53 protein-coding genes (1 of these 53 only partly in view) are annotated in these 56,817 nt (G+C 71.8%); 36 read left to right on the forward strand and 17 right to left on the reverse strand.

The window, feature by feature from the left end; all coding sequences use genetic code 11:
* The first annotated feature begins 344 nt into the window (after window positions 1–344).
* The 4 genes from rpsA (at window position 345) to STBA_RS29320 (ending at window position 4,044) form a co-directional block, all read left to right on the forward strand.
* On the forward strand, window positions 345–1,853 hold the full coding sequence (gene rpsA / locus STBA_RS29305; RefSeq protein ID WP_077062072.1) for a 30S ribosomal protein S1: 1,509 nt from the start codon (window positions 345–347) through the stop codon (window positions 1,851–1,853).
* A 140-nt stretch (window positions 1,854–1,993) separates the two neighbouring features.
* Complete coding sequence (locus STBA_RS29310; RefSeq protein WP_077063687.1) at window positions 1,994–2,944, forward strand: PAC2 family protein; 951 nt, start codon at window positions 1,994–1,996, stop codon at window positions 2,942–2,944.
* Window positions 2,945–2,953: 9 nt separating this feature from the next.
* Window positions 2,954–3,559 carry a dephospho-CoA kinase gene (gene coaE / locus STBA_RS29315; protein ID WP_077062073.1) on the forward strand — a complete coding sequence of 202 codons (606 nt, stop codon included), beginning with the start codon at window positions 2,954–2,956 and terminating at the stop codon, window positions 3,557–3,559.
* 125 nt (window positions 3,560–3,684) lie between these two features.
* Complete coding sequence (locus STBA_RS29320) at window positions 3,685–4,044, forward strand: hypothetical protein (RefSeq protein ID WP_077062074.1); 360 nt, start codon at window positions 3,685–3,687, stop codon at window positions 4,042–4,044.
* Window positions 4,045–4,083: 39 nt separating this feature from the next.
* Here STBA_RS29320 and STBA_RS29325 read toward each other — a convergent pair whose 3' ends face one another.
* Window positions 4,084–5,304, reverse strand: coding sequence for an aromatic acid exporter family protein (locus STBA_RS29325; protein ID WP_077063688.1), 1,221 nt, complete (start codon window positions 5,302–5,304; stop codon window positions 4,084–4,086).
* 136 nt (window positions 5,305–5,440) lie between these two features.
* On the opposite strand from STBA_RS29325, the gene STBA_RS29330 reads away from it, so the two are divergent.
* Both STBA_RS29330 and STBA_RS29335 read left to right on the forward strand, forming a co-directional pair.
* Complete coding sequence (locus tag STBA_RS29330; protein WP_077062075.1) at window positions 5,441–5,863, forward strand: ester cyclase; 423 nt, start codon at window positions 5,441–5,443, stop codon at window positions 5,861–5,863.
* Between the two features lie 55 nt (window positions 5,864–5,918).
* Window positions 5,919–7,034 (forward strand): DUF5954 family protein, encoded by a 1,116-nt coding sequence (locus tag STBA_RS29335; RefSeq protein ID WP_077062076.1) that lies wholly within the window; start codon window positions 5,919–5,921, stop codon window positions 7,032–7,034.
* Between the two features lie 12 nt (window positions 7,035–7,046).
* Here the strand turns inward: STBA_RS29335 and STBA_RS29340 are convergent, their stop codons facing one another.
* Window positions 7,047–7,337: a hypothetical protein gene (locus tag STBA_RS29340; RefSeq protein WP_077062077.1), complete on the reverse strand. Its 291-nt coding sequence runs from the start codon at window positions 7,335–7,337 to the stop codon at window positions 7,047–7,049.
* A 98-nt stretch (window positions 7,338–7,435) separates the two neighbouring features.
* On the opposite strand from STBA_RS29340, the gene STBA_RS29345 reads away from it, so the two are divergent.
* The 3 genes from STBA_RS29345 (at window position 7,436) to STBA_RS29355 (ending at window position 9,727) form a co-directional block, all read left to right on the forward strand.
* Window positions 7,436–8,170, forward strand: a complete 735-nt coding sequence (locus STBA_RS29345) for a hypothetical protein (protein WP_077063689.1) — start codon at window positions 7,436–7,438, stop codon at window positions 8,168–8,170.
* Between the two features lie 353 nt (window positions 8,171–8,523).
* Window positions 8,524–9,174 carry a uridine kinase gene (locus STBA_RS29350; RefSeq protein WP_077062078.1) on the forward strand — a complete coding sequence of 217 codons (651 nt, stop codon included), beginning with the start codon at window positions 8,524–8,526 and terminating at the stop codon, window positions 9,172–9,174.
* Window positions 9,175–9,286: 112 nt separating this feature from the next.
* Window positions 9,287–9,727 (forward strand): DUF6224 family protein, encoded by a 441-nt coding sequence (locus STBA_RS29355; protein WP_143659586.1) that lies wholly within the window; start codon window positions 9,287–9,289, stop codon window positions 9,725–9,727.
* Window positions 9,728–9,767: 40 nt separating this feature from the next.
* On the opposite strand, the gene STBA_RS29360 is transcribed toward STBA_RS29355, so the two are convergent.
* Window positions 9,768–11,198 carry a WGR domain-containing protein gene (locus tag STBA_RS29360; RefSeq protein ID WP_077062080.1) on the reverse strand — a complete coding sequence of 477 codons (1,431 nt, stop codon included), beginning with the start codon at window positions 11,196–11,198 and terminating at the stop codon, window positions 9,768–9,770.
* Between the two features lie 142 nt (window positions 11,199–11,340).
* Between STBA_RS29360 and STBA_RS29365 the strand changes: the two genes are divergently transcribed.
* From STBA_RS29365 to STBA_RS29380, 4 genes are all read left to right on the forward strand, one after another.
* Entirely contained in the window at window positions 11,341–11,790 is a 450-nt protein-coding gene (locus STBA_RS29365) for a type II toxin-antitoxin system PemK/MazF family toxin (protein ID WP_077063690.1), read from the forward strand.
* Between the two features lie 5 nt (window positions 11,791–11,795).
* Window positions 11,796–13,232 (forward strand): exonuclease domain-containing protein, encoded by a 1,437-nt coding sequence (locus STBA_RS29370; protein WP_077062081.1) that lies wholly within the window; start codon window positions 11,796–11,798, stop codon window positions 13,230–13,232.
* A 93-nt stretch (window positions 13,233–13,325) separates the two neighbouring features.
* Entirely contained in the window at window positions 13,326–14,048 is a 723-nt protein-coding gene (locus STBA_RS29375; RefSeq protein WP_107485282.1) for a PIG-L deacetylase family protein, read from the forward strand.
* Between the two features lie 380 nt (window positions 14,049–14,428).
* Window positions 14,429–15,034, forward strand: a complete 606-nt coding sequence (locus STBA_RS29380) for a M23 family metallopeptidase (RefSeq protein WP_077062083.1) — start codon at window positions 14,429–14,431, stop codon at window positions 15,032–15,034.
* Between the two features lie 18 nt (window positions 15,035–15,052).
* Here the strand turns inward: STBA_RS29380 and STBA_RS29385 are convergent, their stop codons facing one another.
* From STBA_RS29385 to STBA_RS29395, 3 genes are all read right to left on the reverse strand, one after another.
* Window positions 15,053–15,664, reverse strand: a complete 612-nt coding sequence (locus STBA_RS29385; protein ID WP_077062084.1) for a hypothetical protein — start codon at window positions 15,662–15,664, stop codon at window positions 15,053–15,055.
* Window positions 15,665–15,761: 97 nt separating this feature from the next.
* Window positions 15,762–16,304 (reverse strand): methylated-DNA--[protein]-cysteine S-methyltransferase, encoded by a 543-nt coding sequence (locus STBA_RS29390; RefSeq protein WP_077062085.1) that lies wholly within the window; start codon window positions 16,302–16,304, stop codon window positions 15,762–15,764.
* A 41-nt stretch (window positions 16,305–16,345) separates the two neighbouring features.
* Entirely contained in the window at window positions 16,346–17,266 is a 921-nt protein-coding gene (locus STBA_RS29395) for a glycerophosphodiester phosphodiesterase family protein (protein ID WP_077062086.1), read from the reverse strand.
* Window positions 17,267–17,419: 153 nt separating this feature from the next.
* On the opposite strand from STBA_RS29395, the gene uvrB reads away from it, so the two are divergent.
* Window positions 17,420–19,522 (forward strand): excinuclease ABC subunit UvrB, encoded by a 2,103-nt coding sequence (gene uvrB, locus STBA_RS29400; protein ID WP_077062087.1) that lies wholly within the window; start codon window positions 17,420–17,422, stop codon window positions 19,520–19,522.
* Window positions 19,523–19,590: 68 nt separating this feature from the next.
* Here uvrB and STBA_RS29405 read toward each other — a convergent pair whose 3' ends face one another.
* Window positions 19,591–23,040, reverse strand: a complete 3,450-nt coding sequence (locus STBA_RS29405) for a phosphodiester glycosidase family protein (RefSeq protein ID WP_253195085.1) — start codon at window positions 23,038–23,040, stop codon at window positions 19,591–19,593.
* 155 nt (window positions 23,041–23,195) lie between these two features.
* Complete coding sequence (gene uvrA, locus STBA_RS29410; RefSeq protein WP_077062088.1) at window positions 23,196–26,120, reverse strand: excinuclease ABC subunit UvrA; 2,925 nt, start codon at window positions 26,118–26,120, stop codon at window positions 23,196–23,198.
* A 210-nt stretch (window positions 26,121–26,330) separates the two neighbouring features.
* Here uvrA and STBA_RS29415 point away from each other — a divergent pair, with 210 nt between their 5' ends.
* The 12 genes from STBA_RS29415 to pgi all read left to right on the forward strand — a co-directional run bounded on the left by STBA_RS29415 (window position 26,331) and on the right by pgi (window position 38,552).
* A complete protein-coding gene (locus STBA_RS29415; protein ID WP_077063692.1) occupies window positions 26,331–27,038 on the forward strand; it encodes a maleylpyruvate isomerase family mycothiol-dependent enzyme in 708 nt (235 codons plus the stop codon).
* A 13-nt stretch (window positions 27,039–27,051) separates the two neighbouring features.
* Entirely contained in the window at window positions 27,052–27,708 is a 657-nt protein-coding gene (locus STBA_RS29420; protein WP_077062089.1) for an MBL fold metallo-hydrolase, read from the forward strand.
* 42 nt (window positions 27,709–27,750) lie between these two features.
* Window positions 27,751–29,721, forward strand: a complete 1,971-nt coding sequence (gene uvrC, locus STBA_RS29425) for an excinuclease ABC subunit UvrC (RefSeq protein ID WP_077062090.1) — start codon at window positions 27,751–27,753, stop codon at window positions 29,719–29,721.
* A gap of 58 nt (window positions 29,722–29,779) precedes the next feature.
* The gene (rapZ, locus tag STBA_RS29430; protein WP_077062091.1) at window positions 29,780–30,703 is read left to right on the forward strand and encodes an RNase adapter RapZ; all 924 of its coding nucleotides are present in this window, start codon (window positions 29,780–29,782) and stop codon (window positions 30,701–30,703) included.
* Window positions 30,704–31,777 carry a uridine diphosphate-N-acetylglucosamine-binding protein YvcK gene (yvcK, locus tag STBA_RS29435; RefSeq protein ID WP_077062092.1) on the forward strand — a complete coding sequence of 358 codons (1,074 nt, stop codon included), beginning with the start codon at window positions 30,704–30,706 and terminating at the stop codon, window positions 31,775–31,777.
* The gene (whiA, locus tag STBA_RS29440) at window positions 31,768–32,745 is read left to right on the forward strand and encodes a DNA-binding protein WhiA (RefSeq protein WP_077062093.1); all 978 of its coding nucleotides are present in this window, start codon (window positions 31,768–31,770) and stop codon (window positions 32,743–32,745) included. The genes yvcK and whiA overlap by 10 nt, the downstream gene beginning before the upstream one ends.
* A gap of 167 nt (window positions 32,746–32,912) precedes the next feature.
* Window positions 32,913–33,917 (forward strand): type I glyceraldehyde-3-phosphate dehydrogenase, encoded by a 1,005-nt coding sequence (gene gap / locus STBA_RS29445; RefSeq protein ID WP_077062094.1) that lies wholly within the window; start codon window positions 32,913–32,915, stop codon window positions 33,915–33,917.
* 91 nt (window positions 33,918–34,008) lie between these two features.
* Window positions 34,009–35,211, forward strand: a complete 1,203-nt coding sequence (locus STBA_RS29450; protein WP_077062095.1) for a phosphoglycerate kinase — start codon at window positions 34,009–34,011, stop codon at window positions 35,209–35,211.
* Window positions 35,212–35,217: 6 nt separating this feature from the next.
* Entirely contained in the window at window positions 35,218–35,994 is a 777-nt protein-coding gene (gene tpiA / locus STBA_RS29455; protein ID WP_077062096.1) for a triose-phosphate isomerase, read from the forward strand.
* Window positions 35,995–36,090: 96 nt separating this feature from the next.
* Entirely contained in the window at window positions 36,091–36,321 is a 231-nt protein-coding gene (gene secG / locus STBA_RS29460; RefSeq protein ID WP_107485137.1) for a preprotein translocase subunit SecG, read from the forward strand.
* A 94-nt stretch (window positions 36,322–36,415) separates the two neighbouring features.
* Entirely contained in the window at window positions 36,416–36,751 is a 336-nt protein-coding gene (locus tag STBA_RS29465) for an RNA polymerase-binding protein RbpA (RefSeq protein WP_077062098.1), read from the forward strand.
* A gap of 148 nt (window positions 36,752–36,899) precedes the next feature.
* Window positions 36,900–38,552, forward strand: coding sequence for a glucose-6-phosphate isomerase (gene pgi / locus STBA_RS29470; RefSeq protein WP_077062099.1), 1,653 nt, complete (start codon window positions 36,900–36,902; stop codon window positions 38,550–38,552).
* A 34-nt stretch (window positions 38,553–38,586) separates the two neighbouring features.
* Here pgi and pgl read toward each other — a convergent pair whose 3' ends face one another.
* From pgl to tkt, 5 genes are read right to left on the reverse strand one after another with little or no spacing between them, the layout of a single operon-like run.
* Complete coding sequence (gene pgl / locus STBA_RS29475; RefSeq protein WP_290443933.1) at window positions 38,587–39,333, reverse strand: 6-phosphogluconolactonase; 747 nt, start codon at window positions 39,331–39,333, stop codon at window positions 38,587–38,589.
* Window positions 39,330–40,400 (reverse strand): glucose-6-phosphate dehydrogenase assembly protein OpcA, encoded by a 1,071-nt coding sequence (gene opcA / locus STBA_RS29480; protein WP_077062100.1) that lies wholly within the window; start codon window positions 40,398–40,400, stop codon window positions 39,330–39,332. The genes pgl and opcA overlap by 4 nt, the downstream gene beginning before the upstream one ends.
* The gene (gene zwf, locus STBA_RS29485; RefSeq protein WP_077062101.1) at window positions 40,397–41,941 is read right to left on the reverse strand and encodes a glucose-6-phosphate dehydrogenase; all 1,545 of its coding nucleotides are present in this window, start codon (window positions 41,939–41,941) and stop codon (window positions 40,397–40,399) included. The genes opcA and zwf overlap by 4 nt, the downstream gene beginning before the upstream one ends.
* 7 nt (window positions 41,942–41,948) lie before the next feature.
* Complete coding sequence (gene tal, locus STBA_RS29490) at window positions 41,949–43,067, reverse strand: transaldolase (RefSeq protein WP_077062102.1); 1,119 nt, start codon at window positions 43,065–43,067, stop codon at window positions 41,949–41,951.
* 35 nt (window positions 43,068–43,102) lie between these two features.
* Window positions 43,103–45,181 (reverse strand): transketolase, encoded by a 2,079-nt coding sequence (gene tkt, locus STBA_RS29495; protein ID WP_077062103.1) that lies wholly within the window; start codon window positions 45,179–45,181, stop codon window positions 43,103–43,105.
* Between the two features lie 354 nt (window positions 45,182–45,535).
* Between tkt and STBA_RS29500 the strand changes: the two genes are divergently transcribed.
* Both STBA_RS29500 and STBA_RS29505 read left to right on the forward strand, forming a co-directional pair.
* Window positions 45,536–46,477, forward strand: coding sequence for a heme o synthase (locus tag STBA_RS29500; RefSeq protein WP_077063694.1), 942 nt, complete (start codon window positions 45,536–45,538; stop codon window positions 46,475–46,477).
* Between the two features lie 44 nt (window positions 46,478–46,521).
* The gene (locus tag STBA_RS29505; RefSeq protein ID WP_077062104.1) at window positions 46,522–46,869 is read left to right on the forward strand and encodes a hypothetical protein; all 348 of its coding nucleotides are present in this window, start codon (window positions 46,522–46,524) and stop codon (window positions 46,867–46,869) included.
* A 50-nt stretch (window positions 46,870–46,919) separates the two neighbouring features.
* Here the strand turns inward: STBA_RS29505 and STBA_RS29510 are convergent, their stop codons facing one another.
* The 3 genes from STBA_RS29510 to STBA_RS29520 form a co-directional block, all read right to left on the reverse strand.
* Window positions 46,920–47,909 (reverse strand): COX15/CtaA family protein, encoded by a 990-nt coding sequence (locus STBA_RS29510; RefSeq protein ID WP_077062105.1) that lies wholly within the window; start codon window positions 47,907–47,909, stop codon window positions 46,920–46,922.
* Between the two features lie 56 nt (window positions 47,910–47,965).
* Complete coding sequence (locus STBA_RS29515) at window positions 47,966–48,682, reverse strand: ABC transporter permease (protein WP_077063695.1); 717 nt, start codon at window positions 48,680–48,682, stop codon at window positions 47,966–47,968.
* 65 nt (window positions 48,683–48,747) lie between these two features.
* On the reverse strand, window positions 48,748–49,683 hold the full coding sequence (locus STBA_RS29520; protein ID WP_077062106.1) for an ABC transporter ATP-binding protein: 936 nt from the start codon (window positions 49,681–49,683) through the stop codon (window positions 48,748–48,750).
* A gap of 223 nt (window positions 49,684–49,906) precedes the next feature.
* Between STBA_RS29520 and STBA_RS29525 the strand changes: the two genes are divergently transcribed.
* From STBA_RS29525 to STBA_RS29560, 8 genes are all read left to right on the forward strand, one after another.
* Complete coding sequence (locus STBA_RS29525) at window positions 49,907–50,641, forward strand: helix-turn-helix domain-containing protein (protein WP_107485284.1); 735 nt, start codon at window positions 49,907–49,909, stop codon at window positions 50,639–50,641.
* On the forward strand, window positions 50,638–52,059 hold the full coding sequence (gene sufB, locus STBA_RS29530) for a Fe-S cluster assembly protein SufB (protein ID WP_077062108.1): 1,422 nt from the start codon (window positions 50,638–50,640) through the stop codon (window positions 52,057–52,059). The genes STBA_RS29525 and sufB overlap by 4 nt, the downstream gene beginning before the upstream one ends.
* A gap of 106 nt (window positions 52,060–52,165) precedes the next feature.
* The gene (gene sufD, locus STBA_RS29535; protein WP_077062109.1) at window positions 52,166–53,335 is read left to right on the forward strand and encodes a Fe-S cluster assembly protein SufD; all 1,170 of its coding nucleotides are present in this window, start codon (window positions 52,166–52,168) and stop codon (window positions 53,333–53,335) included.
* Window positions 53,332–53,673 (forward strand): non-heme iron oxygenase ferredoxin subunit, encoded by a 342-nt coding sequence (locus STBA_RS29540; protein ID WP_077062110.1) that lies wholly within the window; start codon window positions 53,332–53,334, stop codon window positions 53,671–53,673. The genes sufD and STBA_RS29540 overlap by 4 nt, the downstream gene beginning before the upstream one ends.
* Window positions 53,674–53,682: 9 nt before the next feature.
* Window positions 53,683–54,444, forward strand: coding sequence for a Fe-S cluster assembly ATPase SufC (sufC, locus tag STBA_RS29545; protein WP_077062111.1), 762 nt, complete (start codon window positions 53,683–53,685; stop codon window positions 54,442–54,444).
* The gene (locus tag STBA_RS29550; RefSeq protein ID WP_077062112.1) at window positions 54,441–55,712 is read left to right on the forward strand and encodes a cysteine desulfurase; all 1,272 of its coding nucleotides are present in this window, start codon (window positions 54,441–54,443) and stop codon (window positions 55,710–55,712) included. The genes sufC and STBA_RS29550 overlap by 4 nt, the downstream gene beginning before the upstream one ends.
* A 15-nt stretch (window positions 55,713–55,727) precedes the next feature.
* Window positions 55,728–56,192 carry a Fe-S cluster assembly sulfur transfer protein SufU gene (sufU, locus tag STBA_RS29555; RefSeq protein WP_077062113.1) on the forward strand — a complete coding sequence of 155 codons (465 nt, stop codon included), beginning with the start codon at window positions 55,728–55,730 and terminating at the stop codon, window positions 56,190–56,192.
* Window positions 56,189–56,524 (forward strand): metal-sulfur cluster assembly factor, encoded by a 336-nt coding sequence (locus STBA_RS29560; protein WP_077062114.1) that lies wholly within the window; start codon window positions 56,189–56,191, stop codon window positions 56,522–56,524. Before sufU ends, STBA_RS29560 begins: the two co-directional genes overlap by 4 nt.
* 120 nt (window positions 56,525–56,644) lie before the next feature.
* Here STBA_RS29560 and STBA_RS29565 read toward each other — a convergent pair whose 3' ends face one another.
* Window positions 56,645–56,817: the 3' portion of a hypothetical protein gene (locus STBA_RS29565; RefSeq protein WP_077062115.1), read on the reverse strand. 64 nt of this gene lie beyond the right edge of the window; 173 of the gene's 237 nt are visible here — the last part of the coding sequence; its start codon lies beyond the right edge, outside the window — the gene reads right to left on this strand; it ends in the stop codon at window positions 56,645–56,647.

Here is a 56,817-nt window from a genome sequence, read left to right on the forward strand (position 1 = left end):
GGCCGCGGTGCCGTTCCGTGGGGCTCACATGACCGTGCGCGCCAGCTTTTGGCCTCCGGAATGAGCCGGGAAGTGCCAGATTTGGCCCAATAGTGCGCCTCGTGGGGCGAACCGCGCATTGACCCTGCTGGGATGCCCCCGTATGCTATAAGACGCGCTGCGGGCCTGCGCGCCTCGGACGGAGCAGGTCGCGCTCGCATCTGTTGTATGTCCCCTCGGTTCTCGAGGCGCTTCCGGTTCTCGGACTTGGAAAGCGCTTCTCAGGCTGTCCGGCTTCGGCAGTGCGATACGGGCTCCGGCGTAGCAGTGCCTACGAACATGTCCGTACCGGAGCCCTTTACCACATGACGAGCAGCACCGAGACCACCGTGACCACCCCGCAGGTTGCGGTCAACGACATCGGTTCCGAGGAAGCCTTCCTCGCCGCGATCGACGAGACGATCAAGTACTTCAACGACGGCGACATCGTCGACGGCGTCATCGTGAAGGTCGACCGGGACGAGGTCCTGCTCGACATCGGTTACAAGACCGAGGGTGTAATTCCCTCGCGCGAGCTGTCGATCAAGCACGACGTCGACCCGAACGAGGTCGTCGCCGTCGGTGACGAGATCGAGGCCCTTGTTCTCCAGAAGGAGGACAAGGAGGGTCGGCTGATCCTGTCCAAGAAGCGTGCCCAGTACGAGCGCGCCTGGGGCACCATCGAAAAGATCAAGGACGAGGACGGCATCGTCACCGGCACCGTGATCGAGGTCGTCAAGGGCGGCCTGATCCTCGACATCGGCCTGCGCGGGTTCCTTCCCGCCTCGCTCGTCGAGATGCGCCGGGTCCGCGACCTTCAGCCGTACGTCGGCAAGGAGCTCGAAGCCAAGATCATCGAGCTCGACAAGAACCGCAACAATGTGGTTCTCTCCCGCCGCGCCTGGCTGGAGCAGACGCAGAGCGAGGTCCGCCAGACCTTCCTCACCACCCTCCAGAAGGGCCAGGTGCGCTCCGGCGTCGTCTCCTCCATCGTCAACTTCGGTGCCTTCGTGGACTTGGGCGGCGTGGACGGCCTGGTGCACGTCTCCGAGCTGTCCTGGAAGCACATCGACCACCCGTCCGAGGTCGTCGAGGTCGGCCAGGAGGTCACGGTCGAGGTTCTGGACGTCGACATGGACCGCGAGCGCGTCTCGCTGTCGCTGAAGGCGACCCAGGAAGACCCGTGGCAGCAGTTCGCCAGGACGCACCAGATCGGCCAGGTCGTTCCCGGCAAGGTCACCAAGCTGGTGCCGTTCGGTGCGTTCGTCCGGGTCGACGAGGGCATCGAGGGCCTGGTCCACATCTCCGAGCTGGCCGAGCGCCACGTGGAGATCCCGGAGCAGGTCGTGCAGGTCAACGACGAGATCTTCGTCAAGGTCATCGACATCGACCTGGAGCGTCGCCGGATCAGCCTGTCCCTCAAGCAGGCCAACGAGAACTTCGGCGCCGACCCGATGGTCGTGGAGTTCGATCCGACGCTGTACGGCATGGCCGCGTCCTACGACGACCAGGGCAACTACATCTACCCCGAGGGCTTCGACCCCGAGGCCAATGACTGGCTGCCCGGGTACGACAAGCAGCGTGAGGAGTGGGAGCGCCAGTACGCCGACGCGCAGCAGCGCTTCGAGCAGCACCAGGCGCAGGTCATCAAGTCCCGCGAGGCGGACGCGCAGGCCGAGGCCGAGTCGTCCGGTTCGGGCGGCGGTCCCGCGCAGTCCGGCGGCTCGGGTGGTGGCGGCTCGTACTCGTCGCCGCAGTCCGAGGACTCCGGCGCGCTGGCCTCCGACGAGGCGCTTGCCGCGCTCCGGGAGAAGCTGGCGGGCGGCCAGAGCTGACCCGTTCCCGCTGTCGCGGATTCCAGCCGGGCCCGCTCCCTTCAGGGGGGCGGGCCCCGGCCGTTTCCACGGGGGAATGCCCCCGGCGTACAGTGCGTTGTCCTCTGTACACGCGAGACAGCGGAAGGGGTGCGGTGACGGTGCGCGATCCGCAGGAGTTGTACGCATGGGACCCGGCCGGTCTGGCCAGGGTTGATGAGGCCGTCGGCGGCGCGCACAGCGCCGGTCTGGTACTGATCTACCACTTCGAGGGCTTCATCGACGCCGGCGAGACCGGTGCGCAGCTCACCGAGCAGCTGCTGGAGGGCCGTTCGGCGACCACCGTGGCGCGGTTCGACCACGACCGGCTCGTGGACTACCGGGCCAGGCGCCCGGCCATGACGTTCCGGCGCGACCGGTGGACGGCCTACGACACGCCCGAGCTCACGGTGCGGCTGGTGCACGACGCGACGCACCAGCCGTTCCTGCTCCTGTCGGGGCCGGAGCCGGACGTGGAGTGGGAGAGCTTCTCCGCGGCCGTGCGCCAGATCGTGGAGCGGCTGCGGGTGCGGCTCGCGGTGACGTTCCACGGCATCCCGATGGGCGTGCCGCACACCAGGCCGGTCGGCCTCACCCCCCACGGGAACCGGGCGGACCTGATTGCCGGTCACCGCGGGGTCTTCGACGAGGCGCAGGTGCCCGGCAGCGCCGCGGCGCTGGTGGAGCTGCGGCTCTCGGAGGCGGGCCGGGACGTCGTCGGGGTGGCCGCGCACGTACCCCACTACATCGCCCGCTCCCGCTACCCGGACGCGGCGCTCGTCGTTCTCGAGGCGGTGACGGCCGCCACCGGTCTCGTGCTGCCCGAGGCGGCGCACGCGCTGCGGACCCGCGCCCTGAAGACACAGGACGAGATCGAGAGCGAGCTGGCCGAGGGAGACTTGGAGCTGGTCGCGGTGGTACGCGGCCTGGAACAGCAGTACGACGCGATCGCCGGCGCGACCACCCGGGGCAGCCTCGTCGCCGAGCCGGTGGACCTGCCGTCCGCGGACGAGCTGGGCGAGGTGTTCGAGCGGTTCCTGGCCGAGCACGAGGACGGCGACGGCGCCCGGTAGCCTGCCCGCATGCTGAACGTGGGACTGACCGGCGGAATCGGTGCGGGCAAGAGCGAGGCCGTGCGGCTGCTGGCCGGGCACGGTGCGGTGATCGTCGACTCGGACCGCATCGCGCGCGAGGTGGTCGAGCCCGGCACGCCGGGACTCGCGGCCGTCGTCGCCGAGTTCGGCACGGAGGTGCTTGCCGCTGACGGCTCGCTCGACCGCGCGCGGCTGGGCGCGATCGTCTTCGGCGACGAGGAGCGCCGCCGGGCGCTGAACGCCATCGTGCATCCGCTGGTGGCCGAGCGTTCCGCCGCGCTGCGTGACGCCGCTCCGGCCGGCGCCATCGTGGTGCACGACGTGCCGCTGCTCGTGGAGAACGGGCTCCAGGGCCGCTACGACGCCGTGATCGTCGTGGACGCGTCCGACGCGACCCGCCTGGACCGGCTGACACGGCTGCGCGGCATGCCGGAGGCGGACGCCCGTGCCCGGATGGCGGCCCAGGCCGACCGTGAAACGCGGCTCGCCGCGGCGGACTTCGTCCTGGACAACGACGGCTCGCTGGAGGAGCTGACCGTCCACACGGCGCGCCTGTGGCAGCACCTGAGCGAACGAGCCGTCCGGCGCTCCTGAGCGGCCACGGCCGCGGCCGCTGAGCGCGCCCCCTGCACGCTACGCGCGCTGCCGCCCCGGGGCGTGCGCCGGTGTGAAAGGCGAATGCCCTGCCGCGTGTCCGTCCGCCGGGCTAATGTGAGGCCATGAACGTCGAAGCCGCCATCGCCCTCGTCTCCGCCGCGGCGGGCAGCGCCGCGACCGAGGCCGGACGTCACGCCTGGGAGTCCCTGCTGTCCCTGACCCGTCGCCTGACCGGTCGCGCCTCGCCCGAGCCGGTCGACCCGGAGGACGAGGCGGCGGTCCGCGCGCTGAGCGGGCGGATCGCCGATCGGGCGGGCGCGGACGAGGAGTTCGCGCGCGAGCTGCTGGCCTGGGCGGAGCGGCACCGCGGGGTGATCGGCGTCACCCAGACCCGCGTGGAGAACACCGTCTCGGGCGACGCCCAGGTGCAGAACCTGATTCAGACCGGCACCGTCCACGGCGACATCCACTTCGGCGCCTGACGTCCGGCGCTCCCGCGCCGCGCGTGCGGCGTTCCGGGGTCAGACCCTGCGGTGCCCGTACCGCCCGCGGGACGCCTTGCGCAGGGCCCGCCGGCCGGTTTCGCTGATACGGCGCAGTCGCGGGTGGCGGGCGCGGCTCTGGCGGGAGACCCGGTCCAGCTCCTCCGCCAGTTGCTCGGCCCGCTTGTCGAGGTCGAGTTCGGTCAGCATGCGGTCGATCTCGGCGAGCAGTGAGCCGTGCAGCTGCCAGTGGCGCGGGTGTTCCTGCACGCGGGCGAGCAGCACCTGGGCGACGTGCTCGCGGCTGATGCGGGCGGCGTCGAGCTCGACGGCGAGGAACGCCTCCGCCTCGTCGGCAGCCGTGCTGACCTGACTGGTGATCAGGGTGGCGAAGCTGTCCACGGCGCCCGCCAGATTGCTCAGCAGTTCCTGGACGGCGGGGGCCACCTCCGGAGGGAACAGTGGCTCCTCCTCGCGGCGCGCCGCCAGGTCCGTCATGGTGCGGGTCATGGTGCGCAGGATGACCGCGCAGACCTCCAGGGTGTCCAGGCCGGTCCGCAGGACGATGCGGGTGAGCAGCGGCTCCTTCACCCGCGGGTTGAACCGCACGCTCTCCTCTGCCTGGATGATGGAGGCGTCCACCTGGGCGATGTCCTGGTCGAGACGCCTGGCCTCGGCCAGCTTGGCCGCGGCCCGGTGGACCGGGGTGCGGCCCTCCTCGGTCTCCTCGCTGAGGCGGCGCAGCAGTTCGCGCATCCTGGCCGCCTGTTCCTCGATGTCCTGGCTGGCCGAGCGGACCCATACCGGCGGCACGATCAGGGTGTTGAACAGCAGGCCGACGACCGCCCCGATCACCGTTTCCACCACGCGGTCCAGCGCGGCGCCGGTCACCTGGCTCACCCCGAGGACGAGCATCGCGCTGATTCCGACCTCGGGCACGAACTCGCTGACGCGTACCAGGTGGCCGACGGTGAGTGCGGTGAGGAGCAGCAGCCCCAGGCTCCACCAGCTCAGGCCGACGAGGGTGCTGAAGGCGGTGGCCACGAGCACGCCGGCGATGACGGAGTTCACCCGGCGGATGCCGGTGGTGAGCGTCGCGTAGAGGGTGACCTGTACGACGAGCAGCGCGGTCAGCGGCGCCAGGAGCGGCGCGGGAACGTCCGTCAGCCACAGCGCGACGACGTAGGACATGGTCGCCGCGGTCACGGAGCGGAGCGTCTGCACCACGACGGGCTCAGTGCTGCGCTTGGCGATGTCCATGATCTGATCGTGAACGTCCGGCACTCTCGGCTCCTTTCGCACCGCATGCTCCGATGCAGGAAAAAGATGTCATTACCGGGGCGAATCGGAGGTGAACCCGCGAATGCTCTGCGCGTCAGGCGCCTAGGGTGAGGCCATGTCTTCGATTTACGACCGCTGGCTGAACGAGCTGTGGAACGGCGACCTGGAAGCGCTGCCGGACATCGCGGCCGGCCTGGTAGCGGAAAACTTCACCGGGCACTGGCCGGGCAGGCCCGGGCTGGTGCGCGGGCCCGCCGCCCTGGCCGAGGTGATCCGGCAGGGGCGCCTGCCGTTCGAAGGGCTGAGGTTCGCCGTCGAGGTGGGCCCGCTGGCCGACGGCGACCTGATCGCGGCACGCTGGTCGGCGCGGGGGGCGTACGCGGGTGGGGTGCACGCCCTGCCCGGGGTCACCGCGCCCCCCGGCACGCCGGTGGAGTTCCACGGCCACGACATCCTGCGGATCGCGGACGGGCGGCCGGTGGAGTACTGGGTGATCTCCGAGGCCGAGCAGCTCATGGCCCAGCTCATCGGCGGCTGACCCGCGGTTCCCCAAACGCCTGCGGAAGGCGCCCGGGCGCCAGCACAATGTGTGTATGAGTGATGACGAAGAGGAGCTGCCCGAGCCACACCGCGTCATCCGGATGATGCGGCTGGACGACCCGGTGGCCGTCATCGCCGACTCCGAGGCGTGGCGCGCCAGGGACACCTACCCGGACATCCTGCCGCGCGGGCCGATGTTCGCCGTCACCGAGCAGGAGGCCGACGGGCGGTGGCGGGTGCTGACGGCCGACGAAGGCGGCCCGCAGGGCTCCCGCGACGAGCTGGGCCGGACGTGCCGGATGCGTGCCCGGGCCGCGGCGGACGCGGGCCGCGGCGCGGCGGAGCGGGCGTGGATGGCCGCGGCCCGGCGGATGGACCGGGAGAAGCTGGACGAACTCCACGTCGCCGACTGCCGGTTCCGCATCGCCAGGGGCGACATGTTCCTGCGTCTCGGCCCCGAGGGCCCGGAGCCGCCGCGGCCGAGCGACCCCGACCCGATGCCCGTCGGCCGCGGCCGGCAGTCCAGGTCCCGCACCGCGGGCTTCCTCATCGACCCGACCGCGGCGACCGGGATGTCGGAAGGGCTGCTCAAGCTCGACCTGCTGAAGTACGTCTACGCCTCCGCCGTCATCCCCGTCGACGTCCGCGCCGATTCCGTGCTCGCGCTGCACACCCACCCAGGCGGCGTGCTGCTGCCCCCCGTGTTCAGCGTCTTCGTGCGCGGAACGGGCGCCGGCTGGATCGCCAGGGCCACGGGAGCGGATACGCCGCAGGAGGCGCGGGACGGTCTGGCGCGGCGCTTCGAGACGCTGCTCCCCGCGTCGCTGCGCAGGACGCGGAGCAGACCGCCCGGCCTGCCGGAGATGCCGCAGCAGCTCAAGAACGTCATGGCCGGCCAGCTCGGACTGCTCGATCCCGGCGAGGAGCGGCTGACCGACGAGCAGCTCGCCGAGTGCGCCCGCGCGGCCACCCGCCTCTCCGGCGAACGGCTGGACCGGATCGTGGTGCTGGGCAGGCACTTCCGCATCACCCGGCTGGAGCGGCTGGTCCGGCTGGGCCCGGACGGGCCCGAGCCGCCGCGCCCCTCCGACTGGGACCCCGAGCTGCCGGTGGAGGCCCATGCGCCACCGGAGGAGGCCGACGATGCCGCGCGGGCGGACGAGGGCTGACGCCCCGGCTGGCTAGGCGGCGCGCAGCGGTGCGGGAGCAGGCGTGGGGGTGGGCGTGGGCGCGGACGCGGATGATGGCCGGGGCAGGGCGAGGCTCATCAGGGTGACTATCTCGCCCTGTACCTGAGGGGTGAACAACTCCTGCTCGTGCGGAGTGAGATGCAGCCGGGCCGCGCCGCCGTGGCCGCCGGTGAGGCAGGCATTGAAGACGCGCATCAGCAGGATGAACTGGCCTGCGGGCAGTCGGGCGCGCAGCGACTCGATGTGGTGGTCGAGGCGCGCCGGGCCGGTCTCTGTGTCCATGTGCTCTATCGTGCGGGCCGGGACGCGCCGAGGGAAGGACGCCTCAGGTGCGCGGAAACCGCTCGCGGGCGGCCCTCGCGGGCCGTTACGGTGCCGTGGTGGCGAAGCTCAATCAGATCATCGCAGTGGAGAAGGGCGTCAAGTCCAGGACGCAAGCGGACCTGACGGCCGTTCAGCACGGCCTGACCAAGCCGGCGCTGCTGGCCGGTCTGTCCCGCACCTACCAGCCGAAGGACGAGGAGGGCGAGCAGCTGCCGCCGGAGTCCACCCGGGTGCAGGTCAAGGCAGAGGAGGTGCTGCGCGACACGGCCAGGACGCTGACCCGGCTGTTCGACGTGACCGCCACCAAGGACTGGGCGAACTGCACGGCGCGGGCCGACGTCACCGTCGACGGCCGCACGCTGCTGCGCGACGTGCCGGTGTCCTACCTGCTGTTCCTGGAGAAGCAGCTGGCCGACCTCGCCGCGTTCCTGCGGAAGCTGCCCGTGCTCGACGGCGCCGAGTCCTGGTCCCTCGACCCCTCGACGGACTGGTGGCGCACGGAGCAGGTGCGGACCGTGCGCACCAGGAAGGTGCCGCGCAACCACGTGAAGGCGGAGGCCACGGAGAAGCACCCGGCGCAGGTCGAGGTGTACTACGAGGACATCCCCGTGGGCTACTGGACCACCGTCAAGTTTTCCGGGGCGCTGCCCGCGCGCCGGGTCAACGAGCTGCTGGAGCGCATGGACAAGGTGCAGCAGGCGGTGAAGTTCGCCCGGGAGGAGGCCAATGGCTCCGACGTCGAGGACCGGCGGGTGGGCGACGCGGTATTCGGCTACCTCTTCGGGCAGTGAGCGGGTAGCCTCGTCAACTCCCCGGTACCGCGTGGCTCGCGGCGCCGGGGTGCGCCGAAGGAGCGCAAGCTGACACTGAAGCTTGTCGTGAGTGATCAATCTCAGACTCTCGCTCCAGATTCAGCATCGCCGTTCATCGCCCGGCCGGCCGGGCGCGGGCAGAAGTGTTGAGAATGCCGGTTCGACTCCGGCCCGCCGCGCCACGTGCGGCGGTGGCTCAAAGGCAGAGCGCGACCTTTTACCTTGATCCGCGCCACTCGAACGCCGGGTGTGCCACGAGCGGCACCCATCCGGGCCCGGGGGCCGGCTATGCCCCCGGGCCCTTCCACGTCCGGGCCCGGCAGGATGAAGCCATGCGACTGCACGCCATCACCTGGGAACGGCTGGCCGCGGCGCTCGCCGACCGCGTGGCCGGGCTGCGGCCGGAAGGCGGCGGCGCCTGGCCGCGGGTGCTGCTCGACGGCGCTCCGCCCACCCGTGCGGGAGACCTGGCGCGGGACATCGCCGAGGAGCTCCGGCTCCTCGGACGCCCGGCGCTCGTGGTGGGCGCGGGCGGCTTCCTGCGCGCCGCATCGCTGCGCCTGGAGCACGGCAGACAGGACCCCGACGCCTACTACGACCTGTGGCTCGACACCGGCGCCCTGTGGCGCGAAGTGTTCACCCCGACCGACGCGGGCGGGACCGGCCGGGTGCTGCCCGACCTGTGGGACGCGGAACGCGACCGGGCCACGCGCAGCCCTTACGTCCCCCTGCCGGCCGGCGGCGTGCTGCTGGTGCACGGCACCTTCCTGCTGGGGCGCTGGTTCCCCGCGGACCTGGCCGTGCACCTGAGCCTGTCGCCCGGCGCCCTCGCCCGCAGGACCGCGGAGGAGGACCGGTGGACGCTGCCCGCCTTCGCCCGCTACGAGGCGGAGGTGGCGCCCGCCGACGCCGCGGACATCGTGGTGCGGACGGACGATCCGCGGCGCCCCGCCTGGAACGGTGCGCCCCGCCCGGCCGGATGACCGAAATCCCATGCGACGGGGGGCGTTGCGGGGCGAACGACCCCGGCCGGGAGGTGAAGCTGCCACACTGGGTGTGCAGTCGATCGACGGACAGTTATCAGGGGTGGTGGCGATGGACGACATCGGGAGGCCCTATGACACGGAGGAAGTGCTGCACGCGGTGGCGCTCATCCAGGCCCATCTCGCGGAGGACGAGGAGGCGGTCAAGGCCCTCCAGGACGAGACGGAGGAGAGCGCCCGGCAGTGCGCCCGGTCAATGTTCGCGCTCGCCCACGTCATCGTTTTCGGCCAGATCATTCCTGAAATGTGGGTGATCAAGCAGAATATGGACTTCGGCCACACCAGTCGCGTCCCCGAGCTGAATCTTGCCATCCACGTGCTGAAGCGCATGGAGGAGCGCATCGGCCTCGCCCACGTGCACCCCGTGGTGGGCGCCCTGTCCGCCGGCGACGTGATGGACCTGATCATCCAGTGCACCGGCACCAGGATGGAGGACGTGCCGGGCTTCCTCGACACCGTGCGCGAACGGACCCTGCGCACGACCCGCTTCTGAGGCCCGCGCCCTCCACCGCCCGCCGGGCCCGCCGGGCCCGTCAGGCCAGCCGTCGTATCTCCCCGCGCACCCGGTAGAAGCCGCTGCTCGACGCGTGCACCGAGTCCACCACGTACCGGGCGCCCGCCTGCCGTATGTGCCGGGGGAACTGCACGTTCCACCGCGGGTCGTATCCGTCCGTCACGACGTGCACCCGCAGCCGCGGCCCGTCCTGCACGCACTCCACCAGCACCCCGCCGCTGGGCACCGCGGCGACCGTCTCCGGCGCCGCCGCCGGGGTGTACGTGGGCAGCGCCGCCGCCGACTTGACGTCCACCGCGGCGGGCACCCGGCCGTCCTTGGCCTCCGCGATGGCCGCCTCGCTCGCGTCGATGCAGGCGAGCGAACCGTCCGTGGTCACGACGAACAACTGCTCGTTCAGATACTGCATCGACAGCGCCGAGCCGCCGCCCGTGCCCAGCTTCCACAGCCGCGTGCCGTCCTGCGCGAAGCAGTACACGGACGAGGCGCTGTCCCCGGCGAACACGTACCTGCCGTCGGGCGCCGCGGCACACGAGTACACCACCGTGTCGCAGGCGTACGTCGCCTCCACCCGCCCGCTGCGCTTCGCCAGCCGCTGGACCACCCGCCGGTCCGTGCCCGCGTAGACCGCGCCGTGCTCCTGCCAGCCGAACAGCACCGCGCCCCTGGTCTGCGTATGCCACAACTCCCCGCTGCCGTCCGGCGCATACGCCGTCACGCCCTTGCCGTGACCGTGGTAGACCGCCCGCGCGTCGCGCCGCACCATCCACGCGTGGTCCCCCGTGCTGCGCCGCGACCACTGGAACTCGTCCTCGTGGTCGATGACCGTCAGCCCGCCCTGCCGGTCCGACACATTGAGCACACCCTCGTGAATGTCCAGCCAGAAGATGTCGACATCGGCCGCGATCTCGTAGGCGGCGAACGGCAGCTTGGAGGACAGGTCGTACACCGTCCCGTCGTCGCAGCCGGCGTAGATCCAGAAGTCGTCCGCCACCAGGCACTTGACGCCGTCCGGCAGCCGGTAGTGGGCCAGCACCTCCCCGTCGTGCGCCAGCGTGTGCACGTCGCCGCCCTGATTGCCCACCCAGCAGCGGTCCTCGTCGATGTGGATGCCGAACGCCGAGGCCCCCGTGCGGAAACGCCACAGCACCGGCGCCACCGCCCTGGCCGTCGAGGGCGCCGATGTCACCTGACGGCGCGTCACCGCCCGCGCGGCGCGCCGCCCCTGCACCGCGGGCTCGTAGCCCTTGCGGACCTTCTCTCCTATCTTCCTGGCCGCCGCGTCCCGTGCCTTCTGGGGTGTGGCGAACGCCGTCGTCTTCAGCTGCCCCGGGGTCCCGATGCGCCCGTAACGCACGGACACCACCGTGCCGTTCACCGACACCTCGTAGAACTTGTGCGCACCGCCGCCGTCCTCGGACAGCTCCAGGTACGTCTTGGTCTCGGGCACGGCAAGCTCCTTCCCCTCGGCCACCGTGGCCGGGATCGCATGTACAGAACGTTAGGGGCCGCCACTGACAACGCGACGGGCAGCGCCGCCTGGAGGCGACGCACCGCGGGTGCTGTCCGAGCCCGGCGATAGCGTGGGGGCCATGGACCGCATAGACACGGACGAGATCCCCGGGCGCGGCGGCCCGGCGGCCACCGTCGAGATCCGGCCCGGTGCCGTCGGCCCGGTGCGCACGCAGTACGCCCCCGAGCCGGACGGCGATCCGGACCCGGGCGAGATCGTCTGGACCTGGGTCCCCTACGAGGAGAACGACGGGCGCGGCAAAGACCGCCCCGTTCTCGTCGTCGCCCGCGAGACGGGACGCGAGACCCTGCTCGCCGTTCAGCTCACCAGCAGGGACCGCGACCACGACGACGAGTGGCTGCCCCTGGGCTCCGGGCCGTGGGACACCAGCGGACGCGACTCCTGGGTGCACCTGGACCGCGTGCTGCGCGTCCATCCCGAGGGGATGCGCCGCGAGGCGTGCGCCCTGGACCGCGCGCGCTTCAACCGCGTGGTGCACAGCCTCCAGTTGCGGCACGGCTGGCGCTGAGGCCCATGACGGGTGACATACCCCCCGGCCTGCTCCGGGAGCGCTTCGTGGTGCTCGACTGCGAGACCACCGGATTCAGTCCGGAACGGGGCGACCGCATGGTCTCCCTCGCCCTGGTGACCGTCGAACAGGGCCGGGTCACGGACCGCTGGAGCAGCCTCGCCGCCCCCGGCCGGGACACCGGGCCCGTGCACGTCCACGGCATCACCAACGCCGAGGCAGCGGCCGCCCCGCGCTTCGCCGAGCTGGTCCCGCACATACTCCCGCGGCTGGAGAACGCCGTGCTGGTGGCTCACAACGTCGGCTTCGACCTGCGGTTCCTGGCCACGGAGCTGGAGCGGGCCGGCAGCGAACGGCTGCCCGCGACGGCGCTCGACACCCTCCGCCTGGCCCGGCGGTTCCTCCCCGAGCTGGACAACCACCGGCTGACCACGTGCGTCGCCGCGCTGGGCGTTCCGCACCGCGCGCACCGTGCGGACTCCGACGCCGAGGTCACCGCCGCGCTGCTGATCGAGCTGCTGCGGCGGGCGGCGGCCGACGGGCATACGGACCTGTCGCGGCTCTCCGCACCGGCCGCCGAGGTACTGCGCGCCGAGCGGCGCAAACGCGTGCGGTGCGATGCCGCCACCGCCGGTATCGGCGCGGCGCACCGCGCCGCGCACCTCCTCGTCGACGCCTGGGAGGGCGGCGCCGCCGGCTGGCACCGCGCCCTGACCTGCCTGGGCGCCGAGGGGTGCCCCGAGGCGGGGCGGCTGTGGGGTTGGTTCGGCGGCATGCTGTGCGAAGAGACCTCGGTCTTCGGCCCGCCCCGCCCCGGGCTCGCCCGTTCCGCGCTGCTGGCGGGGCTGCGGCTCCAGCTCGCCGACGAGGGCGCGAACCGCGAGGACGTCACCCACATCGTGACCCACCTGGCGGCCCTGGACCGCGGCGCGGCAACGCCCGTGCACCTGCTGGGGCTCTTCCCCGAGCAGGCCGCCGCCATCGCCGCCCTTCCCGACTGCCGCGGCTGCTGGTCCTGCGACGCCGTCGGGCTGTGCGATACCGGCAGCCCCGGCCGGGCGCTGGTCTCCCACCACGGCCCCGGCACCGCGCACGCCGACGACCTGGCCGCGCGGCTGCCGCTGCTCGCCGACGCCGGCGACCTGGCGGCGCTCGGCAGGGGCGCGCGATACGCGGGCCAGGCGTGGGAGAGGGCGGAGCGCGCCGACGAGGCCGTCCGGCTGTGGCAGTGGGCCGTGGACCGCGGGGCACGCGATGCCGTCGTCTTCAACCGGCTGTCCATGCACCACGAACGGCACCGCGGTGACCATGCCACCGCGCTCGCGCTGTGCGAGCAGGCCCTCGCGGCCCGTCGCGGTCCAGGGGCGCGGACGGCCTGGGAGGCCATCGCCCGCCGTGCCGAACGGTGCAGGCGCCGCCTGGCCGAAGCCTTGGCCCCCTGATCCGGGGACCGGGCCAGGGGGCGGCCTAGGGTGGCAGCCACCGGACGGAAGACGAGCAAGGAGACAGCAGCGGTGACGGACTCACTGACCCCCATGCCCACCGACTGGCAGCGCGCACTCGCCGTCGTCGCCCACCCGGACGACCTGGAGTACGGCGCCGCCGCCGCGGTCGCCGAGTGGACCGGCACCGGCCGCGAGGTGGCCTACCTGCTCGTCACCCGCGGCGAGGCGGGGATCGACACGCTCCCGCCGGAGGAGAGCGCGCGGGTCAGGGAGGCGGAGCAGCGCGCGAGCGCGGCGCTCGTCGGGGTGGAGCAGGTCACGTTCCTCGGCCACCGGGACGGGGTGATCGAGGAGGGAGTCGCGCTGCGGCGCGACCTGGCCGCGGCGATCCGCGCCCACCGGCCCGAGCTGCTGATCACGCTCAACCACCACGACACCTGGGACTTCGGCGAGCGGGCCTGGAACACGCCCGACCACCGCGTCGTCGGCCGCGCCGTGCTGGACGCCGCGGGGGACGCGGGCAACCGGTGGATCTTCCCCGAGCAGCTGGGCGACACCGGCCCCGGGCCGTGGGGCGGGGTGCGCTGGGTCGCGGTGGCCGGGTCCCCCGAGTCGACACACGCCCAGGCGGTCGGCGACGCCTCGCTGGAACGGGCCATCGCCTCGCTCGCGGAACACCGCGCGTACATCTCCGCCCTCGGGGACCAGGAGCCGTCGGCCTACGCGCGGGAGCTGCACACCACGATGGCGGACGCGGCGGCGGCCAGGTTCGGCGGGCGGCGCTGCGTTCCCTTCGAGCTGTTCTCGCGCTGATCGTTCCGGGCCGGGAGCGCCCGCTCCGCCGCGTTCCCCGTGACGCTCCTCACGCCCGGGACGCGGGCTACGGCCGCGCTTAGGAGGACCGGGGGACTCGTGTCCTGGACTTTCGGCCCGCGCGGCCGGGGCGTTCGGCCGTGCGGGGCCGGGGCCCCAGGTCATGGCGCGGACATGCCCAGGTCGGGCGCCACGGGAGCCGGCGGACGGGACCGTCCCCGGCCGCGGCGGGCCGGCGGCGCCCGGCGCTTGTTCCGCCGGCTCCGGCTACGGCCCGGCTTCGTAATGACGGTGCTTGTCGCCCGTGGGAGCCGCCGACTACCCAGGAGATTCACCCGGCCCGCTCCGGCCGGAATCCCGACTCCCCGAGGTGGTCTCCCATGCCGAAGCACATCGCGCTCCGTTCCCGCGCCGCCGCCGTCATCACCGCCGGCCTGTGCGGCTCCGTGGTCCTCACCGGCGCCGCCGCCGCGGACGGCGGCCAGAGCGGCACCCTCGCCACGCACGGCGCCGCCGAATCCGTCACCGGCCGGGCCGCCGCCGAGAAGGCCGAGAAGAATGACGCGTCCTGGGTCTCGCCGATATCGGACGACTACGAGCTGACGGCGACCTACGGCAACAGCGGCGACCGCTGGGCCGCCAAGCACAGCGGCCAGGACTTCGCCGTACCGGTCGGCACCCCCGTGCAGGCCGTGCATGACGGCACCGTCGTGAAGGCCGGCGGCAACGGTGCGGGCGACGGTCCCGCGTACGGCAACGCCGTCGTGATCAAGCACGACGACGACACCTTCACCCAGTACGCGCACCTCTCCGAGGCCGACGTGAAGGCGGGCGAAAAGGTCGAGGCCGGCGACGAGATCGCCAGGTCCGGAAATACCGGGAACAGCAGTGGCCCGCACCTGCACTTCGAGGTCAGGACGACCGCGGACTACGGCTCGGCCATCGACCCGATGAAGTTTCTCCGTGAGCAGGACGCCGACGTGTGACCCACGCGGTCCACACCGTCAGCCCGCCAGCGCGGCGGCCCGCTGCCTGCGGCACTCCACCGCGAGCGCCGGATAGGCCGCCGCTATCGCGTGAAAGACCCGCTCGGTGAGCAGCCGCCGGCCCTCCGCCCGGCAGTCGCCGGGCGGCAGCGCGTCCAGCAGCGAACCGTGCGGGGCCAGCGCGTCCCGCAGGTACTCCACCCGCCAGCGCGCCAGCTCCCTCGGCTGCGCCGAATCCGCCGTGGCGGGCCTGGGCCGGTGCCCGAAGGACACCACGGCGCGCTGGGCGTCCCGCAGGTTCCGGTGGCGGATCGCGCGGTCCGTCAGCTCGGGCGGGGACAGCAGGGGCAGGTCGAGCGGGGCCTCGCGGATCGCCGCGAGCGCCAGATCCCGCCGCCTGGCCCGCGCCTGCCGCAGCGCCTCCGCCCGCCGGCGCAGCAGACCCCGCGCGGCGGTGAACTCGGGGCTCCGCTCCGCCTCCCGCACCCGCGAGACCAGGAAGAGCTCGGTGGGCGAGGCCAGATCGGGTCCGCCGAGGAAGGCCCGCATCAGGGACGGCGTCCAGCCGCGGGCCCGCAGCGTGGCCGTGGAACAGTAGGTCGTGGGGGTCCGTGGACGGGACAGAACCATCGTCGCCTCCTCCGCTCGGAGACGGGAGCGAGCACCGTCGCAGAGGTGATGCCCGCGGGACCGGCCTGCCATACGTCCGCGTGGGAGAGCGGGCAGGTCAGAACAGGGGCGCGGGCAGCACCCCCTCATGGGCGAGCAGCACCCGCTTCGTCTCAAGACCGCCGCTGAAGCCGCCCATGCTCCCGCCCGCCGCCACCACCCGGTGGCAGGGGACGACGACGGGCAGCGGATTGGCGCCCATGGCCGCGCCCACCGCGCGGGCCGCCCCCGGATCGCCGACCCGCTGGGCCAGCTCCCCGTACTCCAGGACACTGCCGAACGGCACCGACGCCGCCAGCTCCCGCAGCACCTGCCGGGTGAAGCCGGACACGAGCGACCAGTCCAGCGGCAGACCGAACGCGCGCAGCCGCCCCTCGAAGTAGGCATCCAGCTCGGCCGCCGCCCGGCTCAGCACCGGGTGCCGCTCGTCGCGCACCGGATCGGCGCCCAGCTCCCCGGCGAGGCGGCCGAGCGCCCGCCGTATCCGCCCCTCGTCCGCCCGGAAGCCGACGGTGACCAGGCCCGCACCGGTCGCCGCGAGCAGCAGCGGGCCGACCGGCGAATGCCGGACGGCCCATGCGCACTGGGTCTCACCACTCATGACTGGCAGCCTAGGCGGGGCCACTGACAGCGGCGTTCCGCTCAGCCGCCGAGGGCGGACCGCACCACATCCGGGAAGTTGGTGATGATCCCGTCCACGCCAAGATCCGCGACGGCCCTGGCGGTGGTCCCGTCGTTGACCGTCCAGGTGTGAACCTCGACCGGCTCGCCGTGCGGCCCTTCCACGGCCTGGATCTCCGCCACGTAGGCGGCGGTCAGATCGCCGTACCTGGGGTTGATCTGGTCGGCGTAGGCCGCGTACTCGGGAAGGTCCGCGACCTCGGGCGTGCCGAGGAACCCGGTCTCGACACCGGGTGCCAGCTCGTGCACGGTCCGTACCGACTCCGCGCCGAAGCTCTGTATGACCAGCCGCGTCCCGGGAGGCTCCGGGGTCAGCCAGCCCGACGCCTCCAGCTCGGCGAGGATGTCGGCCTCGATGCCCCGGTACAGCTCGGGGGCCTTGATCTCCAGCAGCAGCCGCTGGTCGTTCCGGGTCAGCCGGTCGAGGAACTGTGCCAGCGTCGGCACCGGTTCACCGGCGAACTCCTCGCCGAACCAGCTGCCCGCGTCCAGCCGGGCGATCTCCGCGGCGGTGAAGTCGGCGACGTTCCACGGGGCCCGCCCGGGGAAGACCTCCTCCACGTCGGTGGTGCGCGCCAGCGTGGTGTCGTGGACGAGGACCAGCTCGCCGTCCGCGGTCCGCTGGACGTCCGTCTCGACCCAGGTCGTGTCCAGCGCGGCCGCCGCGTCCGCCGCGGCCAGGGTGTTCTCCGGGGCGTGGCCGGACGCGCCGCGGTGGGCGACGACCAGCGGGCCGTCGGCCGGCGCCGCGTGCTCGGCCCGCTCGGCCGCCGGCACGGCCACCTGGTCCTGCGCAGCCGAGGCGGCGGGCGCCAGTCCGAGGGCGGCCAGCGTGAGGCCGGCCAGCCAGCCGACCCAGTCGGATGAGGCGTTGAACGGCATGGGGGGACTCCTTGCTTCCCGGTGTCCGGACGCGTGCAGGCTGCCCGGCCGGCGGAAACAGGCGGGGAGGAGAACAGTGACCGTCAGTTGAACAGCGGACGGCGGACGGTAGGCGTGCCACGGTTGTCAGTGGCGGGTCGTACGGTGGGGGTCATGCGGCCCGTTTCAGAGATCGAACGCACGGTGGCGCCCTTCGAGGTCGTCAGTCCCTATCAGCCCAGCGGCGACCAGCCCGCGGCCATCGCCGAGCTGGAGAAGCGCGTCACCGGGGGCGAGAAGGACGTGGTGCTGCTCGGCGCGACAGGCACGGGCAAGTCGGCGACCACCGCGTGGATGATCGAACGGTTGCAGCGCCCGACGCTGGTCATCGCTCCGAACAAGACGCTGGCCGCCCAGCTGGCCAACGAGTTCCGCGAGCTGCTGCCGAACAACGCCGTGGAGTACTTCGTCTCCTACTACGACTACTACCAGCCCGAGGCGTACGTTCCGCAGACGGACACGTACATCGAGAAGGACTCCTCGATCAACGAGGAGGTGGAGCGGCTGCGGCACAGCGCGACGAATTCGCTGCTCACCCGGCGGGACGTGGTCGTGGTGGCGTCCGTCTCCTGCATCTACGGTCTGGGCACGCCGCAGGAGTACGTCGACCGGATGGTCCCGCTCAAGGTGGGGGAGGAGTTCGACCGCGACGCCCTGCTGCGCCGCTTCGTCGACATCCAGTACACGCGGAATGATCTGGCCTTCACCCGCGGCACCTTCCGGGTGCGGGGCGACACCATCGAGATCTTCCCCGTCTACGAGGAGCTGGCCGTCCGGATCGAGATGTTCGGCGACGAGATCGAGGCCCTCTCGACGCTGCACCCCCTGACCGGCGAGGTCATCTCCGACGACGAGCAGCTGTACGTCTTCCCGGCCTCCCACTACGTCGCGGGCCCCGAGCGCATGGAGCGGGCGGTCTCCGCGATCGAGTCCGAGCTGGCGGGGCAGCTTGCGGCGCTCGAGCAGCAGGGCAAGCTGCTGGAGGCGCAGCGGCTGCGGATGCGCACCACGTACGACATCGAGATGCTGCGCCAGATCGGCACCTGTTCCGGCATCGAGAATTATTCGCTGCACGTCGACGGCCGTGAGACGGGCTCGCCCCCGTACACCCTGCTCGACTACTTCCCCGAGGACTTCCTCCTGGTCGTGGACGAGTCGCACAACACGGTGCCCCAGATCGGCGCGATGTACGAGGGGGACGCCTCCCGCAAGCGGACGCTCGTCGAGCACGGTTTCCGGCTGCCCTCCGCCATGGACAACCGGCCGCTGAAGTGGGAGGAGTTCCAGGAGCGCATCGGCCAGACCGTCTATCTGTCGGCGACGCCCGGGGCATACGAGCTCTCCCGCGGCGACGGCGTGGTGGAGCAGATCATCCGCCCGACCGGCCTGATCGACCCGGAGGTGGTGGTCAAGCCCACCGAGGGGCAGATCGACGACCTCGTGCACGAGATCCGGGGGCGGGCGGAGAAGGACGAGCGCGTCCTGGTGACGACGCTGACCAAGAAGATGGCCGAGGACCTCACGGACTACTTCGTGGAGCTGGGCATCCGCGTGCGCTACCTGCACAGCGACGTCGACACGCTGCGGCGGGTCGAGCTGCTGCGGGAGCTGCGCTCCGGCGAGTTCGACGTCCTCGTCGGGATCAACCTGCTGCGGGAGGGACTCGACCTGCCGGAGGTGTCGCTCGTCGCCATCCTCGACGCCGACAAGGAGGGCTTCCTCCGCTCGGGCACGTCGCTGATCCAGACGATCGGCCGCGCCGCGAGGAATGTGTCGGGGCAGGTCCACATGTACGCCGACCGCGTCACTCCGGCGATGGAGAAGGCGATCGACGAGACGAACCGGCGGCGTGCCAAGCAGATTGCGTACAACGAGGCGCATGGGATCGATCCGCAGCCGCTGCGCAAGAAGATCAACGACATCGTCGCGACCATCGCGCGCGAGGAGGTCGACACCAAGGAGCTGCTCGGCACCGGCTACCGGCAGGGCGGCGAGTCCAAGGGCAGGGCGCCGGTGCCCTCGGTGTCGGCGGGCGGCGGCAAGAAGGAGCTGACCGACCGGCCCGCGGCCGAGCTGGCGGAGACGATCGAGCAGCTGACGGAGCGGATGCGGGCCGCGGCGGCGGAGCTCCAGTTCGAGATCGCGGCCCGGCTGCGCGACGAGGTGTCCGATATGAAGAAGGAGCTGCGGCAGATGCGGGAGGTCGGGCTCAAGTAGCCCCGCACGGACCTCCGGGGTGTCGGCGGCGCGCGCCGCCGACACCCCGGAGGCCGGGGGCCGGGCGGTCAGCGGGTGACGCGCACCCGGGCCGACTGTTCCTCGCCGCTGACCTCGACGCCGAGGGTGACCGTTCCGGGACGCAGCCCGGTGAGTTCCCCGGTCGCCGGGTCGAACGCGGCGATGTCGCGGCGGCCCGCGTCGTCGGGGTCGCCGATGTGCAGCCGTCGGGAGCCCGTCCAGTCGGCGCTCACCGGGGAGGCGACGGGCACCTCGCGGGCGGTGCCCTGCGTGTTCTGCGTGAGGACGGCCTCCGCGGCGGCCGTCTCGCCCGCGGTCAGGGCGTCCGGGGCGGTCAGCTCCAGCGCGTCCACGTGCGGCCTGGTCTGCACCGACAGCCAGTCGGGCAGCACCTCGTGGGGCCGCTGCCTGGCCCTGGCCTGCTCGCCGTGGGACACCTCGTCGACGCCGACCAGTGCCCAGCCGGAGAAGCCGCCCTCGGCGGCGGGCGCGGACGGCGCCTTCCCGGCGTTCCCGCCGATGAACCAGGGCACGCCGGACAGGTGGTAGGAGTCGAAGATTCCGACGTGCGCGCCGAAGTAGGCGGTGCCCTTGCCGGTCTCCCGGCGGAAGTCGGTGAGCCAGTCCTCCAGCAGCGCCGCTTCGAGCCGGTCGGTCAGCTGGCTCGCGGGCTGGGCCGTGGTGTCGCGCGGCGGCACGTGGCCCATCACCACGACCGACCCGACGGAACGGTCGCCCGCCGCGTCGTCAAGCTGCCCGCGCAGCTCCTGCATCTGCTCCCAGCCGCCGCCGCGCAGGGTCAGCGACGAGGTGTCCAGCGTGATGAACCTGGTGCCCTCGTGGTCGAACGTCATCGGGCTCTCGCCGAATTCGGCCTCGAAGGCGTCGATGGAGCCGCCCATCACCTCGTGGTTGCCGGGCAGGTAGTACCAGGGCAGGTCGTCGCCGAGCTCGTCCTCGATCACCTCGCGGGCGAAGTCCAGGTCGGCGGGCGAGCCTTCGTCCACCCAGTCGCCGTTGATCACGACGAAGTCGGGGTCGGCGGCCCTGGCCTCGCGCAGCGTGCGGCGGGCCGCGGCGACGATGTCGCTGTCCGGGGCCCTCGCCACGAACTGGGCGTCGGACACCACGGCGAACTGCCAGTCCCGCCCGGCCGCTTCGGCGGCGGAGCCGATCAGCGGATCGTCGTGCCGCCCGGCCGGGGGCAGCTCGACAGCGGGAGGCGTCCGGGCCCGCAGGTCGTCGATGACGATGCTGTCGGCGTACGCCTGGTCCGGCCGCGTTTCGGCTAGGTAGAAGCGGTGCACCGACAGCGGGTAGGCCACGCCCTCCGGCACGTCGAACGTGACCTGCCGCCAGCCCTCCCAGGTGATGTGCTCACCGCGCAGCACCTGCGCGGTGCCGTGGGCGTCCTTCAGGTGGAGGGACGGCCAGGAGCCGCGGCCGTCGCCCTCGATCCACAGGGTGAAACTCTGGGGCTGCCCCGCGACGGGGATGTCGGCGGGCGGCGTGGCGTAGGCGGCCCTGGTGGCGGTGCTGAGGCCGAAGTCGTACGTTATGCGCAGCGCGCCGCCGTCGTGGCCGGCGGGTTCGGGGGCGAGGGAGCCGTCGGCGCGGGCGTGGCTGAACGTCCAGTCCCCGGCGTTCTCGAAGTCGGCCACGGCGGTGTCGTCCAGGCCGACGGTGACGGCCAGCACGGTGCTGGTCCCGGCCACCGCGACCTCGACCAGGCCGGACGCGGAGGGGGCGGCCGAGGCCGCGGTGACGCGGAAGCCGCCGCTCGCCGGGTCGGGCTCGATGGTGAACAGCGAGGTGTCGTAGGTGAGCGCAACGTCGGCGGGCTCGATGGGGGCGGAGGTGCCTGCGGCGTCATGGCCCAGGATGCCGAACGTGCCGGTGGCGTCCGGGTCGGCGAGCCCGACGCGCCTGGCGGTGGGCTCGATGCGGTCAAGTTCCCCGACGACGGTCAGTTCCGTGGCGCCGTCTGCGCGGTGGCGGGAGGCGGTGATTTCGGTGGTGCCGGGGCGGCCCGCGTGGAAGACGCCGTCCCGGTCGACCGTGCCGACGCGGGGGCGCGCCGAGTGCCAGCGGGGCGTGGGGGAGTCGGCGGGGCCGTACGTCTCGTCGTGTGCGACCGCGGTCAGCTGCCGCGTGAGTCCGGGGAAGACCCGGTCCGGGTGCCCGCCGGGCACGGTGTCGCCGGTCGGCGCGACGGCGGGGTCGGCGGCGGTGCCGACGCGGAAGCCCGTTGCCGTCCCGCTGCCCTCGGGCGCGGTGATGGCGAGGCCGTTGGGCACGGGACGTTCCTCGCCGTCGGAGGGGCTGTTGACCAGGTCGGGCTCCGAGGCTCCCGGGTCCCGGGCGAGCAGGGTGCTGGAGCCGCCGCCGTCGAGGTTGAGCGCATTGTGCGCGCCGAGGTCGGCCATCATCACGGCCAGCTCCGTGAGGGTGACCCCGCCGGAGTGCGACTGCCGGCCGTCCACCGTCAGGATGTGCATGTCCTGCCCGTCCCGGGAAAAGCCGACGGCCGTGCGCGGCGCGGTCGCGTTGTTCGGCCTGCCCTCCCAGTTCTGCGGCTCGCCGTCGACGACGAGCAGCCCGCGTCCGCCGACCGCGGTCGTGGGCAGCGGCCCGCCGTCGCCGGTGCGCGGGGCGTATTCGGTGGCGACGGCGTCGCCCGCGGCCAGGGCGCCCAGCGTCCCCGCGCCCGCTTCGCGGCCGAGGAGCACGAAGGCGCCGTCGGGTATCGGACCGCCGCCCGCCTTGTCGGACACGGAGGCCACCAGCCCGTCCTCGACGAGGACTTCGGTGACGTCGGCGGCGTCGGCCACGGCCTGGGCGCGGTCGGCCTCGCCCCACTGCGGGGTGTAGAGGCCGATGCCGTTTGCGGGGACGGCCGCGGCGTTGTAGGCGGCCAGCGGGGTGCGGCCGCCGGGCAGAACGGCCGTTCCGTCGAAGTACAGCTCCAGGATGCGGCCGGCGCTCTCCGGGCCGATGCCGACGGCCTCGGTGACGCCCGTTCCGGTGCCGGGACTTGCGGACTGCGTGAGCCGGCCTGCTGAGATGCCGGTGCCCAGCGGGGCCTGGGTGGCGTTGATGTCGAAGAAGTCGCCGTTGATGGCGGCGACGGTGGTGCGGCCCTCGCCGGGGTCGTGCGCCGCGGCCAGCTCGCTGACGGGTGCGGCGTCGGCGACGTTCTCCGGGGCGAGGTAGTCGACGCGCAGGTCGCTGGTGAGGTCGATACTGAGTGCCTGGGCGCTCAGCCACTTGTCCGATTCGAGGCGGTGAAACGTGCTCAGCTCGGCGCCCGGGGCGACCGGTTGCTCGGTGCGCGACAGCTCGATGCCGTCGCCGTCGACCACTCCCGCCGGGCCCGCCGACACGGCCGACGCCGGCGCGGCGGCCGGTGCGGCGGCGGCCGGGGCCGAGGCCGCTCCCGGCGGCGCGAGACCGATGGTCAGAGCCGACGCGGCCCCCACCGCGATCAGCGAACGCACGCAAAGTCTTCTGCGCGCAGCGATTCCTGACACAGGAACTCCCTAGAAACGCTTGCCCTGACTGCGCGTTGCGCGCAGCCGGCGGTCAGCGTTCCAAGGGAGCCCCTTTCCCACCAGGGGGTCGTCGGGAACTTCCGGGAAACAACTGTCCCGGCTCAGCTCCTGCGTGACGTCTGCGAACGCCGCGCGGTCCGCGGTTTCCGCGTGCGCTCGGGGCGCAGATCGGGGGCGTCGCTGATGGAGTCGCCCAGCAGATCCCGCAGGAACTTCCCGGTGTGGCTGGCCGGAACGGAGGCCACCTGCTCCGGGGTGCCCTCGGCGATGACGAGGCCACCGCCGCTGCCGCCCTCGGGACCCATGTCGACCACCCAGTCGGCCGTCTTGATCACGTCGAGGTTGTGCTCGATGACGATGACCGTGTTGCCCTTGTCGACCAGATTGGAGAGGACCGCGATCAGCTTGCGGATGTCCTCGAAGTGCAGCCCGGTGGTGGGCTCGTCCAGCACGTACACCGTGCTGCCGGTGGAGCGCCGCTGGAGCTCGGCGGCCAGCTTGACGCGCTGCGCCTCGCCGCCGGAGAGCGTCGGCGCCGGCTGCCCGAGACGCACGTAACCCAGGCCCACGTCGTTGAGCGTGCGCAGGTGGCGGGCGATGGCGGGCACGGCCTCGAAGAAGTCCAGCGCCTCCTCGATCGGCATGTCCAGCACTTCGGCGATCGACTTGCCCTTGAAGTGCACGTCCAGCGTCTCCCGGTTGTACCGGGCGCCGTGGCAGACCTCGCATGGCACGTACACGTCGGGCAGAAAGTTCATCTCGATCTTGATGGTGCCGTCGCCCGAGCAGTTTTCGCAGCGGCCGCCCTTGACGTTGAACGAGAAGCGGCCCGGCAGGTAGCCGCGGACCTTGGCCTCCACCGTCTCGGCGAACAGCTTGCGGACGTGGTCGAAGACCCCCGTGTACGTGGCCGGGTTGGACCGCGGGGTACGGCCGATCGGCGACTGGTCGACGTGCACCACCTTGTCCACCAGATCGTCGCCTGTGACGCGGGTGTGCCGTCCCGGCACGGCCTTCGCGCCGTTCAGCTCGCGGGCCAGGTGCGTGTAGAGGATGTCGTTGACCAGCGTCGATTTGCCGGAGCCTGACACACCGGTGACGGCCGTCAGCACGCCGATGGGGAAGGCGACGTCGACGCCGCGCAGATTGTGCTCGCGCGCGCCGTGCACCGTCAGCTGCCGCTCCGGGTCGACCGGCCGCCGCTCCACGGGCGTCGGGATGGACCGCGCGCCGGACAGGTACTGCCCGGTCACCGAGTCCTCGTTGGCCAGCATCTCGGCCAGCGGCCCGCTGTGCACGACCTTGCCGCCGTGCTCGCCGGCGCCGGGGCCGATGTCGACCACCCAGTCGGAGGTGCGGATGGTGTCCTCGTCGTGCTCGACGACGATCAGCGTGTTCCCCAGGTCGCGGAGCCGGACCAGGGTCTCGATCAACCGGTGGTTGTCCCGCTGGTGCAGGCCGATCGACGGCTCGTCGAGCACGTACAGCACGCCGACCAGACCGGAGCCGATCTGCGTGGCGAGCCGGATGCGCTGCGCCTCGCCGCCGGAGAGGGTGCCGGCCGCCCGGTCGAGCGAGAGGTAGTCCAGGCCGACGTCGACGAGGAACCGCAGCCGCTCGTTGACCTCCTTGAGCACGCGCTCGGCGATGGTCTTCTCGCGGGCGCTCAGCTTCATCTCGCGCAGGAAGTCGGCGCACTCGCTGATCGACATGCCCGCGACATCGGCGATCGACCGGTCCTGCACGGTGACGGCCAGGATCAGCGGCTTGAGGCGGGTGCCGTGGCAGGCCGGGCAGGGCGCCTCGCGCATGTATCCCTCGAAGCGCTCGCGGCTCGAGTCGCTCTCGGCCTCGGCGTGCCGGCGCCTGATGAACGGCAGGACGCCCTCGAACGCCGTGGTGTAGGCGCGCTCCTGCCCGTGCCGGTTTTCGTAGCGGACCTCGATCTTGGTCTTGTGCCCGTGCAGCAGCGCCTTCTTCGCCCGCTGCGGCAGGCCCTGCCAGGGGATGTCGGTCCTGAAGTTCAGCGCGTCGCCGAGCGCGCCCATCAGCAGATTGAAGTAGCCCCTGGTGTGACCGTGGGACCACGGGTGGATCGCGCCCTCCTCCAGGGTCTTCTCCGGGTCGGGGATGATCAGCTCCGGGTCGACCTCCATACGGGTGCCGATGCCGGTGCACTCCGGGCAGGCGCCGAAGGGCGAGTTGAACGAGAAGGACCGCGGCTCCAGCTCCTCGAACGACAGGTCGTCGTAGGGGCAGTACAGGTGCTCGGAGAACATCCGCTCGCGCTGCGGATCGTCCTCGGGCAGGTCGACGAAGTCGAGCACGACCATGCCGCCCGAGAGCCCGAGCGCCGTCTCCACCGAGTCCGTCAGGCGGCGCTTGGCGCTGCTCTTGACGGTCAGGCGGTCCACCACCACCTCGATGGTGTGCTTCTCCTGCTTCTTCAGCTTGGGCGGGTCGGTCAGCTGCACCGTCGCGCCGTCCACACGGGCACGGCTGTAGCCCTTGGTCTGGAGGTCGGAGAAGAGGTCGACGAACTCGCCCTTGCGCTCGCGCACCAGCGGCGACAGCACCTGGAAGCGGCTGCCCTCCTCAAGGCCGAGCACCTTGTCCACGATCGCCTGCGGCGACTGCCGCGCGATGGGGCGGCGGCACTCGGGACAGTGCGGCTTGCCGATGCGGGCGAACAGCAGCCGCAGGTAGTCGTAGACCTCCGTGATCGTGCCGACCGTCGAGCGCGGATTGCGCGAGGTCGACTTCTGATCGATCGAGACCGCGGGCGACAGCCCTTCGATGAAGTCCACATCGGGCTTGTCCATCTGCCCGAGGAACTGCCGGGCGTACGCGGACAGCGACTCCACGTAACGGCGCTGGCCCTCGGCGAAGATCGTGTCGAAGGCGAGCGAGGACTTCCCCGATCCCGACAGCCCGGTGAAGACGATGAGCGAGTCGCGCGGGAGGTCGAGCGAGACATTCCGCAGATTGTGCTCGCGAGCGCCACGAACGATGAGTCGGTCGGCCACGCCGGATGGCACCTTTCTTGTGTGATCAAGGGGACCGCCGGATGTGGGGAACCCCCGTCCAAGAGTATGGGCGGCATCGGACAAATGTCCCCCGGATGCCGGGTCCCCTACCGCTCCGCACCCTATAGCACGAGCGTTCGATTCTCGGCATTTTCGTGCCGCACCCCGCCTACTTTCCCTCGACCGAGTGATCCGGCTAGCGTGGCGATCATGACCGGACCCGCAGCGGATCTCGCCACCCTCCAGGACGCCACGGACCAATTCCTCGCCGCCCTCGAAGCCCTGGACGACGGCGACGTCGCGGCGCCCTCGCACCTGCCCGGCTGGACGCGCGGCCACGTCCTGGCCCACCTCGCCCGCAACGCCGACGCCCTGGACAACGTGCTGCACGGGCGCCCGATGTACGCGAGCGAAGCGGCCAGGAACGGGGACATCGAGCGCGACGCCCACCGGCCGGCCGCCGTCCACCGCGCGGACGTGCGCGACAGCGCCGCCCGCCTGGCCCGGACGGCCGCACGGCTCACCGGTACAGACTGGCAGGTCACGGTGACCCTGCGCAACGGCGTCACGGACTCGCTCGACAGCATCCCCTTCCGCCGCCTGACCGAGATCGAGCTGCACCACATCGACCTGGGGATCGGCCGCACCGTCGCCGACCTGCCCGGCGCCTTCCTCGACCGCTCCCTGGACAGCCTCGCCCGGCGCTTCGCCGGCCACCCGGCGCTGCCGCCGCTGGAGCTGCGCGCCGAGGACGGCCGCCACTGGCGCACCGGCGGGGAGAGCGGAGAGGACGACGGGAACGGCGACCGGCAGGTCGTCGCCGGCACCCCCGCCTCCCTGGTCGGCTGGCTGACCGGGCGCACGTCCGGCAGCGGCCTCACCACCGCCGGTTCCCTGCCCGCGCCGCCGCCGCTCTGACACACTGGCGGCCATGTCCTACACCGGCAACGTCACGGTCGGCGGCCCGGCCGACGCGCACGAGCTGGCCAAGCTGATCATCTCCAAGGTCGCGGTCGGCCCCATGGAGAACAATGCCTACCTGCTGCGCTGCCGCGACACCGGCGAGCAGCTGCTCATCGACGCGGCGGACGAGCCGGGCACCCTCCTGCGCCTGATCGGTGGTGACGGCATCGCCTCCGTCGTCACCACGCACCGGCACGCCGACCACTGGCAGGCGCTCGACGAGGTCGTGCGCGCCACCGGTGCGCGCACCTACGCCGGGCGGCACGATGCCCCGGGCATCCCCGTGCCCACCGACCACCCGGTCGAGGACGGCGGCGAGATCGCCGTGGGCACCTGCCGCCTCACCGCACGGCACCTCGTCGGCCACACCCCGGGTTCCATCGCACTGATCTACGACGATCCCGAGGGCCATCCCCACGTCTTCACCGGGGACTGCCTGTTCCCCGGCGGCGTCGGGAACACCCGCGGTGACGCACGGGCGTTCAACCGGCTGCTGCACGACGTGGAGACCAAGCTCTTCGCCCGGCTCCCGGACGAGACCTGGGTCTACCCCGGCCACGGCGCCGACACCACCCTGGGCGCCGAGCGTCCGCGCCTCGGGGAGTGGCGCCAACGCGGCTGGTGACACCGTCACTCGCCGTCAGTGGGCGGCAGTAGGGTTGCGTTCATGGCCGACCCCTCCACCTACCGCCCCAGGCCGGGCGAGATTCCCGACTCGCCCGGGGTCTACCGCTTCCGCGACGATCACCGCCGGGTGATCTACGTCGGGAAGGCGAAAAGCCTGCGGCAGCGCCTGTCCTCCTACTTCCAGGACCTGACGGGGCTGCACCCGAGGACGGCGAGCATGGTCACCACCGCCGCCTCCGTGGAGTGGACCGTGGTCTCCACGGAGGTGGAGGCCCTTCAGCTCGAGTACTCCTGGATCAAGGAGTACGACCCCCGATTCAACGTCAAATACCGCGACGACAAGAGCTATCCGTCGCTCGCCGTGACGATGAACGAGGAGTTCCCCAGGGCGCAGGTCATGCGCGGCCCCAAGCGCAAGGGCGTGCGCTACTTCGGCCCCTACGCCCACGCCTGGGCCATCCGCGAGACCGTCGACCTGCTGCTGCGCGTCTTTCCCGTCCGCACCTGCTCCGCCGGTGTGTTCAAGCGGGCGCGGGACGTCGGCAGGCCCTGCCTGCTCGGCTACATCGACAAGTGCTCGGCCCCCTGCACCGGCCGCGTCACCGCCGAGGAGCACCGCGCGCTGGCCGAGGAGTTCTGCGACTTCATGGCCGGCCGCACCGGCGCGTACCTGCGGCGCCTGGAGCAGCAGATGCGCGAGGCGTCCGAGGCCATGGAGTACGAGCGGGCCGGGCGGCTGCGCGACGACATCGAGGCCCTGCGGCGCGCCCTGGAGAAGAACGCCGTGGTGCTCGCCGACGCCACCGACGCCGATCTGATCGCCCTGGCCGAGGACGAGCTGGAGGCGGCCGTGCAGATCTTCCACGTCCGCGGCGGCCGGGTCCGCGGCCAGCGCGGCTGGGTCACCGACCGCGTGGAGCACGTCACCACCGCGGACCTCGTGGAAAGCGCGCTCCAGCAGCTCTACGGCGAGGAGCGCGGCGAGAGCGTGCCCAAGGAGGTGCTGGTCCCCGCCCTGCCTGAGCCGCCCGAGCCCCTGGCCGAGTGGCTCGGCGAGCGCCGCGGCGCCCGGGTCAGCCTGCGCGTTCCGCAGCGTGGCGACAAGCGGGACCTCATGGCCACCGTCCAGCGCAACGCCCAGCAGGCGCTGGCCCTGCACAAGACGAAGCGCGCCTCCGACCTGACCACCAGGTCCAGGGCCCTGGAGGAGATCACCGAGGCCCTGGCCCTCGACTCCGCCCCCCTGCGCATCGAGTGCTTCGACGTCTCCCACCTCCAGGGCGAGGACGTGGTGGCGTCCATGGTCGTCTTCGAGGACGGGCTCGCCAGGAAGAGCGAGTACCGGCGCTTCCAGATCAAGGGCTTCAGCGGCCAGGACGACGTCCGCGCCATGCATGAGGTCGTCTCCCGCCGTTTCCGCCGTTACCTCAGGGAGCGGGAGAAGACGGGGGAGTGGGCCGTGGAGGAACCGGAGGAGGACACTCCGGCGTCTCCGAGGACGGAGGACGGCCGCCCCCGGCGCTTCGCCTATCCGCCGCAGCTGGTGGTGGTGGACGGCGGGCAGCCCCAGGTGGCCGCCGCCCGCAGGGCGATGGACGAGCTGGGCATCGACGACGTCGCCGTGTGCGGACTGGCCAAGCGCCTGGAGGAGGTCTGGCTGCCGGGTGAGGACGATCCGGTGATCCTGCCCCGGTCCAGCGAGGGCCTTTACCTGCTGCAACGGGTCCGTGACGAGGCGCACCGCTTCGCGATCCGCTATCAGCGGGGCAAGCGGTCACAATCGATAAGAAGGGGTCCCCTCGACGCCGTCCCCGGCCTCGGGGAGACCCGCAAGAAGGCCCTGCTCAAGCACTTCGGCTCGGTCAAGCGGCTCCGTACCGCCACGGTCGAGGAGATCTGCGAGGTTCCGGGAGTGGGCCGCAGGACCGCGGAGACGGTCGTCGCGGCGCTCGCGGGCGCCCGGTCCGCACCCGCGGTCAACACCGCGACCGGCGAGATCCTGGAGGACTGAGCGGGGAGCGAGCCCACCCACTTCACGCACGAGAGAGAACACGCGGGGGATCTGCATGATGAGCGAACAGACCAGAGGCGAAGAGCAGCCGGCCGCGCCGGCCGGCGGTGACGAGGCCCTGACCACCCCGGAGCTGGTGATCATCTCGGGCATGTCCGGCGCGGGGCGCAGCACCGCGGCCAAGTGCCTGGAGGACCTGGGCTGGTTCGTCGTGGACAATCTGCCGCCCGCCCTGATCCCGACCATGGTCGACCTCGGCGCCCGCTCCCAGGGCAACGTGGCCCGTATCGCCGTCGTCGTCGACGTCCGCGGCCGGAGCTTCTTCGACAGTCTGCGCGAGTCGCTGACCGACCTCGACGCCAAGGGCGTCACCCGGCGCATCGTCTTCCTGGAGGCGTCGGACAATGCGCTCGTCCAGCGCTTCGAGTCCGTGCGCAGGCCGCACCCCCTCCAGGGCGACGGCCGTATCGTCGACGGCATCGCCGCGGAACGTGACCTGCTGCGCGAGCTGCGCGGCGACGCCGACCTGGTGATCGACACCTCCAACCTCAACGTGCACGAGCTGCGCGCCAAGATGGACGCCCAGTTCGCGGGCGGGGACGAGCCCGAGCTGCGCGCCACGGTGATGTCGTTCGGCTACAAGTACGGCCTGCCGGTCGACGCCGACCACGTCGTCGACTGCCGGTTCCTGCCCAATCCGCACTGGGTGCCCGAGCTGCGCCCCTACACGGGCACCAGCGAGGAGGTCGCGGGCTACGTGTTCAACCAGCCGGGCGCCAAGGAGTTCCTCGACCGCTACGCCGAGCTGCTCCAGCTGATCGCGGGCGGGTACCGGCGCGAGGGCAAGCGCTACGTGACGATCGCGGTGGGCTGTACCGGCGGCAAGCACCGCAGCGTCGCCATGTCCGAGCGGCTGGCCCGCCGGCTGGCCGCAGAGGGAGTCGAAACGGTCGTCGTCCACCGGGACATGGGGCGCGAGTAGATGCCGCGCAAGGGTCTCCGGCACCGCCGGGCAGCCGAGGGCCAGCCGCGGAGCCGCGGCACCGTCCGGACGCTGCGCGGCGGGCGCCGCGGCGCCCAGCCGAAGGTCGTCGCCCTGGGCGGCGGCATGGGCCTGTCCGCCTCGCTGACCGCGCTGCGCCGCATCACCGGCGACCTCACGGCCGTGGTCACCGTCGCCGACGACGGCGGGTCGAGCGGCCGGCTCCGCGACGAGCTGGGCGTGCTGCCCCCCGGGGACCTGCGCAAGGCACTGGCCGCCCTGTGCGGCGACGACGAGTGGGGCCGCACCTGGTCGGAGGTCGTGCAGCACCGCTTCACCAGTGAGGGCGCCCTGCACGACCACGCCGTGGGGAATCTGCTGATCGTCGCCCTGTGGGAGCAGCTGGGCGACCACGTGCGCGCCCTCGACCTCGTCGGCAAACTGCTGGGCGCGCACGGCCGGGTCCTGCCCATGTCGGCGGTGCCGCTGGAGCTCGAGGCCCTGGTCCGCGGCCACCGGCCGGACCGCCCGGACGAGCTGAGCCGCGTCCGCGGGCAGGCCGCCGTCGCCCTGACCCCGGGGGAGGTGCGGCAGGTCGTGCTCGTTCCCCACGACCCGCCCGCCGTCCCCGAGGCCGTCGAAGCGGTGCTCGACGCGGACTGGGTGGTGCTCGGCCCCGGCTCCTGGTTTTCCTCCGTCATCCCCCACCTGCTCGTTCCCGAGCTGCTCGACGCCCTCGTGGCGACCAGGGCCCGCCGCGTCCTCTCGCTCAACCTGGCGCCCCAGCCCGGGGAAACTGATGGCTTCTCCCCGCAGCGTCATGTGGAGGTTTTGGTACAACACGCCCCTAAACTCGCCTTTGACGTGGTGCTGGCCGACCGGGCCGCCGTGCCGGACCAGGAGAGTCTGTGCCGGGCCGCCGAGCGGCTGGGGGCCGAAGTGGAGCTGGCGCCGGTGGCCGCCCGAGGGGACACCTCCCCGCAGGGCGGCTCTTCCCGGCATGACCCGGAGCTGCTTGCCGCCGCGTACGACCGTATTTTTCGGATGCATGGAAGGATCGGCCCATGGCGATGACGGCTGCGGTGAAGGACGAGATCTCCCGGCTTCCCGTCACCCGCACCTGCTGCCGCAAGTCGGAGGTGTCGTCGATCCTGCGTTTCGCGGGCGGCCTGCACCTGGTGAGCGGGCGCATCGTGATCGAGGCGGAGCTGGACACGGGGATCGCCGCGCGGCGGCTGCGCCGGGACATTCTGGAGATCTTCGGCCACTCGTCCGACCTGGTGGTGATGGCCCCGGGCGGGCTGCGCCGCGGCAGCCGCTACGTCGTGCGCGTGGTCGCGGGCGGTGATCAGCTGGCCCGGCAGACAGGTCTCGTCGACGGCAGGGGCCGCCCGATCCGCGGCCTGCCGCCGCAGGTCGTCTCCGGCGCCACCTGCGACGCGGAGGCCGCCTGGCGCGGCGCCTTCCTCGCCCACGGCTCGCTGACGGAGCCGGGCCGTTCCTCCTCGCTCGAAGTCACCTGCCCCGGGCCCGAGGCCGCTCTCGCGCTCGTCGGTGCGGCCCGCCGCCTCCAGATCGGGGCCAAGGCCCGCGAGGTGCGCAGCGTGGACCGCGTCGTCGTGCGCGACGGCGACGCCATCGGCGCGTTGCTCACCCGGCTGGGGGCGCACGAGTCCGTGCTCGCCTGGGAGGAGCGGCGGATGCGGCGCGAGGTGCGCGCCACGGCCAACCGCCTGGCCAATTTCGACGACGCCAACCTCAGGCGCTCCGCGCGCGCCGCCGTGGCCGCGGGCGCGCGCGTCCAGCGCGCGCTGGAGATTCTGGCCGACGAAGTGCCGGAGCACCTCGCCGCGGCGGGTCGGCTGCGGATGGAGCACAAGCAGGCGTCGCTCGAAGAGCTGGGCGCGCTGGCCGATCCGCCGCTGACCAAGGACGCGGTGGCGGGCCGCATCAGGAGGCTGCTGGCCATGGCCGACAAGCGTGCGCAGGATCTGGGCATTCCGGGTACCGAGTCGACCCTCACCGAGGAGATGGTCGGCTGACGCGGCCGCCCGTGCGGGCCCCGCGGGCCCGTGTTTCCGGGCCCGAACACGCCTGGCCGATGTCACCGGCCGGACCCGGGCGCGGTAGGGTCGGAAGTGGTCGGGGACATCCCAATACAGCATCGCCGGTGTTCGTTTCACCGGCGTACCAACGAGGAGATCGGTTCGTGACGATCCGCGTAGGAATCAACGGCTTTGGCCGTATCGGTCGCAACTACTTCCGCGCACTCCTTGAACAGGGGGCGGACGTCCAGATCGTCGGTGTCAACGACCTGACCGACAACGCCACCCTTGTGCACCTGCTCAAGTACGACAGCATCCTCGGCCGCCTCAAGGAAGAGGTCACCCACACCGAGGACACCATCTCGGTCGGCAACCAGACCTTCAAGACGCTCGCCGAGCGTGACCCGGCGGCGCTGCCGTGGGGCGAGCTGGGCGCCGACATCGTCATCGAGTCCACCGGCATCTTCACGAAGCGCGACGACGCCGCCAAGCACCTGGCCGCCGGGGCCAAGAAGGTCCTGATCTCCGCGCCCGCGAAGAACGAGGACCTGACGGTCGTCATGGGCGTGAACCAGGACCAGTACGACGCGAGCGCGCACCACGTCATCTCGAACGCCTCGTGCACCACCAACTGTGTGGCGCCCATGGCCAAGGTGCTCGACGAGAGCTTCGGCATCGTCAAGGGCCTGATGACGACGGTCCACGCGTACACGAACGACCAGCGCATCCTGGACTTCCCGCACAAGGACCTGCGTCGCGCCCGCGCCGCCGCGCTCAACATCATCCCGACCACGACCGGTGCCGCCAAGGCCACCGCCCTGGTCCTCCCGCAGCTCAAGGGCAAGCTGGACGGCATCGCGATGCGCGTGCCCGTCCCGACCGGCTCGGTCACCGACCTGGTCGTCGAGCTGAGCCGCGAGACCACCAGGGACGAGGTCAACGCCGCCTTCCGCAGCGCCGCGGACAGCGACCTGAAGGGCGTCCTGGAGTACACCGAGGACCAGATCGTCTCCTCGGACATCGTCAACTGGCCGGCCTCCTGCACCTTTGACTCCTCGCTCACCATGGCGCAGGGCAACCAGGTCAAGATCGTCGGCTGGTACGACAACGAGTGGGGCTACTCCAACCGCCTCGTCGACCTGACCTCTTACGTCGGCGAGCGGCTCTGACCCGTCGCGTCCGCAGGGCTCGCAGCGCGCCTCACCGCCCGCTGCGGGCCCTCGTGCCATGGCAGAGCAGCCTCTAGGAGCCCAGACAAGCATGAAGACGATCGATGATCTCCAGGTCGCCGGGCGGCGCGTCTTCGTCCGTGCGGACCTGAACGTTCCGCTCGCCGACGGGACCATCACCGACGACGGCCGCATCCGGGCCGCCGTGCCCACCATCGAAAAGCTCGCGGGGGCCGGCGCCCGCGTCGTCGTCGCCTCGCACCTGGGGCGGCCCAAGGGCGCCCCCGACCCGCAGTACTCGCTCGCGCCCGTCGCCGAGCGCCTGGGTGAACTCCTCGGCCGCCCGGTCGCGTTCGCGGCCGACACCGTGGGCGAGAGCGCCCGGGCCACCGTCGAGGGCCTCGCCGACGGCGAGGTCGCGCTGCTGGAAAACCTGCGCTTCAACGCGGGCGAGACCAGCAAGGACGACGCCGAGCGCGGCGCCTTCGCCGACCGCCTCGCGGGCCTCGCCGAGGTCTACGTCGGCGACGGCTTCGGCGCCGTGCACCGCAAACACGCCTCCGTCTACGACCTCCCGGCCCGGCTCCCGCACGCCGCGGGCGGCCTGATCGCCACCGAGGTCGGCGTGCTGGAGCAGCTCACCGAGAATGTCAGCCGCCCCTACGCCGTCGTCCTCGGCGGCGCGAAGGTCTCCGACAAGCTCGGCGTCATCGACCACCTCCTCGCCAGGGCCGACCGCATCCTCATCGGCGGCGGCATGGCCTACACGTTCCTCAAGGCGCAGGGGCACGAGGTCGGCGACTCCCTGCTCCAGGAGGACCAGGTGCCGGCCGTGCGGGAGTACCTGCGCCGGGCCGCCGAGCTGGGCGTGGAGTTCGTGCTCCCCGTCGACGTGGTGGCGGCCGAGGAGTTCCCCGACCTGAAGACCAAGGCGCCGGCCGATCCGGCCGTGCTGTCCGCCGACGCCATCCCTGCCGGCCGGCAGGGTCTGGACATCGGCCCGGAGACGAGCGCGCTGTACGCGGCCAAGCTGGCGGACGCGGCGACCGTCTTCTGGAACGGCCCGATGGGCGTCTTCGAGCACCCCGACTTCGCGAGTGGGACCAGGGCCGTGGCCCGGGCGCTCGCGGACAGCCCGGCCTTCACCGTCGTCGGCGGCGGTGACTCGGCGGCGGCCGTCCGCACCCTCGGCTTCGAGGAGTCGGCATTCGGCCATATCTCGACCGGCGGCGGAGCCAGCCTCGAATACCTCGAGGGCAAGACGCTCCCCGGCCTTGCGGCACTGGAGGACTGAAGGACGATGGCTTCGCGCACTCCGCTGATGGCGGGCAACTGGAAGATGAACCTCAACCACCTCGAGGCCATCGCCCACGTCCAGAAGCTCGCCTTCGGCCTTTCGGACAAGGACTTCGACGCGGTCGAGGTCGCCGTGCTGCCGCCGTTCACCGATCTGCGTTCGGTGCAGACACTGGTGGACGGGGACAAGCTGAAGATCAAGTACGGTGCTCAGGACATCTCCGCGCAGGACTCGGGCGCGTACACCGGTGAGATCTCGGGACCGATGCTCGCCAAGCTCAACTGCACCTACGCGGTGGTCGGGCACTCCGAGCGCCGTCAGTACCACGGCGAGAACGAAGACATCTGCAACGCCAAGGTCAAGGCCGCCTACCGGCACGGGCTCACCCCGATCCTGTGCATCGGCGAGCCGCTGGAGGTCCGCAAGGCCGGCTCCCACGTCGCGCACACCCTGGCCCAGCTCGACGGCGGGCTGAAGGACGTGCCCGCCGACCAGGCCGCCACCGTGGTCATCGCCTACGAGCCGGTGTGGGCCATCGGCACCGGCGAGGTCGCCACCCCGGACGACGCGCAGGAGGTCTGCGCGGCCATCAGGGCCCGCCTGGCCGAGCTGTACGACAGCGTGCTGGCCGAGGGGGTCCGCATCCAGTACGGCGGCTCGGTGAAGTCGGGGAACGTCGCGGCGATCATGGCCCAGCCGGACGTGGACGGCGCCCTGGTGGGCGGTGCCTCACTGGACGCGGACGAGTTCGTCAAGATCGTCCGCTTCCGCGATCAGTAGAGACCATCTCCCGCGCTAGCGGTACCCTGTCCGGGGGTCGGCCCGCGTCGGCCCCCGGTAATACGTCCATCCGTCCCTGAGAGAGTTGGTCCAGTCGTGGAAACGGCGTTCCAGATCGCCCTGATCGTGTTCAGCGCCCTGCTGGGGCTGCTCGTGCTGATGCACAAGGGCAAGGGCGGCGGCCTCTCCGACATGTTCGGCGGCGGCATGCAGTCCTCCGTCGGCGGCTCGTCGGTCGCCGAGCGCAACCTGGACCGGATCACCGTGGTCGTGGCCCTGATGTGGTTTGCGATCGTCGTGGTGCTCGGTCTGCTGATGAAGTCCTAGCGAAGTCCTGTCTCAAGTAACTCCTAGCACTGGACGTGCGTTGAGCCTTGCATAGACTGAGGACTTCGCAGGATGTCAGGCAGGAGTAACGACCGTGGCAGGTGGCAACGCGATCCGGGGCAGCCGGGTCGGGGCGGGGCCCATGGGTGAAGCCGAACGCGGCGAGTCCGCCCCTCGGCTGAGGGTCTCCTTCTGGTGCGCGAACGGGCACGAGACACAGCCCAGCTTCGCCAGCGACGCACAGATCCCGGAAACCTGGGACTGCCCGCGTTGTGGTTTCCCGGCAGGCACACAGCGCGACGCCCCGCCGGACCCCCCGCGTACCGAGCCCTACAAGACGCATCTCGCGTACGTCCGCGAGCGCCGCAGCGACGCCGACGGCGAGGCGATCCTCGCCGAGGCACTGGCCAAGCTGCGCGGCGAGATCTGACGGGGCGGCTCGACCGCCGTACCGGCCCGGGGCACCGAAAGGCGCCCCGGGCCGGTCTCGTGCGCCGGCGTCTCCACCGGTGCCCCCGCCGATCGACTAGCGTGGGGGCGACCTGGGAACGTCGTTGCGATGGATGGCTGAGGGCGAGATGAACGTAGCCGGCCGAGTCAGGCTCGATCGGATGGCCGAGTGGAGCGCGCTGGGCAAGCACCGCGAGGAGCTGGGGGAGGTGCACCTGCGGGAGCTGTTCGAGCGGGACCCCGGGCGGGCCGGACGGTACGTCCTGCGCGTCGGGGACCTCCACCTCGACTACTCCAAGCAGTTGGTGACGGACGAGACCCTGCGGCTGCTGCGGGAGCTGGCCGCCGCCACGGGCGTGGCGGAGCTGCGGGACGCGATGTTCCGCGGCGAGAAGATCAATGTCACCGAGGGGCGGGCCGTCCTGCACACCGCGCTGCGGGCGCCGTCGGACGCGGTGGTCGAGGTGGACGGCGAGAACGTGGTGCCCGCCGTGCACGAGGTGCTCGGGAAGATGGCCGACTTCGCGCGGCGGGTGCGGTCCGGGGAGTGGACCGGCCACACGGGCCGGCGCATCAGGACGGTCGTCAACATCGGGATCGGCGGCTCCGATCTGGGCCCCGCGATGGCCTACGAGGTGCTGCGGCCGTACGCCGACCGCGGGCTGGGCTTCCGTTTCGTCTCCAACGTGGACGGCGCCGACCTGCACGAGGCGCTGCGCGACCTCGACCCGGCGGAGACGCTGTTCATCGTCGCCTCCAAGACGTTCACCACCATCGAGACGATCACCAATGCCACGTCGGCCCGCCGCTGGCTGCTCGACGGGCTCGGCGGCGACAGCGCGGCCGTCGCCCGGCACTTCGTCGCCGTGTCGACGAACGCGGAGAAGGTGGCGGCGTTCGGTATCGACACCGCCAACATGTTCGAGTTCTGGGACTGGGTCGGCGGCCGTTACTCCTACGACTCGGCGATCGGCCTGTCACTGATGGTGGCGATCGGCCCCGAGCGGTTCCGCGAGATGCTGGACGGGTTCCGGCTGGTGGACGACCACTTCAGGACCGCCCCTGCCGAGGAGAACGTGCCGCTGCTGCTCGGGCTGCTCGGCGTCTGGTACGGGGCCTTCTTCGACGCGCAGTCGCACGCCGTGCTGCCCTACAGCCACTACCTCTCCCGCTTCACCGCCTACCTCCAGCAGCTGGACATGGAGTCCAACGGCAAGTACGTCGACCGGGCGGGGCGGCCGGTCGGCTGGCAGACCGGGCCCGTGGTGTGGGGCACCCCGGGCACCAACGGGCAGCACGCCTACTACCAGCTGCTGCACCAGGGCACGAAGGTCATCCCGGCGGATCTGATCGGATTCGCCAGGCCCGTCGCCGAGTTGAGCGAGGACCTGAAGGCGCAGCACGATCTGCTGATGGCCAATCTGTTCGCGCAGGGCCAGGCGCTCGCCTTCGGCAGGACCGCGGAGGAGGTGCGGGCAGAGGGCGTCGCGGAGGACCTGGTGCCGCACCGCACGTTCCCGGGGAACCGGCCCACCACCACCGTGCTCGCGGGCGAGCTGACGCCCTCCGTCCTCGGCCAGCTGGTCGCCTTGTACGAGCACAAGGTGTTCGTCCAGGGCGCGGTGTGGGACATCGACTCCTTCGACCAGTGGGGCGTCGAGCTCGGCAAGGTCCTCGCCAAGCGCGTGGAGCCCGCCCTCGTGGAGGGCGCCGAGGTGCCGGGACTCGACGCCTCCACGGCGGCCCTGGTGGCCACATACCGCGAGCTGCGCGGGCGGTGAGCCCGCCCGCCGGGGCCCCGCGGGGCCCCGGCGGTCAGGCCGCCGCGGGCAGGCCGGCCGCGGCGGCCTCGTCGAGCAGCCACAGCGTGCGGGCGCCGGCGGCGCGCGCGGCCGGGGCGGCACCGTCCGGCCCGAGCGCCGCCGCCACGGCCTGCGCCTTGTCCTCGCCCGCGGCGAGCAGCCACACCTCACCAGCCGAATTGATCACCGGCAGGGTGAGCGAGATGCGGGTCGGCGGCGGCTTCGGTGCCTCGCGCACCGCGACCACCGTCCGGTCGGTGACCTCGGCGGCCGGGTGGCCGGGAAACAGCGACGCGATATGCGTATCGGGCCCCACACCCAGCAGCAGAACGTCGAACGGGCCTGCCGCGGCGGCCAGTTCGGCCGCGTAGCTCTCCGCCGCCGCCTCCGGGTCGTCCCCGTGAGGGCCGTCGGACGCGGGCATCGGGTGCACGCGGGCCGGATCGAGCGGCACCGCGTCGAGCAGCGCCGCCCTGGCCTGGGTGTCGTTGCGGTCGGGGTGGCCCCACGGCAGGAAGCGTTCGTCGCCCCACCACACGTCGAGCCGCCCCCAGTCCACCGCGTCCCGCGCCGGGGAGCCGGCGAGCGCGGCCAGCAGGCCGTTCCCGTTCCGGCCCCCGGTCAGCACCACCGAGGCGGCGCCGCCCGCCGCCTGCGCGTCCACGACGGCCGTGATCAGCCGGGCCGCCGCGGCCTGCGCCATCAGCTCCTTGTCGCGGTGGATGACGACGGAGGGGCCGGCGGGCGGCACCGCCGTCACGACGGCTGCTCCGCCTGCTTGCCGGACTTCTTCTCCGGCTTGCCCTGCTCCCCGTCGGCGGCCCTGGCCGCCGCGGCCTTCCGCGTCGGCTTCTCCGCCCCGGGTGCGGCCTGCGCCGCAGGCACCGCCTGCGCCTGGCCCGGCCGCTTGTGCAGCTGCCCGACCCCGTGCCGCACCGCCTGCGCGTACGCCTCGTCCGGGTCGAGCCGCCGCAGCTCCTCCGCGATCAGCTCGGCCGTGCTGCGGCGGTGGAGCGCCACGTGCCGGTCGGGCTGGCCCGGCACTGCCAGGGTCGCCAGCGAACCGTCCGGGCGGTCCAGGCAGATCACGCCGTCCGCCACGTTCAGCCGAACGGCCGTGATCCCCGGGCCGGGGGAGACGACCCGCTCGACCGGCACGCCGAGGCGGTCGGCCAGCCACAGCGCGAGCAGCTCCGTGCTCGGGTTGTACTCCTCGCCCTCCACCTCGGCGGACGAGATCGCCGCGTGCTTCTGGTCGAGCGCCGCCGCGAGCACACTGCGCCACGGCGTGATCCTCGTCCAGGCGAGGTCGGTGTCGCCCGGCGCGTACACCCGGGCCCGCAGGCCGAGTGCCGCGACCGGGTCCTCGGTGGACGCCGCGTCGGTGATGCGCCGCTGGGCCAGGGTGCCCAGCAGGTCGTCCGCCGGGTGGCCGGGGGCCTCCTCGGGCCACCACACCACGACCGGCGCGTCCGGCAGCAGCAGCGGCATCACGACGCTGTAGGCGTGCGCCGACAGCTCGCCGTGCAGCCGCAGCAGCACCGTTTCCCCGTTGCCCACGTCCCCGCCCACCCGGACCTCCGCGTCCAGCCGGGCGTTCGCCCGCTCCCGCGGCGAGCGCCCGGGGCGCTTGATGACGACCAGAATCCGCGAGGGGTGCTCCTGGGACGCTTCGCTCGCGGCCTTCAGAGCGTCGTAGTGGTTGCCCTCGTCCGTGACGATGACGAGGGTCAGCACCATCCCCACGGCCGAGCCGACCGCCCGCCGCGCCTGGACCAGAGCCGCGTTGATCTGGCTGGACGTGGTGTCCGTCAGGTCGATATTCATGGTCGCCGCCAGCTCCGTCCGTCGCGCGCGAGCATCTCATCCGCCGCCTTGGGCCCCCACGTGCCCGCCGTGTACGGCTCGGGCCTGCCGTGCCCTGCCCAGAAATCCTCGACGGGATCGAGGATTTCCCAGGAGCGCTCGACCTCCTGATGCCGGGGGAAGAGGTTGGCGTCGCCCAGCAGCACGTCGAGCAGCAGCCGCTCGTACGCCTCGGGGCTGGACTCCGTGAACGACTCGCCGTAGGCGAAGTCCATCGTCACGTCCCGGATCTCCATTTGTGTGCCCGGCACCTTGGAGCCGAAGCGCACGGTGATGCCCTCGTCCGGCTGCACCCGGATCACCAGGGCGTTGTGCCCCAGCTCCTGGGTGTCGGTGGTGTCGAACGGGGAGTAGGGCGCCGTCTGGAAGACGATCGCGATCTCCGTGACGCGGCGGCCGAGCCGCTTGCCGGTGCGCAGGTAGAACGGGACGCCCGCCCAGCGGCGGTTGTCGATCTCCAGGCGCATCGCCGCGTAGGTGTCGGTGACGGAGGCCCGGTCGATGCCGTCCTCGTCGAGGTAGCCCGCCACCTTCTGACCGCCCTGCCAGCCGCCGGTGTACTGCCCGCGCACGGTGTGCCGGCCCAGATCCTCCGGCAGTTGCACCGCGTGCAGCACCTTCAGCTTCTCGGTGACCAGCGCGTCCGCGTCGAAGGACGCCGGCTCCTCCATCGCCGTGAGGGCGAGCAGCTGGAGGAGGTGGTTCTGGATGACGTCGCGTGCGGAGCCGATGCCGTCGTAGTACCCGGCCCGGCCGCCGATGCCGATGTCCTCGGCCATCGTGATCTGCACGTGGTCGACGTAGGAGCGGTTCCAGATGGGCTCGAACATCGTGTTGGCGAAGCGCAGCGCAAGAATGTTCTGCACCGTCTCCTTGCCCAGGTAGTGGTCGATGCGGAAGACCTCGTGGGGCGGGAAGACCTCGTGCACCACCTGGTTGAGCTCCTGGGCGGAGGCCAGGTCGTGGCCGAACGGCTTCTCGATGACCGCGCGCCGCCAGGAGTCCGCGGGCGGCTCGGACAGGCCGTGCCGCTTCAGCTGGCGCACGACCGTGGGGAAGTACTTGGGCGGAACGGACAGGTAGAAGGCGAAGTTTCCGCCCGTGCCCCGCTCCTTGTCCAGCCGGTCGATGGTGCTCCGCAGATTGACGAACGCCTCGTCGTCGTCGAAGGTCCCGGAGACGAACCGCATCCCCTCGGCCAGCTGGCGCCACACCTCCTCGCGGAAGGGCGTGCGCGCATACTGCTTGACGGAGTTGTGCACGACGTCGCAGAAGTCCTCGTCCGCCCAGTCCCTGCGGGCGAATCCCACCAGCGAGAAGCCCGGAGGCAGCAGCCCCCGGTTCGCGAGGTCGTACACGGCGGGCATGAGCTTCTTGCGGGAGAGGTCACCGGTGACGCCGAAGATGACCAGACCCGACGGCCCCGCGATGCGCGGGAGCCGCCGGTCCTGCGAGGTGCGCAGGGGGTTGGATTGTTCCGGTTGGTTCGCGCTGACGCTCACCGGTGTCTCAGTCCTCCCCGCCTGCCAGGCGCTCCAGCTCGGCCTTCGTGGAGTCGAGCAGGCCCGTCCAGGCCGTCTCGAACTTGTCCACGCCCTCGTCCTCCAGCAGCTGCACCACCTCGTCGTAGGAGACGCCGACCTTCTCCAGCGCGTCCAGATCGGCGCGCGCCCGGTCGTAGGTGCCGCGGATGGTGTCGCCCGCGATCTCGCCGTGGTCCTCGGTGGCCCGCAGCGTCGCGCCCGGCATGGTGTTGACGGTGCCGGGGGCGACCAGCTCGGTCACGTACAGCGTGTCCGGGTAGGCCGGGTCCTTCACGCCTGTGGACGCCCACAGCGGGCGCTGCGGGTTCGCCCCGGAACGGGACAGGGCCTGCCAGCGGTCCGCGCCGATGACCTCCTCGTACGCCTGGTAGGCCAGCCTCGCGTTGGCGACGGCGGCCTTGCCGCGCAGCGCGGTCGCCTCTTCGGTGCCGATGGCCGCGAGACGCTTGTCGATCTCGGTGTCCACCCGGGAGACGAAGAACGACGCGACCGAGTAGATCGTCGACAGGTCGAGCCCCTTGGCGGCGGCCTGCTCGAGCCCGGCCTGGTAGGCGTCCATCACCTCGCGGTACCGCTCCAGCGAGAAGATCAGCGTCACGTTGACGCTGATGCCCCGGCCGATGGTCTCCGTGATCGCCGGCAGTCCGGCCCTGGTGGCCGGGATCTTGATGAACGTGTTCGGCCGGTCCACCAGCCACGCGAGCTGCTTGGCCTCGGCGACGGTGGCCCGCGTGTTGTGCGCCAGGCGCGGGTCGACCTCGATGGAGACCCGGCCGTCGAGCCCGCCGGTCGCCTCGTACACCGGGCGCAGCACGTCGGCGGCGTCCCGGACGTCGGAGGTGGTGATCATGCGCACCGCCTCCTCGACCGTGACCCGGCGGGCGGCCAGGTCGGCTACCTGCTCCTCGTACCCCTCCCCGGCGGAGATCGCCTTCTGGAAGATCGACGGGTTGGTCGTGACGCCCACGACGTGCTGCTGATCGAGCAGTTCGCCGAGGCTTCCCGAGGTGATCATCGAGCGGGACAGATCGTCCAGCCAGATCGCGACACCCTCCTGGGAGAGCCGCTTGAGTGCGTCGGTCATGGAAATCGCATCTCCTGCTGTCTCGTGTATCGGTGTCAGCGCCCGGCGGCCGTCAGGGATTCCCGCGCGGCCTGTGCCACAGCTTCCGGGGTGATCCCGAACTCGCGGTAAAGCGTCTTGTAATCGGCGGAGGCACCGAAGTGTTCGAGCGACACGATCCGGCCCGCCGTTCCGACGTAGGCGTGCCACGTCAGGCCCACGCCGGCCTCGACCGCGACCCGCGCCTTGACCTCGGGCAGCAGCACGCGGTCCCGGTACGCCTGGTCCTGCTCCTCGAACCACTCCACGCACGGCATCGACACCACGCGGGTGGGCACGCCCTCGGCCTGGAGCTGCTCGCGGGCGGCGAGGGCGAGGTGCACCTCGGAGCCGGTGGCGATGAGCAGGGCGCGCGGCGCGCCGCCCTCCGCCTCGGTGTGCACGTAACCGCCCCTGGCGGCATCCTCGTTGGCCGCGTAGGTCGGCACGTTCTGCCGGGTCAGGGCGAGCGCGTGCGGGGCCGGGTGGGTGCCGTGCCGCCGCAGGATCTCGCGCCAGGCGAGGGAGGTCTCGTTGGCGTCGGCCGGCCGCACCACATTGAGTCCGGGGATCGCGCGCAGCGCGGCCAGGTGCTCGACGGGCTGGTGCGTGGGGCCGTCCTCGCCCAGGCCGATGGAGTCGTGCGTCCACACGTAGGTGACCGGCAGCTTCATCAGCGCGGCGAGGCGCACGGCCGGGCGCATGTAGTCCGAGAAGACCAGGAACGTGCCGCCGTAGATGCGGGTGTTGCCGTGCAGGGCGATGCCGTTCATGGCGGAGCCCATGGCATGTTCCCTGATGCCGAAGTGCACGGTGCGGCCGTACGGGTCGGCCTCGGCCAGCGGGTTGCCCGTCGGCAGGAACGAAGACGACGCGTCGATCGTGGTGTTGTTGGAGCCGGCGAGGTCGGCCGAGCCGCCCCACAGCTCGGGGACGACCGCGCCGAGAGCCGCCAGGGTCTTGCCTGACGCCTTGCGGGTGGCGACGTCGGTGCCCGGGTCGAAGGACGGCAGCTCCCGCTCCCAGCCCTCGGGCAGCTGCCCGGCGCGAATCCGGTCGAACTGCGCGGCCCGCTCCGGATTGGCCTGCCGCCAGGTGGCGAGCTGCTTCTCCCAGGTGGCGCGGGCGGTCTGGCCCCGCTCGACGGCGGACCTGGCGTGCGCGAGTACCGCCTCCTCGACCTGGAAGTGCTGCTCCGGGTCGAAGCCGAGGACCCGCTTCGTCGCGGCCACCTCGTCGTCGCCGAGCGCCGAGCCGTGCGCGGCCTCGGTGTTCTGCGCGTGGGGCGCGGGCCAGGCGATGATGGAACGCGCCGAAATGATCGAGGGCCGCCCGGTCTCGGCCCGCGCCGCGGTGAACGCGGTGTGCAGGGCCGCGGGGTCGAGGTCGCCGTTCTCCTTGGGGGCGACGCGCTGGACGTGCCAGCCGTACGCCTCGAAGCGGGCGAGCACGTCCTCGGAGAACGCGGTCTCGGTGTCGCCCTCGATGGAGATGTGGTTGTCGTCGTACAGGAGCACCAGGTTGCCCAGCTTCTGGTGCCCGGCCAGGGAGGCGGCCTCGGCGGACACGCCCTCCTGGAGGCAGCCGTCGCCGGCGAACACCCAGATCGTGTGGTCGAACGGCGAGGTGCCGGGCTCCGCGTCCGGGTCGAAGAGGCCGCGCTCGTAACGGGCGGCCATCGCCATGCCCACCGCGTTGCCGATGCCCTGTCCCAGCGGCCCCGTCGTCGTCTCGACGCCGACCGTGTGGCCGTACTCCGGGTGGCCGGGAGTCCTGGAGCCCCACGTGCGGAAGGACTTCAGGTCGTCCAGCTCCAGGCCGTACCCGGCCAGGTAGAGCTGGACGTAGAGCGTCAGGCTGGTGTGGCCCACGGACAGTACGAAACGGTCACGGCCCGCCCAGTCGGGGTCGGACGGGTCGTGGCGCATCAGCTTCTGGAATACCAGATAGGCGGCGGGCGCCAGGCTCATAGCCGTGCCGGGGTGGCCGTTCCCGACCTTCTGCACGGCGTCGGCGGCCAGGACCCGGGCGGTGTCCACGGCCCGTTCGTCCAGATCCGTCCATTCGAGGTCTGAGGTGGTCGGCTTGCTGCTCACCCTGCGTCAGGGCTCCTCTCCGCGTATGTTCAGGCCGGTGAAGGGCCTCACCGCCAGGCGGCGGATACGGCTCACCGGGCGCTGTCGAGCCTACCTCCGGCGGTCCGGGCGACCCCGGCACACGTGCGACATTGTCAGGTCGCAAGGACTGCCCGCCGGCCAACGCTTACTACAGTGCCCCAGGCCGGACGTTCCGGCACGTCCGGCGAGACGGGGCCCCGCCGACAAGGCGCGCAAGCCGGGCGTCTAGAGTGACGGCGTAACATGCGAGCTGCGACCACGGCCGATCGCCGGACGGAGCCCGCCATTCTGCCCGCAGCGCCAATCGCTGATGTCGCACAATCAGGGGTGTCCGTGACGGCCGTCGATTCCCGTCCCGTGGCAGAGCTTGCCCAGGGCTCGGTCCGCAGGACTCCGGGAGACCGGGTAAAGGCGTTCATCGCGCTTACCAAGCCCCGCATCATCGAGCTGCTCCTGATCACCACGGTCCCCGTGATGTTCCTGGCGGAGCAGGGCGTGCCCGATCTGTGGCTGGTGTTCGCCACCTGCCTGGGCGGCTACCTCTCGGCGGGCGGCGCCAACGCGCTGAACATGTATCTCGACCGCGACATCGACGCGCTGATGCACCGCACCCGCAACCGGCCGCTGGTGACCGGCGTCGTCCGGCCGGTGGAGTGCCTCGCGTTCGGCATCGCGCTCGCCGTGGTCTCCACGCTGTGGTTCGGGCTGACGGTCAACTGGCTGTCCGCCTGGCTGGCGCTCGGGGCGCTGGCGTTCTACGTGCTCGTGTACACGATGCTCCTCAAGCGCCGTACGTCGCAGAACATCGTGTGGGGCGGCATCGCCGGGTGCATGCCGGTCCTCATCGGCTGGTCCTCGGTGACGAACTCCGTCTCCTGGGCGGCCGTCATCCTCTTCCTCGTCATCTTCTTCTGGACGCCGCCGCACTACTGGCCGCTGTCGATGAAGGTGAAGGACGACTACGCGCGCGTCGGGGTTCCCATGCTGCCGGTGGTCGCGGCCAATACGGTCGTCGCGCGGCAGATCGTGATCTACAGCTGGGTGATGGTGCTCGTCTCGCTGGCGCTGTGGCCGCTCGGCTACACCGGCTGGTTCTACCCGGTGGTCGCCGGGGCGGCCGGCGCGTGGTGGCTGTGGGAGGCGCACACGCTGCTGGGCCGCGCGCGGGCGGGACACCAAGGCGTGAAGCTCAAGGAGATGCGCCTCTTCCACTGGTCGATCACCTACGTGTCGGTGGTCTTCCTCGCCGTGGCCATCGACCCGTTCCTGCGCTGAGGCGCGCCAGCCCGCACTCCGTTACCGGCCGGTAGGATGCGGCCATGGCTGACTCCGCGGAATCATCGGACCCCGGTACCCGCCCCGACGAACGGGCCGTGGCGCGCCTGACGCGCCGCATCCGCGCCTTCGCCACCGCACACGGCGGCGACGCGGAGGGGCAGATCTCCTACCTCGGCATTCGCGGCCACCGGCTCGTGCTGGTCGGCGCGGACGGCGGCTGGGGCGACGTGGTCGCGGCCGACCGCGCCGTACTCGCCGCGGCGGCCGACCAGGCGGGCGTGGCCCTGCGGGAAACACTCGACGGGGAGCTGGCCGCACGCCTGCGCACGGGCCCCGACGAGTGGAGCCGGATGGCGGGCCTCCAGATCGGCTCCCCCGGGGACACCTGAGCACGGGGCGGCGGAGCCGGGGGGAGGAGGAAGGGCCGGGGGAGAAGGGCCTACGCCGTGGTCGCGGGCACCGGTTCGGGGGCGTGCGCGGGGGGCGCGCCGTGGTCGGAGCCGGGAGCCGTGCCGCGGTCGCGGGTGGCGAGCAGCAGGCGGAGGGTGGCGATCCACACCAGTGTCGAACCCAGCAGGTGGAACCCGACCAGCAGCTCGGGCTCGTCGAGGAAGTACTGGGCGTAGCCGATGGCACCCTGCGCCATCAGCACGGCGAACAGGTCGCGGGCGCGGGCCCGCAGTCCGCCAGGGGCGTCCACCAGGCGCAGCACGATCCAGATGGCGGCCGTTGCCAGGACGACCGCCCAGGCCAGCGCGGAGTGCACGCGGGTGATGGTCTCCCAGTCGAACGGCATGCGCTCGATGTCGCTGCTGTCGCCGGCGTGCTCGCCGCTGCCGGTGACCGCGGTCCCGACGATGATCAGTGCCCCGGTGAGTGCGGTCAGCCCGAAGACGGCGCGCCGCACGGGCGGGCCGACCAGCGGCCGCGGCTCCGCGTCGCCCTCGCGGGTGCGCTGCCAGGTCACGGTGGCCGCCGTGATCAGCGCGGTGGCGGCCAGGAAGTGCGCGGCGACGATGTACGGGTTCAGCTCGGTGAGCACCGTGACGCCGCCGATGATGCCGTTGCCGGCCACGACCCAGAACTGCGCCCAGCCCAGCCGGGTCAGCCCGCGGCGGCGCGGCTTGGCCGACCTGGCGGCGATGATGGCCCAGCCGACCGCGGCGCTCACCACGTAGGTGAGCATCCGGTTGCCGAACTCGATCAGCCCGTGCAGCCCCATCTCCGAGGTGGCCACGAGGCTGTCGTCGCTGCACTTGGGCCAGGTGTCGCAGCCGAGACCCGAGCCGGTGAGCCGGACCGCGCCGCCGGTGACGACGATGCACACGCTCATGACGAGGGCCGTGAGCGCCGCCCGGCGCACGGTGCGCGGGTGCGGGGTCCACCGGTCGGCGATGAAGGCGAGGGGGTTTCGCACTGCTTTCAGCACGCACTCATGCTAGGCCCCCGCTTGTGCGCGCTTTCACGAGGGGCGGGTTCCGGTTCTTACTCCCAGCGGAAGAAGCGGGCTGCGGCGCCCAGGCCCGCCACCGCCCAGCCGGCGAGCACGGCCGCGTCGCCCCAGGGCATGCCCGCGCCGTCGTCCAGCACGGCACGCAGACCGTCGGAGAGCGCGCCGAGCGGCAGCGCCTCCAACACGCCGCGCAGCCCCGCGGGGAAGTCGTCCAGCGGAACGATCACGCCGCCGGAGAACAACAGCAGCACGAAGACGAGGTTGGCGGCCGCCAGCGTCACCTCGGCGCGCAGGGTCCCCGCCATCAGCAGCCCGAGTCCGGAGAACGCCGCGGTGCCGAGCAGCATCAGCAGTGCGACGGCCGCCGGGTTCCCGTGCGGCGACCAGCCGAGGGCCAGCGCCACGGCCGAGAGCAGCACCGTCTGGAGCACCAGGGTCACGAGAACGGCGCAGGTCTTGCCGCACATCAGCGCCCAGCGCGGCAGCGGCGAGGCGCCCAGGCGCTTGAGGACGCCGTAGCGCCGTTCGAAGCCGGTGGCGATGGCCTGTCCGGTGAACGCCGTGGACAGCACGGCGAGCGCCAGGATGCCGGGGGCGAGGAAGTCGACCCGTTCCCCCTCGCCGACGTCCACCACGTCGACGCTGCTGAACAGGACCAGCAGCAGCGTCGGGATGACCACGGTCAGCAGCAGCTGTTCGCCGTGCCGCAGCAGCATCCTGGTCTCCAGGGCGGCCTGTGCGGCGATCATGCGCGGCAGCGGTGCCGCTCCGGGGCGCGGCGCGTGGCGGCCGGGGCCCGCGCCGGTTTCGGTGCTCACGGGCGCAGCTCCTTGCCGGTCAGTTCCAGGAAGACGTCTTCGAGGGTGTGCCGCTGGGTGGTGATCCGGTCGGCGAGCACCCCGTGCTGGGCGCACCAGGCGGTGACGGTGGCCAGCAGCCGGGGGCCGACGTCGCCGGTGATCCGGTAGCTGCCCGGGCTCGGCTCGGTGGCCTCGCTCCCCGCGGGCAGCGCCTGGCGCAGCGAGACCAGGTCGAGCCCCGGCCTGCCGGTGAAGCGCAGGACGTCCGCCGTGCCGCCGCGGCTCAGGTCCGCCGGGCTGCCGTGCGCGATGACGCGTCCGCCGTCCACGATGGCCACGTCGTCGGCCAGTTCCTCGGCCTCGTCCATGTGGTGCGTGGTGAGCACCACGGTGACGCCGTCCGCCCGCAGTTCCCTGATCAGGTCCCAGGTGGCGTGTCTGGCCTGCGGGTCGAGGCCGGCCGTCGGCTCGTCGAGGAAGACCAGCTCGGGCCGGCCGACGACGGCCAGGGCCAGGGACAGCCGCTGCTGCTGGCCGCCGGACAGGCGCCGGTAGGTGGTGCGTCCGAAACCGCCGATCCCGAGCCGGTCGGCGAGCGCGTCGACGTCGAGGGGGTGCGCGTGCAGCCGGGCGACGTGGCGCAGCATCTCCTTGGCGCGCACGCCCGGGTAGACGCCGCCGTTCTGGAGCATCACGCCGACGCGGGGGCGCAGCGCCGCCGCATCGGCGACCGGGTCGAGGCCGAGTACCCGCAGGTGTCCCGCGTCGGGGGTGCGGAACCCCTCGCAGGATTCGACGGTGGTCGTCTTGCCGGCTCCGTTCGGCCCGAGCACGGCGGTCACGGTGCCCCGTGCGACGGTGAGGTCGAGGCCGTCCACCGCGGTCGTGCGGCCGTACCGTTTGACCAGGCCGACTGCTTCGACGGCCGGTGCGGCCCCTGGGGTGTGCATGCAGTGGAGTGTAGAAAGCCCGCGGTGCGGCCCTTGACCGCGGGCCCCCGGAGCCGTTCCCCGGGACGCGGAGGTAAGGCATGCCTTACGTGATGTACTGCATCCGGCCAGGTCAGAACCTGGCTTGCTCGTGTCGCGCGAATTACGCAACAATGGCGTTGTGAAAAAGCGGAGCGAGCGGCGTGAGGCGCCGGCGGCCACAGGTGCCGCCGGGGAGCCCGTGCTGCCCGCGGCGTCCGAGGAGCAGTCCGGCACGCGGCGGCGCGTCGTGCGGTCGATCCTCGGCCACGGCCCTTCGACCGCGGCCGAGCTGGCCGGCCGGCTGGGACTCACCCAGGCGGCGGTGCGCAGGCATCTGGACGCGCTGGTCGCCGACGGGCTGGTCGAGCCCCGCGAGAAGCGGGTCTACGGCTCGCGCGGCCGGGGCCGTCCGGCCAAGGTCTTCGCGATCACGGACTCCGGCCGGGACGCCTTCGACCACGCCTACGACGAGCTCGCCGTGGAGGCGCTGCGCTGGATCGAGCGCGCCGCCGGCGGCAGCGAGCGGGGCGCGGCCGCCGTCATGGACTTCGCGCGCGCCAAGGCCGCCGCGCAGGCCGAGCAGTACCGCCCGTTCCTGGAGCGGGCCGCCCCGGAGGACCGGGCCAGGGCGCTGGCCGAGGCCCTGTCCCGGCACGGCTACGCCGCCGTGGCCCGCGGGGTCCCCGCGCCCGCGGGGGAGCAGCTGTGTCAGCATCACTGCCCGGTGGCGCACGCCGCCGCGCGGTACCCGCAGCTGTGCGAGGCGGAGACCGAGGTCTTCTCCAGCCTGCTGGGCACCCACGTGCAGCGCCTGGCCACCATCGCCCATGGTGACGGCGTGTGCACGACCTTCGTCCCGCGGCCCGAGCAGGCGGCGGCCACGGAGGACAACGAGACCACCGCACCACCACGCATCGCCGGGAGGAACCCCGCATGACGCTCCCCACGGAGACGGCCCACCCCGAGCTCGAGGGGCTGGGTAACTACGAGTACGGCTGGGCGGACTCCGACACGGCCGGTGCTGTCGCAAGGCGCGGCCTGTCCGAGGACGTCGTCCGCGACATCTCGGGCAAGAAGTCCGAGCCGGACTGGATGCTCAGGCTGCGGCTGAAGGGACTGAAGCTCTTCGGCAAGAAGCCCATGCCCACCTGGGGCTCCGACCTCAGCGGCATCGACTTCGACAACATCAAGTACTTCGTGCGGTCCACGGAGAAGCAGGCCCAGAGCTGGGAGGACCTGCCGGAGGACATCAAGAACACCTACGACAGGCTGGGCATCCCCGAGGCGGAGAAGCAGCGGCTGGTCGCGGGTGTGGCCGCGCAGTACGAGTCGGAGGTCGTCTACCACCAGATCCGCGAGGACCTGGAGCGGCAGGGCGTCATCTTCCTGGACACCGACACGGCGCTGCGGGAGCACCCGGAGCTGTTCCAGGAGCACTTCGGCACCGTGATCCCGGCCGGCGACAACAAGTTCGCCGCGCTGAACACGGCGGTCTGGTCCGGCGGATCGTTCATCTACGTGCCGCCGGGCGTGCACGTCGACATCCCGCTCCAGGCGTACTTCCGGATCAACACGGAGAACATGGGGCAGTTCGAGCGGACGCTGATCATCGTCGACGAGAACGCCTACGTGCACTACGTCGAGGGCTGCACCGCCCCCATCTACAACTCGGACTCGCTGCACTCCGCGGTCGTCGAGATCATCGTGAAGAAGGGCGGCCGCTGCCGCTACACGACCATTCAGAACTGGTCGAACAATGTGTACAACCTGGTGACCAAGCGGGCCGTGGCCTACGAGGGCGCCACCATGGAGTGGGTCGACGGCAATATCGGCTCCAAGGTCACCATGAAGTACCCGGCCGTGTACCTGATGGGTGAGCACGCCAAGGGCGAGACGCTGTCCGTGGCCTTCGCGGGCGAGGGGCAGCACCAGGACGCGGGCGCCAAGATGGTGCACATGGCGCCGAACACCTCGTCCAACATCGTCTCCAAGTCGGTGGCCAGGGGCGGCGGGCGCACCTCCTACCGCGGTCTCATCGAGATCGGCGAGGGCGCGGCGGGCTCCAAGTCCAACGTGCTGTGCGACGCGCTGCTGGTGGACACCATCTCCCGCTCCGACACCTACCCGTACGTGGACGTCCGCGAGGACGACGTGACGATGGGGCACGAGGCGACGGTCTCCAAGGTCAGCGACGACCAGCTGTTCTACCTGATGAGCCGCGGTCTCTCCGAGGACGAGGCCATGGCGATGATCGTGCGCGGCTTCGTCGAGCCGATCGCCAAGGAGCTGCCGATGGAGTACGCCCTGGAGCTCAACCGGCTGATCGAGCTCCAGATGGAGGGCGCCGTCGGCTGACCCGGCGGCGCGGCGCGCCCGCGGGCGCGCCGGCACCTCGTCATCGAGCGGACCACCCAGCAGAACACCCAGCAGACCGATCAAGAGAGTGAGCACGACGACACCCATGGCTGAGGCCCAGAGCATCCCGGCGGGAGGGGCGGTCGCGGTGGCCGCGGAATCCACCGTCGCCACCCGGATGAGCGCGCCGCCGTCCTTCGACGTGGCGGACTTCCCCGTTCCCCATGGGCGCGAGGAGGAGTGGCGCTTCACGCCCCTGGAGCGGCTCCGGGGGCTGCACGACGGCACCGCGGTCGCCGACGGATCGGTGAAGGCCGAGATCGTCGCGCCCGACGGCGTCACCGTGGAGACGGTGGGCCGCGACGACCCGCGGGTCGGCCGGGCCGGGAAGCCCGCCGACCGGGTGGCCGCACAGGCGTTCAGCGCCTTCGAGAAGGCGACGGTCGTCACCGTTCCCGCGGAGGCCGTGCCGGCCGAGCCCGTGCGGGTGAGCCTGCACGGCGAGGGCGGCGTGACCTACGGGCACACCGTCTTCGACATCGGCCGCTTCGCCGAGGTGGTCCTGATCCTCGACCACACCGGTGACACCGTCCGCGCGGCGAATGTGGAGTTCCAGGTCGGGGAGGGCGCCAAGCTGACCGTCGTCTCCGTGCAGGACTGGGCGGACACGGCCGTGCACTGCTCGCAGCACAATGCGCTGGTCGGGCGGGACGCCACGTTCAAGTCCGTGGTCGTCACCTTCGGCGGCGACGTCGTCCGTCTGCACCCGCGCGTCAGCTACGCGGGCCCCGGCGGTGAGGCCGAGCTGTACGGGCTGTACTTCACGGACAACGGGCAGCACCAGGAGCACCGGCTGCTGGTGGACCACTCCGCCGCCAACTGCCGCAGCAATGTGGCCTACAAGGGGGCGCTCCAGGGTGCCCGGGCCCGCGCCGTGTGGATCGGCGACGTGCTGATCAGGGCCGCCGCCACCGGCACCGACACCTACGAGCTGAACCGCAACCTGGTGCTGACCGACGGCGCACGGGTGGACTCGGTCCCCAATCTGGAGATCGAGACCGGGGAGATCGTCGGCGCCGGCCACGCCTCGGCCACGGGAAGGTTCGAGGACGAGCAGCTGTTCTACCTGATGGCCCGCGGCATTCCCGCGGAGGAGGCGCGCCGCCTGGTGGTGCGCGGCTTCTTCGCCGAGCTGGTCCAGCAGATCGGCGTCCCCGACGTCGAGGAACGGCTGATCGCGCGGCTCGAGGCCGAGCTGGCGGAGTCGATCGCATGAGCGGCGCCGAGGGTTTCGTCCGGGTCTGCACGGTGGGCGACCTGGAGGAGGACGTCCCCAGGCGGGTCGAGCTGGGCGGAATCCCGGTGTCCGTGGTCCGTACCGAGGGCAGCGTGTTCGCCGTCAACGACATCTGTTCGCATGCGAACGTCTCGCTGTCCGAGGGCGAGGTGGCGGACTGCCAGATCGAGTGCTGGCTGCACGGGTCGAGCTTCGACCTGCGCACCGGCAAGCCGTCCGGGCTGCCCGCGACCCGCCCCATCCCCGTTTACCCCGTCAAGATCGAAGGAGACGGCCCCGGCGCCGCCGTGCTCGTCTCCGTCACCCAGGAGTCCTGAGGCATCCCCATGGCAACGCTTGAGATTCACGACCTGCACGTCTCCGTCGACGGCGAAGGCGGTCCGAAAGAGATCCTGCGCGGGGTCGACCTGACCGTGAAGCAGGGCGAGACGCACGCCATCATGGGCCCCAACGGCTCCGGCAAGTCCACCCTGGCCTACTCGCTGGCCGGCCACCCCAAGTACACGATCACCGGCGGCACCGTGACCCTGGACGGCGAGGACGTGCTCGACATGTCCGTCGACGAGCGGGCCAGGGCCGGCGTCTTCCTCGCGATGCAGTACCCCGTCGAGGTGCCCGGCGTCTCCGTGTCCAACTTCCTGCGCACCTCCGCCACCGCCATCCGCGGTGAGGCCCCGCGGCTGCGGACCTGGGTGAAGGAGGTCAAGGAGACCATGCAGCGCCTGGAGATGGACCCGTCCTTCGCCGAGCGCAACGTGAACGAGGGCTTCTCCGGCGGTGAGAAGAAGCGGCACGAGATCCTCCAGCTGGAGCTGCTGAAGCCGAAGATCGCGATTCTCGACGAGACCGACTCCGGCCTGGACATCGACGCGCTGCGCATCGTGTCCGAGGGCGTCAACCGGGTCCGCGACAGCGGCGAGGTCGGCACCCTGCTGATCACGCACTACACGCGCATCCTGCGCTACATCAAGCCCGACCACGTGCACGTGTTCGCCGGCGGCCGGATCGTGGAATCCGGCGGCCCCGAGCTGGCGGACAAGCTTGAGGCCGAGGGCTACGAGCAGTACACCAAGGGAGGCGTCTCATGACGCAGGCGAACGCGGCGCTGCCGGCGGGGCTCCTGGACACCGAGACAATCCGCAAGGATTTCCCGCTGCTCGACCGCACCGTCCACGACGGCAAGCAGCTGGTCTACCTGGACAACGCGGCCAGCTCGCAGAAGCCGCGCCAGGTGCTGGACGCCATGAACGACTACTACGAGCGCCACCACGCCAACGTGCACCGCGGTGTGCACGTGCTGGCCGAGGAGGCCACCGCGCTGTACGAGGGCGCCAGGGACAAGGTCGCCGCGTTCATCAACGCGCCGAGCCGCGACGAGGTCGTGTTCACCAAGAACGCCTCGGAGTCGCTCAATCTCGTCGCCAACATGCTGGGCTGGGCCGACGAGCCGTACCGGGTGGACGCCGGCACGGACATCGTCATCACGGAGATGGAGCACCACTCCAACATCGTGCCCTGGCAGTTCCTGGCCCAGCGCACGGGCGCGACGCTGAAGTGGTTCGGTCTCACCGACGACGGCAGGCTCGACCTGTCGAACATCGACGAGGTCATCACGGAGCGGACGAAGGTCGTCTCCTTCGTGCTGGTCTCCAATGTGCTCGGCACGGTCAACCCGTACGAGGAGATCGTCCGCCGCGCGCAGCAGGTCGGGGCGCTGGTCGTGATCGACGCCTCGCAGGCCGCGCCGCACATGCCGCTGGACGTGCAGGCCCTCCAGGCCGACTTCGTGGCCTTCACCGGCCACAAGATGTGCGGCCCGACCGGCATCGGCGTGCTCTGGGGCCGGCAGGAGCTGCTGGAGGACCTGCCGCCGTTCCTCGGGGGCGGCGAGATGATCGAGACGGTCACGATGAGCGCGTCGACGTACGCGCCGGCGCCGCACAAGTTCGAGGCGGGGACGCCGCCGATCGCGCAGGCCGTCGGCCTCGGCGCGGCCGTGGACTACCTCGCCGGCATCGGGATGGAGCGGATCGCCGCACACGAGCACGCGATCACGCGGTACGCGCTCGACCGGCTGTCCACGGTGCCCGACCTGCGCATCATCGGCCCGGTGTCGGGGGAGGACCGCGGGGCGACGATTTCGTTCACGCTGGCGGACATCCACCCCCACGACGTGGGGCAGGTGCTCGACGAGCAGGGCATCGCCGTGCGTGTCGGTCACCACTGCGCCCGCCCGGTCTGCCTGCGCTACGGAATTCCCGCGACCACGCGGGCGTCGTTCTATCTGTACTCCACGCCGGCGGAGGTCGACGCCCTCGTCGCGGGTCTCGAGTACGTCCGTGGCTTCTTCGGATGAGGACGGGTTGACGACGTGCAGCTGCAATCGATGTACCAGGACGTGATTCTGGATCACTACAAGCACCCGCACGGCCGCGGGCTGCGCGACGGCGATGCCGAAGTGCACCACGTGAACCCGACGTGCGGGGACGAGATCACGCTGCGGGTCCGGTACGAGGGCGACGTGGTCGCCGACGTCTCCTACGACGGACAGGGCTGCTCGATCAGCCAGGCCAGCGCCTCCGTGCTGAACGAGCTGCTGGTGGGGAAGGAGCTGGCGGCGGCGAGGGACATCCAGGAGACGTTCCTCACGCTGATGCAGTCCCGCGGCCAGGTCGTTCCGGACGACGCGATGGAGGAGGTGCTCGAGGACGCGGTGGCGTTCGCCGGCGTCTCCAAGTACCCGGCGCGCGTCAAGTGCGCCCTGCTGAGCTGGATGGCATGGAAGGACGCCACCGCCCAGGCCCTGGGCGAGAGCGCCGCGAAGGAGAAGCTGTGACTGAGGAGACGACGACCACCGCACCGGCGGGCGAGGAAGAGATCCGCGAGGCGATGATGGACGTCGTCGACCCCGAGCTGGGGATCGACGTCGTCAACCTCGGCCTGATCTACGGCGTTCACGTGGACGAGGACAATATCGCGACCGTCGACATGACGCTCACCTCGGCCGCCTGCCCGCTGACGGACGTGATCGAGGACCAGGCGAAGACGGCCACGGAGGGCCTGGTCAACGAGCTGAAGATCAACTGGGTCTGGATGCCGCCGTGGGGTCCGGACAAGATCACCGACGACGGCCGCGAGCAGTTGCGGGCCCTCGGTTTCAACGTCTGAGCGACGGCCCGCGCGGCCGCGTTCCCCTGATCGTTCACGTGCCGCGGGCACGGGCCGTACGGGCCCGTGCCCGCGGCACGTCGTGCGCCGCGGGCCGCCGCGGGCCGCCGCGCCCGGTGCCTACGCCCGGTCGACGAGCTGGGGGTGGCCCTGGGTTCTGGCGCAGTGTGCGCAGCAGTAGAAGTGCCCGTCCTGCGTCTCCAGGCCGTGGCCCAGGATGCGGCACTGGCAGTTCTCGCAGACCGGCGCCATGCGCTGGGCCGCGCACTCCAAGCTGTCGAAGACGTGCACCT

This window comes from Streptomyces sp. MP131-18, from assembly GCF_001984575.1.
Taxonomy (GTDB): Bacteria; Actinomycetota; Actinomycetes; order Streptomycetales; family Streptomycetaceae; genus Streptomyces; species Streptomyces johnsoniae.

Bases quoted from the DNA above. Each gene is read 5' to 3' on its own strand.
- rpsA (WP_077062072.1), top strand. From the start codon at position 345: ATGACGAGCAGCACCGAGACCACCGTGACCACCCCGCAGGTTGCGGTC.
- coaE (WP_077062073.1), top strand. From the start codon at position 2,954: ATGCTGAACGTGGGACTGACCGGCGGAATCGGTGCGGGCAAGAGCGAG.
- STBA_RS29320 (WP_077062074.1), top strand. From the start codon at position 3,685: ATGAACGTCGAAGCCGCCATCGCCCTCGTCTCCGCCGCGGCGGGCAGC.
- STBA_RS29325 (WP_077063688.1), bottom strand. From the start codon at position 5,304: ATGGACATCGCCAAGCGCAGCACTGAGCCCGTCGTGGTGCAGACGCTC.
- STBA_RS29330 (WP_077062075.1), top strand. From the start codon at position 5,441: ATGTCTTCGATTTACGACCGCTGGCTGAACGAGCTGTGGAACGGCGAC.
- STBA_RS29335 (WP_077062076.1), top strand. From the start codon at position 5,919: ATGAGTGATGACGAAGAGGAGCTGCCCGAGCCACACCGCGTCATCCGG.
- STBA_RS29340 (WP_077062077.1), bottom strand. From the start codon at position 7,337: ATGGACACAGAGACCGGCCCGGCGCGCCTCGACCACCACATCGAGTCG.
- STBA_RS29350 (WP_077062078.1), top strand. From the start codon at position 8,524: ATGCGACTGCACGCCATCACCTGGGAACGGCTGGCCGCGGCGCTCGCC.
- STBA_RS29355 (WP_143659586.1), top strand. From the start codon at position 9,287: ATGGACGACATCGGGAGGCCCTATGACACGGAGGAAGTGCTGCACGCG.
- STBA_RS29365 (WP_077063690.1), top strand. From the start codon at position 11,341: ATGGACCGCATAGACACGGACGAGATCCCCGGGCGCGGCGGCCCGGCG.
- STBA_RS29370 (WP_077062081.1), top strand. From the start codon at position 11,796: ATGACGGGTGACATACCCCCCGGCCTGCTCCGGGAGCGCTTCGTGGTG.
- STBA_RS29375 (WP_107485282.1), top strand. From the start codon at position 13,326: ATGCCCACCGACTGGCAGCGCGCACTCGCCGTCGTCGCCCACCCGGAC.
- STBA_RS29380 (WP_077062083.1), top strand. From the start codon at position 14,429: ATGCCGAAGCACATCGCGCTCCGTTCCCGCGCCGCCGCCGTCATCACC.
- STBA_RS29385 (WP_077062084.1), bottom strand. From the start codon at position 15,664: ATGGTTCTGTCCCGTCCACGGACCCCCACGACCTACTGTTCCACGGCC.
- STBA_RS29390 (WP_077062085.1), bottom strand. From the start codon at position 16,304: ATGAGTGGTGAGACCCAGTGCGCATGGGCCGTCCGGCATTCGCCGGTC.
- STBA_RS29395 (WP_077062086.1), bottom strand. From the start codon at position 17,266: ATGCCGTTCAACGCCTCATCCGACTGGGTCGGCTGGCTGGCCGGCCTC.
- uvrB (WP_077062087.1), top strand. From the start codon at position 17,420: ATGCGGCCCGTTTCAGAGATCGAACGCACGGTGGCGCCCTTCGAGGTC.
- STBA_RS29415 (WP_077063692.1), top strand. From the start codon at position 26,331: ATGACCGGACCCGCAGCGGATCTCGCCACCCTCCAGGACGCCACGGAC.
- STBA_RS29420 (WP_077062089.1), top strand. From the start codon at position 27,052: ATGTCCTACACCGGCAACGTCACGGTCGGCGGCCCGGCCGACGCGCAC.
- uvrC (WP_077062090.1), top strand. From the start codon at position 27,751: ATGGCCGACCCCTCCACCTACCGCCCCAGGCCGGGCGAGATTCCCGAC.
- rapZ (WP_077062091.1), top strand. From the start codon at position 29,780: ATGAGCGAACAGACCAGAGGCGAAGAGCAGCCGGCCGCGCCGGCCGGC.
- yvcK (WP_077062092.1), top strand. From the start codon at position 30,704: ATGCCGCGCAAGGGTCTCCGGCACCGCCGGGCAGCCGAGGGCCAGCCG.
- whiA (WP_077062093.1), top strand. From the start codon at position 31,768: ATGGCGATGACGGCTGCGGTGAAGGACGAGATCTCCCGGCTTCCCGTC.
- STBA_RS29450 (WP_077062095.1), top strand. From the start codon at position 34,009: ATGAAGACGATCGATGATCTCCAGGTCGCCGGGCGGCGCGTCTTCGTC.
- tpiA (WP_077062096.1), top strand. From the start codon at position 35,218: ATGGCTTCGCGCACTCCGCTGATGGCGGGCAACTGGAAGATGAACCTC.
- pgi (WP_077062099.1), top strand. From the start codon at position 36,900: ATGAACGTAGCCGGCCGAGTCAGGCTCGATCGGATGGCCGAGTGGAGC.
- opcA (WP_077062100.1), bottom strand. From the start codon at position 40,400: ATGAATATCGACCTGACGGACACCACGTCCAGCCAGATCAACGCGGCT.
- tal (WP_077062102.1), bottom strand. From the start codon at position 43,067: ATGACCGACGCACTCAAGCGGCTCTCCCAGGAGGGTGTCGCGATCTGG.
- STBA_RS29505 (WP_077062104.1), top strand. From the start codon at position 46,522: ATGGCTGACTCCGCGGAATCATCGGACCCCGGTACCCGCCCCGACGAA.
- STBA_RS29515 (WP_077063695.1), bottom strand. From the start codon at position 48,682: ATGATCGCCGCACAGGCCGCCCTGGAGACCAGGATGCTGCTGCGGCAC.
- STBA_RS29520 (WP_077062106.1), bottom strand. From the start codon at position 49,683: ATGCACACCCCAGGGGCCGCACCGGCCGTCGAAGCAGTCGGCCTGGTC.
- sufB (WP_077062108.1), top strand. From the start codon at position 50,638: ATGACGCTCCCCACGGAGACGGCCCACCCCGAGCTCGAGGGGCTGGGT.
- sufD (WP_077062109.1), top strand. From the start codon at position 52,166: ATGGCTGAGGCCCAGAGCATCCCGGCGGGAGGGGCGGTCGCGGTGGCC.
- STBA_RS29540 (WP_077062110.1), top strand. From the start codon at position 53,332: ATGAGCGGCGCCGAGGGTTTCGTCCGGGTCTGCACGGTGGGCGACCTG.
- sufC (WP_077062111.1), top strand. From the start codon at position 53,683: ATGGCAACGCTTGAGATTCACGACCTGCACGTCTCCGTCGACGGCGAA.
- STBA_RS29550 (WP_077062112.1), top strand. From the start codon at position 54,441: ATGACGCAGGCGAACGCGGCGCTGCCGGCGGGGCTCCTGGACACCGAG.